61 protein-coding genes, 1 other RNA gene and 1 pseudogene (2 of these 63 cut by a window edge) are annotated in these 53,935 nt (G+C 62.8%); 24 read left to right on the forward strand and 39 right to left on the reverse strand.

All coding sequences use genetic code 11. From position 1 onward, the window contains the following. The 3 genes from tolR to ybgC all read right to left on the reverse strand — a co-directional run. A protein-coding gene (tolR, locus tag A4R29_RS27020) for a protein TolR (protein WP_023811855.1) crosses the window boundary here: on the reverse strand, nt 1-34 show its 5' end (the start). It extends 419 nt beyond the left edge of the window; 34 of the gene's 453 nt are visible here — the first part of the coding sequence; it begins with the start codon at nt 32-34; the stop codon falls past the left edge of the window. A 10-nt stretch (nt 35-44) separates the two neighbouring features. Next, nucleotides 45-755: a protein TolQ gene (tolQ, locus tag A4R29_RS27025; protein ID WP_013529145.1), complete on the reverse strand. Its 711-nt coding sequence runs from the start codon at nt 753-755 to the stop codon at nt 45-47. 398 nt (nt 756-1,153) lie between these two features. Beyond that, nucleotides 1,154-1,624, reverse strand: coding sequence for a tol-pal system-associated acyl-CoA thioesterase (gene ybgC / locus A4R29_RS27030; RefSeq protein WP_063173245.1), 471 nt, complete (start codon nt 1,622-1,624; stop codon nt 1,154-1,156). Nucleotides 1,625-1,681: 57 nt separating this feature from the next. On the opposite strand from ybgC, the gene A4R29_RS27035 reads away from it, so the two are divergent. Beyond that, nucleotides 1,682-2,932 carry a glycoside hydrolase family 5 protein gene (locus A4R29_RS27035; protein WP_063173246.1) on the forward strand — a complete coding sequence of 417 codons (1,251 nt, stop codon included), beginning with the start codon at nt 1,682-1,684 and terminating at the stop codon, nt 2,930-2,932. Between the two features lie 12 nt (nt 2,933-2,944). Here the strand turns inward: A4R29_RS27035 and A4R29_RS27040 are convergent, their stop codons facing one another. The 8 genes from A4R29_RS27040 to A4R29_RS27075 all read right to left on the reverse strand — a co-directional run bounded on the left by A4R29_RS27040 (nt 2,945) and on the right by A4R29_RS27075 (nt 8,342). After that, entirely contained in the window at nt 2,945-3,841 is an 897-nt protein-coding gene (locus A4R29_RS27040) for a metallophosphoesterase (protein ID WP_063173247.1), read from the reverse strand. Between the two features lie 159 nt (nt 3,842-4,000). Then, nucleotides 4,001-5,038, reverse strand: a complete 1,038-nt coding sequence (gene ruvB / locus A4R29_RS27045; RefSeq protein WP_013529141.1) for a Holliday junction branch migration DNA helicase RuvB — start codon at nt 5,036-5,038, stop codon at nt 4,001-4,003. Between the two features lie 43 nt (nt 5,039-5,081). Next, a complete protein-coding gene (gene ruvA, locus A4R29_RS27050) occupies nt 5,082-5,702 on the reverse strand; it encodes a Holliday junction branch migration protein RuvA (protein WP_063173248.1) in 621 nt (206 codons plus the stop codon). Nucleotides 5,703-5,717: 15 nt separating this feature from the next. After that, on the reverse strand, nt 5,718-6,131 hold the full coding sequence (locus A4R29_RS27055) for a type II toxin-antitoxin system VapC family toxin (RefSeq protein WP_063173249.1): 414 nt from the start codon (nt 6,129-6,131) through the stop codon (nt 5,718-5,720). 2 nt (nt 6,132-6,133) lie between these two features. Next, the gene (locus A4R29_RS27060; protein WP_013529138.1) at nt 6,134-6,385 is read right to left on the reverse strand and encodes an AbrB/MazE/SpoVT family DNA-binding domain-containing protein; all 252 of its coding nucleotides are present in this window, start codon (nt 6,383-6,385) and stop codon (nt 6,134-6,136) included. A gap of 61 nt (nt 6,386-6,446) precedes the next feature. Further along, complete coding sequence (ruvC, locus tag A4R29_RS27065; protein WP_024502921.1) at nt 6,447-6,956, reverse strand: crossover junction endodeoxyribonuclease RuvC; 510 nt, start codon at nt 6,954-6,956, stop codon at nt 6,447-6,449. Nucleotides 6,957-7,031: 75 nt separating this feature from the next. Further along, nucleotides 7,032-7,565 carry a protease adaptor protein RcdA gene (gene rcdA, locus A4R29_RS27070; protein WP_013529136.1) on the reverse strand — a complete coding sequence of 178 codons (534 nt, stop codon included), beginning with the start codon at nt 7,563-7,565 and terminating at the stop codon, nt 7,032-7,034. A 396-nt stretch (nt 7,566-7,961) separates the two neighbouring features. Next, nucleotides 7,962-8,342, reverse strand: coding sequence for a hypothetical protein (locus tag A4R29_RS27075; protein WP_013529135.1), 381 nt, complete (start codon nt 8,340-8,342; stop codon nt 7,962-7,964). A 332-nt stretch (nt 8,343-8,674) separates the two neighbouring features. On the opposite strand from A4R29_RS27075, the gene A4R29_RS27080 reads away from it, so the two are divergent. Further along, nucleotides 8,675-9,226: a DUF2269 family protein gene (locus tag A4R29_RS27080; protein ID WP_063173250.1), complete on the forward strand. Its 552-nt coding sequence runs from the start codon at nt 8,675-8,677 to the stop codon at nt 9,224-9,226. 34 nt (nt 9,227-9,260) lie between these two features. On the opposite strand, the gene A4R29_RS27085 is transcribed toward A4R29_RS27080, so the two are convergent. The 3 genes from A4R29_RS27085 to A4R29_RS27095 all read right to left on the reverse strand — a co-directional run bounded on the left by A4R29_RS27085 (nt 9,261) and on the right by A4R29_RS27095 (nt 11,423). After that, complete coding sequence (locus A4R29_RS27085) at nt 9,261-10,031, reverse strand: sulfite exporter TauE/SafE family protein (protein WP_013529133.1); 771 nt, start codon at nt 10,029-10,031, stop codon at nt 9,261-9,263. Between the two features lie 118 nt (nt 10,032-10,149). Next, nucleotides 10,150-10,878 (reverse strand): class I SAM-dependent methyltransferase, encoded by a 729-nt coding sequence (locus A4R29_RS27090; protein WP_063173251.1) that lies wholly within the window; start codon nt 10,876-10,878, stop codon nt 10,150-10,152. A gap of 65 nt (nt 10,879-10,943) precedes the next feature. Continuing rightward, nucleotides 10,944-11,423 carry an Lrp/AsnC family transcriptional regulator gene (locus A4R29_RS27095; protein WP_013529131.1) on the reverse strand — a complete coding sequence of 160 codons (480 nt, stop codon included), beginning with the start codon at nt 11,421-11,423 and terminating at the stop codon, nt 10,944-10,946. A gap of 135 nt (nt 11,424-11,558) precedes the next feature. On the opposite strand from A4R29_RS27095, the gene A4R29_RS27100 reads away from it, so the two are divergent. The 9 genes from A4R29_RS27100 (at nt 11,559) to A4R29_RS27140 (ending at nt 19,553) form a co-directional block, all read left to right on the forward strand. Further along, a complete protein-coding gene (locus A4R29_RS27100) occupies nt 11,559-12,476 on the forward strand; it encodes a DMT family transporter (protein WP_027162529.1) in 918 nt (305 codons plus the stop codon). 134 nt (nt 12,477-12,610) lie between these two features. Further along, nucleotides 12,611-13,258: a thiamine phosphate synthase gene (locus A4R29_RS27105; RefSeq protein WP_024502915.1), complete on the forward strand. Its 648-nt coding sequence runs from the start codon at nt 12,611-12,613 to the stop codon at nt 13,256-13,258. 1 nt (nt 13,259) lies between these two features. Further along, complete coding sequence (locus A4R29_RS27110; protein ID WP_013529128.1) at nt 13,260-14,300, forward strand: tetratricopeptide repeat protein; 1,041 nt, start codon at nt 13,260-13,262, stop codon at nt 14,298-14,300. 173 nt (nt 14,301-14,473) lie between these two features. Next, nucleotides 14,474-15,040, forward strand: a complete 567-nt coding sequence (efp, locus tag A4R29_RS27115) for an elongation factor P (RefSeq protein WP_013529127.1) — start codon at nt 14,474-14,476, stop codon at nt 15,038-15,040. An 85-nt stretch (nt 15,041-15,125) separates the two neighbouring features. Further along, complete coding sequence (locus tag A4R29_RS27120; protein ID WP_013529126.1) at nt 15,126-15,926, forward strand: inositol monophosphatase family protein; 801 nt, start codon at nt 15,126-15,128, stop codon at nt 15,924-15,926. Between the two features lie 104 nt (nt 15,927-16,030). Further along, the gene (trhA, locus tag A4R29_RS27125) at nt 16,031-16,717 is read left to right on the forward strand and encodes a PAQR family membrane homeostasis protein TrhA (RefSeq protein WP_027162532.1); all 687 of its coding nucleotides are present in this window, start codon (nt 16,031-16,033) and stop codon (nt 16,715-16,717) included. 104 nt (nt 16,718-16,821) lie between these two features. Next, nucleotides 16,822-17,847 carry a MotA/TolQ/ExbB proton channel family protein gene (locus A4R29_RS27130; RefSeq protein WP_013529124.1) on the forward strand — a complete coding sequence of 342 codons (1,026 nt, stop codon included), beginning with the start codon at nt 16,822-16,824 and terminating at the stop codon, nt 17,845-17,847. Nucleotide 17,848: 1 nt separating this feature from the next. Then, nucleotides 17,849-18,880, forward strand: coding sequence for a peptidoglycan -binding protein (locus A4R29_RS27135; protein WP_063173252.1), 1,032 nt, complete (start codon nt 17,849-17,851; stop codon nt 18,878-18,880). 238 nt (nt 18,881-19,118) lie between these two features. Further along, nucleotides 19,119-19,553: a hypothetical protein gene (locus A4R29_RS27140; RefSeq protein ID WP_013529122.1), complete on the forward strand. Its 435-nt coding sequence runs from the start codon at nt 19,119-19,121 to the stop codon at nt 19,551-19,553. Between the two features lie 76 nt (nt 19,554-19,629). On the opposite strand, the gene A4R29_RS27145 is transcribed toward A4R29_RS27140, so the two are convergent. Further along, nucleotides 19,630-19,983, reverse strand: a complete 354-nt coding sequence (locus A4R29_RS27145; RefSeq protein WP_063173253.1) for a DUF1304 domain-containing protein — start codon at nt 19,981-19,983, stop codon at nt 19,630-19,632. Nucleotides 19,984-20,123: 140 nt separating this feature from the next. Here A4R29_RS27145 and A4R29_RS27150 point away from each other — a divergent pair, with 140 nt between their 5' ends. Further along, nucleotides 20,124-21,611 carry a carboxypeptidase M32 gene (locus A4R29_RS27150; RefSeq protein WP_063173254.1) on the forward strand — a complete coding sequence of 496 codons (1,488 nt, stop codon included), beginning with the start codon at nt 20,124-20,126 and terminating at the stop codon, nt 21,609-21,611. Between the two features lie 27 nt (nt 21,612-21,638). On the opposite strand, the gene A4R29_RS27155 is transcribed toward A4R29_RS27150, so the two are convergent. Beyond that, entirely contained in the window at nt 21,639-23,438 is a 1,800-nt protein-coding gene (locus A4R29_RS27155; RefSeq protein WP_027162537.1) for an ABC transporter transmembrane domain-containing protein, read from the reverse strand. Nucleotides 23,439-23,644: 206 nt separating this feature from the next. Here A4R29_RS27155 and rpmE point away from each other — a divergent pair, with 206 nt between their 5' ends. Then, nucleotides 23,645-23,866, forward strand: coding sequence for a 50S ribosomal protein L31 (rpmE, locus tag A4R29_RS27160; RefSeq protein ID WP_013529118.1), 222 nt, complete (start codon nt 23,645-23,647; stop codon nt 23,864-23,866). A 128-nt stretch (nt 23,867-23,994) separates the two neighbouring features. Here rpmE and A4R29_RS27165 read toward each other — a convergent pair whose 3' ends face one another. Continuing rightward, entirely contained in the window at nt 23,995-24,636 is a 642-nt protein-coding gene (locus A4R29_RS27165; protein WP_063173255.1) for a TetR/AcrR family transcriptional regulator, read from the reverse strand. Nucleotides 24,637-24,762: 126 nt separating this feature from the next. Here A4R29_RS27165 and A4R29_RS27170 point away from each other — a divergent pair, with 126 nt between their 5' ends. Beyond that, on the forward strand, nt 24,763-25,242 hold the full coding sequence (locus A4R29_RS27170; RefSeq protein ID WP_013529116.1) for an anthrone oxygenase family protein: 480 nt from the start codon (nt 24,763-24,765) through the stop codon (nt 25,240-25,242). A 21-nt stretch (nt 25,243-25,263) separates the two neighbouring features. Continuing rightward, nucleotides 25,264-25,413, forward strand: a complete 150-nt coding sequence (locus tag A4R29_RS33425; protein ID WP_013529115.1) for a glycine zipper domain-containing protein — start codon at nt 25,264-25,266, stop codon at nt 25,411-25,413. A 15-nt stretch (nt 25,414-25,428) separates the two neighbouring features. Here A4R29_RS33425 and A4R29_RS27175 read toward each other — a convergent pair whose 3' ends face one another. The 3 genes from A4R29_RS27175 to A4R29_RS27185 all read right to left on the reverse strand — a co-directional run bounded on the left by A4R29_RS27175 (nt 25,429) and on the right by A4R29_RS27185 (nt 27,029). Beyond that, nucleotides 25,429-25,725, reverse strand: coding sequence for an Rdx family protein (locus A4R29_RS27175; protein WP_145923786.1), 297 nt, complete (start codon nt 25,723-25,725; stop codon nt 25,429-25,431). A gap of 17 nt (nt 25,726-25,742) precedes the next feature. After that, a complete protein-coding gene (locus A4R29_RS27180; protein WP_013529113.1) occupies nt 25,743-26,492 on the reverse strand; it encodes a YebC/PmpR family DNA-binding transcriptional regulator in 750 nt (249 codons plus the stop codon). Nucleotides 26,493-26,705: 213 nt separating this feature from the next. Beyond that, the gene (locus A4R29_RS27185; RefSeq protein WP_024502907.1) at nt 26,706-27,029 is read right to left on the reverse strand and encodes an ArsR/SmtB family transcription factor; all 324 of its coding nucleotides are present in this window, start codon (nt 27,027-27,029) and stop codon (nt 26,706-26,708) included. Nucleotides 27,030-27,081: 52 nt separating this feature from the next. Between A4R29_RS27185 and A4R29_RS27190 the strand changes: the two genes are divergently transcribed. Both A4R29_RS27190 and A4R29_RS27195 read left to right on the forward strand, forming a co-directional pair. Next, on the forward strand, nt 27,082-27,564 hold the full coding sequence (locus A4R29_RS27190) for an SRPBCC domain-containing protein (RefSeq protein WP_063173257.1): 483 nt from the start codon (nt 27,082-27,084) through the stop codon (nt 27,562-27,564). 16 nt (nt 27,565-27,580) lie between these two features. Next, nucleotides 27,581-28,047, forward strand: a pseudogene (locus tag A4R29_RS27195) (SRPBCC family protein). A 166-nt stretch (nt 28,048-28,213) separates the two neighbouring features. On the opposite strand, the gene A4R29_RS27200 reads toward A4R29_RS27195, so the two are convergent. The 4 genes from A4R29_RS27200 to ssrS form a co-directional block, all read right to left on the reverse strand. Beyond that, a complete protein-coding gene (locus A4R29_RS27200) occupies nt 28,214-28,975 on the reverse strand; it encodes a TerC family protein (protein ID WP_013529109.1) in 762 nt (253 codons plus the stop codon). Between the two features lie 74 nt (nt 28,976-29,049). Next, nucleotides 29,050-29,874, reverse strand: a complete 825-nt coding sequence (locus A4R29_RS27205) for a TIGR00282 family metallophosphoesterase (protein ID WP_024502904.1) — start codon at nt 29,872-29,874, stop codon at nt 29,050-29,052. Nucleotides 29,875-29,944: 70 nt separating this feature from the next. Continuing rightward, entirely contained in the window at nt 29,945-30,532 is a 588-nt protein-coding gene (locus A4R29_RS27210) for a 5-formyltetrahydrofolate cyclo-ligase (RefSeq protein WP_024502903.1), read from the reverse strand. A 96-nt stretch (nt 30,533-30,628) separates the two neighbouring features. Next, nucleotides 30,629-30,784: non-coding RNA, 6S RNA (gene ssrS / locus A4R29_RS27215), on the reverse strand. 148 nt (nt 30,785-30,932) lie between these two features. Between ssrS and A4R29_RS27220 the strand changes: the two genes are divergently transcribed. Continuing rightward, nucleotides 30,933-31,772: an AAA family ATPase gene (locus A4R29_RS27220; RefSeq protein ID WP_063173258.1), complete on the forward strand. Its 840-nt coding sequence runs from the start codon at nt 30,933-30,935 to the stop codon at nt 31,770-31,772. 15 nt (nt 31,773-31,787) lie between these two features. Here the strand turns inward: A4R29_RS27220 and A4R29_RS27225 are convergent, their stop codons facing one another. Continuing rightward, entirely contained in the window at nt 31,788-33,356 is a 1,569-nt protein-coding gene (locus A4R29_RS27225) for an MFS transporter (protein WP_063173817.1), read from the reverse strand. Nucleotides 33,357-33,492: 136 nt separating this feature from the next. Here A4R29_RS27225 and A4R29_RS27230 point away from each other — a divergent pair, with 136 nt between their 5' ends. From A4R29_RS27230 to msrB, 5 genes are all read left to right on the forward strand, one after another. Then, nucleotides 33,493-34,356, forward strand: a complete 864-nt coding sequence (locus A4R29_RS27230; protein ID WP_024502900.1) for a LysR family transcriptional regulator — start codon at nt 33,493-33,495, stop codon at nt 34,354-34,356. A gap of 65 nt (nt 34,357-34,421) precedes the next feature. Continuing rightward, nucleotides 34,422-34,868 carry a GNAT family N-acetyltransferase gene (locus A4R29_RS27235; protein ID WP_013529104.1) on the forward strand — a complete coding sequence of 149 codons (447 nt, stop codon included), beginning with the start codon at nt 34,422-34,424 and terminating at the stop codon, nt 34,866-34,868. Nucleotides 34,869-34,874: 6 nt separating this feature from the next. Further along, nucleotides 34,875-36,065, forward strand: coding sequence for a vWA domain-containing protein (locus A4R29_RS27240; RefSeq protein WP_063173259.1), 1,191 nt, complete (start codon nt 34,875-34,877; stop codon nt 36,063-36,065). A gap of 19 nt (nt 36,066-36,084) precedes the next feature. Beyond that, a complete protein-coding gene (locus tag A4R29_RS27245) occupies nt 36,085-36,882 on the forward strand; it encodes an MBL fold metallo-hydrolase (RefSeq protein WP_063173260.1) in 798 nt (265 codons plus the stop codon). 192 nt (nt 36,883-37,074) lie between these two features. After that, nucleotides 37,075-37,479: a peptide-methionine (R)-S-oxide reductase MsrB gene (gene msrB, locus A4R29_RS27250; RefSeq protein ID WP_013529102.1), complete on the forward strand. Its 405-nt coding sequence runs from the start codon at nt 37,075-37,077 to the stop codon at nt 37,477-37,479. A 100-nt stretch (nt 37,480-37,579) separates the two neighbouring features. Here msrB and A4R29_RS27255 read toward each other — a convergent pair whose 3' ends face one another. The 13 genes from A4R29_RS27255 to A4R29_RS27315 form a co-directional block, all read right to left on the reverse strand. Further along, nucleotides 37,580-37,891, reverse strand: a complete 312-nt coding sequence (locus A4R29_RS27255; protein WP_063173261.1) for a hypothetical protein — start codon at nt 37,889-37,891, stop codon at nt 37,580-37,582. A gap of 7 nt (nt 37,892-37,898) precedes the next feature. Next, the gene (locus tag A4R29_RS27260; protein ID WP_063173262.1) at nt 37,899-38,339 is read right to left on the reverse strand and encodes a hypothetical protein; all 441 of its coding nucleotides are present in this window, start codon (nt 38,337-38,339) and stop codon (nt 37,899-37,901) included. 201 nt (nt 38,340-38,540) lie between these two features. Continuing rightward, the gene (locus A4R29_RS27265; protein WP_013529099.1) at nt 38,541-38,801 is read right to left on the reverse strand and encodes a DUF2312 domain-containing protein; all 261 of its coding nucleotides are present in this window, start codon (nt 38,799-38,801) and stop codon (nt 38,541-38,543) included. A 159-nt stretch (nt 38,802-38,960) separates the two neighbouring features. Beyond that, entirely contained in the window at nt 38,961-42,419 is a 3,459-nt protein-coding gene (pyc, locus tag A4R29_RS27270; RefSeq protein WP_063173263.1) for a pyruvate carboxylase, read from the reverse strand. A 290-nt stretch (nt 42,420-42,709) separates the two neighbouring features. Continuing rightward, entirely contained in the window at nt 42,710-43,828 is a 1,119-nt protein-coding gene (locus A4R29_RS27275; protein ID WP_013529097.1) for a branched-chain amino acid ABC transporter substrate-binding protein, read from the reverse strand. A gap of 137 nt (nt 43,829-43,965) precedes the next feature. Continuing rightward, the gene (locus A4R29_RS27280; protein ID WP_013529096.1) at nt 43,966-44,313 is read right to left on the reverse strand and encodes a DUF6867 family protein; all 348 of its coding nucleotides are present in this window, start codon (nt 44,311-44,313) and stop codon (nt 43,966-43,968) included. 111 nt (nt 44,314-44,424) lie between these two features. After that, the gene (locus tag A4R29_RS27285) at nt 44,425-45,153 is read right to left on the reverse strand and encodes an ABC transporter ATP-binding protein (protein ID WP_013529095.1); all 729 of its coding nucleotides are present in this window, start codon (nt 45,151-45,153) and stop codon (nt 44,425-44,427) included. Beyond that, the gene (locus A4R29_RS27290) at nt 45,153-46,709 is read right to left on the reverse strand and encodes an ATP-binding cassette domain-containing protein (protein WP_063173264.1); all 1,557 of its coding nucleotides are present in this window, start codon (nt 46,707-46,709) and stop codon (nt 45,153-45,155) included. Before A4R29_RS27290 ends, A4R29_RS27285 begins: the two co-directional genes overlap by 1 nt. After that, on the reverse strand, nt 46,709-48,304 hold the full coding sequence (gene livM / locus A4R29_RS27295) for a high-affinity branched-chain amino acid ABC transporter permease LivM (protein WP_013529093.1): 1,596 nt from the start codon (nt 48,302-48,304) through the stop codon (nt 46,709-46,711). Before livM ends, A4R29_RS27290 begins: the two co-directional genes overlap by 1 nt. A gap of 4 nt (nt 48,305-48,308) precedes the next feature. Beyond that, nucleotides 48,309-49,211 (reverse strand): branched-chain amino acid ABC transporter permease, encoded by a 903-nt coding sequence (locus A4R29_RS27300; protein WP_013529092.1) that lies wholly within the window; start codon nt 49,209-49,211, stop codon nt 48,309-48,311. A 334-nt stretch (nt 49,212-49,545) separates the two neighbouring features. Then, nucleotides 49,546-50,547 (reverse strand): 4-hydroxyproline epimerase, encoded by a 1,002-nt coding sequence (locus A4R29_RS27305; protein ID WP_063173265.1) that lies wholly within the window; start codon nt 50,545-50,547, stop codon nt 49,546-49,548. A gap of 32 nt (nt 50,548-50,579) precedes the next feature. Continuing rightward, entirely contained in the window at nt 50,580-51,899 is a 1,320-nt protein-coding gene (locus A4R29_RS27310; protein WP_024502893.1) for an NAD(P)/FAD-dependent oxidoreductase, read from the reverse strand. 61 nt (nt 51,900-51,960) lie between these two features. Then, entirely contained in the window at nt 51,961-52,854 is an 894-nt protein-coding gene (locus A4R29_RS27315; protein ID WP_063173818.1) for a dihydrodipicolinate synthase family protein, read from the reverse strand. A gap of 69 nt (nt 52,855-52,923) precedes the next feature. Between A4R29_RS27315 and A4R29_RS27320 the strand changes: the two genes are divergently transcribed. Next, nucleotides 52,924-53,616, forward strand: a complete 693-nt coding sequence (locus A4R29_RS27320) for a GntR family transcriptional regulator (protein WP_063173266.1) — start codon at nt 52,924-52,926, stop codon at nt 53,614-53,616. A gap of 52 nt (nt 53,617-53,668) precedes the next feature. On the opposite strand, the gene A4R29_RS27325 is transcribed toward A4R29_RS27320, so the two are convergent. Next, nucleotides 53,669-53,935 carry the 3' portion of a hypothetical protein gene (locus tag A4R29_RS27325; RefSeq protein ID WP_024502890.1) on the reverse strand. The gene runs 33 nt beyond the window's last position, so the window shows 267 of its 300 coding nt (coding positions 34-300); its start codon lies beyond the right edge, outside the window; the stop codon is at nt 53,669-53,671.

Here is a 53,935-nt window from a genome sequence, read left to right on the forward strand (position 1 = left end):
CGCCGCGTCCTCCCATGCCCATGGACATACCCATCTGCTACTCCTCAGGCCTTGGGGGCCACTTTTTCATCGATTTGGCGCGAGAGTATGGCGGAGAACTCGTCGGAGAATCCTTCCATGCGCACGGCTATCTTGCTCGCATCGGACGACAGCTTGTTGTAGGCGATGACGGCGGGAATGGCGGCGAGCAGGCCGATGGCCGTCGCCAACAGCGCTTCGGCGATGCCCGGCGCAACCACGGCGAGACTGGTATTCTTGGAGCCGGCGATCGCCTGAAACGACGTCATGATGCCGATGACGGTGCCGAACAGGCCGATGAAGGGTGCCGCCGAGCCGGTGGTGGCAAGGAAGCCGAGGCGGCCTTCCAGCTTTTCCATCTCGCGGGTCAGCGCCAGGTCCATCGCCTTGTCGATGCGGGTTTGCAGGCCGAGCGGCGACTTGGCGCCCTTCTCGAAACTCTTCTTCCACTCGCGCATGGCCGCCACGAAAATGGCGCCCATGCCGGTGGTCTTGCGATCGGCGAGCGTGCGGTAAAGCTCCTCCAGCGACTGCCCCGACCAGAACACCTGCTCGAACCGGTTGAGCGCCAGCCGCATGCGGGCATAGGAAACCAGCTTGTCGACGATGATCGCCCAGGTCCAGACCGAGGCGCAGAGCAGGCCGATCATGACCAGCTTGACCACCCAGCTGGCCGAAACGAACAGCGACCAAACCGACAATTGCGCGCCCGGATCGGCGAGTGCGATATTTTCCATCGTTACGTCCTTAAGATTTTCCGGGCGAAGCTGGCGGCTGGCCCCTGGCATCCCTTGTGGTCGGTTCGCACGAAGCTACCGGAACAACCCCAAACTGTGCCGTTGTCGGCCTTTTCAGGGCAAATATTGGTGAAAGGAAGGCGTTCGATAACGCCAATCTTCACCAATCTCTTCATGAACCGTTATGGTTAAGGATGGGTTAGTATATAAGGCGCGGCGCATTGCCACGCCCGCACAGTTGTAACGCCATCATCCAAGCGCGAAGTCAGGATGGGTTGAGATTCAGGTCAGGCCGAGCCGAAAGCGGTGGTTCCGAGAACCGGAGCGGAGGGTACTTGAAGTACCCGAGCACCGGAAGCGCAGGGAATCACCGTTTGCAGGCCGGCATCACCTGAATATCATCCCATCCGGGGCATGAATGCCGCCACCCATTCCTTGGGAAAGCGCCTTGGGCGGCCATTCTCGCCGATGATCGCCGCCTCGACCTTGGCCTCGACCAGCACCTCGTCGCCGCGCTTGAGCTGCTGCGCCATGAAGATGCGCGCGCCGGAAATCTCCTCGGTGCGGGTGTCGACGGTCAGGATGTCATCGATACGAGCGGGGCCGCGAAAGTCGATCTCCATGCGACGCACCACCCAGACTATTCTTTCGCCATGCTTGCCGTGGGCAAGCTCTGTGTGGTGCACGCCGGTCAGCCTGAGATAGTCGGAGCGGCCGCGTTCGAAGAACTCGAGATAGCGTGCATGGTAGACGACGCCGGAGAAATCGGTGTCGGCATAGTAGACTCGCGCCATCAGCCGGTGGCCGAACGCCGTCAGCGCACCGGAAAGCCCGGCCAGCAGCGTCGCCGATTCACCATGATCGTCCATTGCGCTTCCTTTTTTAGTCCCAGCGAGGCACCAGTTTCCCGCGGAACATAACATCGGATGGCACTGTTGACGGCGATGATCAAGAGTTTGACGGCGGCGCTGTTCGTGTTGGTGGCTTTGGCGCTGCCTGGCCAGACCGCGACATTCTCGATGAAGCGCGGCCTCAATCTCGACCAGTGGGTCACCTGGCCCGGCGAGGACCAGTGGGGCGACGCCAAGGCCATCCTGCCGTATCCGGAGTGGCGGAAATTCCTTGGGGAGGACGACCTCAAGGCGTTGAAGGATGCCGGCTTCGATTTCCTGCGCATGCCGGTCGATCCATCGCCCTTTCTGTCCGACCAGACCGTGGCCATGCGTGACGATCTCTATGCCAGCGTGCTGGACTCGGTGCGCATAATCAACCGCGCCGGACTCAAGGTGATCGTCGACATGCACCTGATCCCGGCCGGCGGCAGCCGCAAGATCGGAATGGCTGAAGTGATGGGCGACCCACGGACCTTCGACGCCTATGTCGAGATGGTCCGCAAGATGGCCCGCACGCTGGCCAGCGAAGATCCCGCCCAGGTCGCCTTCGAGCCCATGAACGAACCGATCGTGGACTGCGACAGCGACGGCGCGAGCCTGTGGCCGGACCGCCAGCGCAAACTGTTCGCGGCGGCGCGATCCTCGGCTACGAAACTGACCCTGGTGCTGACCGGCGCCTGCTATTCCGCCGCGAGTTCGTTGGAAAAGATCGACCCGAAGACGATTCCGGACGACAACGTCATCTGGACCTTCCATTCCTACGATCCGTTTCTGCTCACCCATCAGGGCGCAACCTGGGCCGGAGACTTCATTCCTTACGTGACCGGCCTGCCCTATCCGCTGAGTGCGGTGCCCAAGGCACAGCTCGACGTGACGCTCGACACCATCCGCGCCAGGATCAAGGCCGAGGCGCCATGGACGCGGCAAAGCGGCCTGCTTGCCTATCTCGATGAACAAGTTGCCAGCATGGACAGCCCCGACAGACTGCTCGGCTTGATGGATGCGCCGTTCGAAAAGGTCGAGGCGTGGGCGAGGGCCAACGGCGTCAAGCCTGGAAACATCACGCTGGGCGAGTTCGGCATGATCCGCCAGGAATACGGCAATTCCTATGTGATGCCCGCTAGGTATCGGGCCGCCTATATCAGGGACATGATCGCGCGTGCCGAAGCACATGGCTTCTCATGGTCGGTGTGGAGCTATGGCGGCGCCTTCGGCATCGTCGACGCCTTCAACGGCGACAAGGCCGAGCCGGATGTGATGGACGCGATCAAATCGCTTCACTGAGGCGATCTGGATTTAGCCAAGGTCGATCGACAGGATTTCCGGCCGCATCCCGAAACGCACCGGCAATATGCTGAAACCGAGCCCGCCGGAGACGATCAGATTGCGATCGTTCTCGACGACGTGGCCATAGGCGTAGCGGTTGCCGAAACGCGATGGCACGACCGGCGAATAGCCGAACAGCCGAATTTGTCCGCCATGGGTGTGGCCGGACAGGGTCAGCGAGACGCGCCACGGCACTTTCGGAAAAATATCCGGCTCGTGCGCAAGCAGGATGATGGGCGAGGTGTCGCTGACCTTGGCCAGCGTGCCGTCGAGATCGTCCAGCCCCGTGAAGCCGGCGCGGTCCCTGATCGGCAGCAGAGCGAGCTGGTCGGCGAGCCCGGCAATCCACACACCATGCCCATCCTTTTCCAGGCGCACGACATCGTTCTCCAGCACCGGAATGCCGACTTTCTCCAGGGCCTTGCGCGCTACGGTCGGGCCGGCCCCGGCGCGCTGCGCGAAGCCATCTGCCCACCAGTCATGGTTGCCGAGAATCGAGAGCACGCCGAGCGGTGCCTTGAGGTCCGAGAGGGCGGAGGCCCATTGCGACGGCGTCACCGGGCCGGTCACCAAGGGCATGCCGGCGATATAATCGCCGAGCAGGACGATGACGTCCGGCTGCAGGGCATTCGCGTCTTCGACAAGTGAGGCGATCCGCTCCGGCGTCATCCATGGCCGGCAGGCATGGATATCGGCAAGCGCGACGATGCGCAGCTTCAGGCCATCAGGCCAATGCGGCGGCGTTAGCGCATAGCGTTTCACATGCGTCAGCAGCATCGGCTCTATGCCGGCCGCATAGGCGCTGAACGCGGCAACCGACAGAACCGACCCGCCGATGAAGCGCAGGAATCCGCGTCTGGTGATCATTGCATGGCTCCGGCAAACCATCGGAGCGAGATTGCCCCGGGATGGCACCGCCACCAGAGCCGACGAATGCGCCGGCAAACCGGCGAAGCCGAGGATATTTTGCGCAGGCCGCTCACAGATCCTTCGTCGGCCCGGAACCTGCGCCTGATCGCCCGGCCGCTATTCTTCCTGGAACAGGTTGATCTGCTGCTGCGCCAGATCCTTCGGCGCGTCGAGGCCGAGATGGCGCCAGGCATTGGCCGTCAGCATCCGGCCGCGCGGCGTGCGCTGGATGAAACCCTGCTGGATCAGATAAGGCTCGATGATGTCCTCGATGGCGTCGCGCGGCTCTGACAGGCCGGCGGCGATCGTCTCGATGCCGACCGGCCCGCCGCCGAAATTGCGCGCGATCATCGACAGATACCGGCGGTCGAGCGCGTCGAGGCCGAGCGCGTCGACTTCCAGCCGGGTCAACGCTTCGTCGGCGATCTTGCGGTCGACATGGCCATCGCCGGCCACCGAGGCGAAATCGCGCACACGGCGCAACAACCGGCCGGCGATGCGTGGCGTGCCCCGCGCGCGCCGCGCGATCTCCAGCGCGCCGTCGTTGCCGAGCGGCATTTGCAGGATACGCGCGCCACGCCGCACGATCTGCTCCAGCTCCTCGACCGTGTAGAAATTGAGCCGTACCGGAATGCCGAAACGGTCGCGCAGCGGATTGGTCAGCAGGCCAAGCCGCGTGGTGGCGGCGACGAGCGTGAAGCGAGCGAGGTCGATCTTGACCGAGCGCGCCGCCGGGCCTTCGCCGATGATCAGGTCGAGCTGAAAATCCTCCATCGCCGGATAAAGGATCTCCTCCACCGCCGGGCTCAGCCGATGGATCTCGTCGATGAACAGCACGTCGCCTTCCTCGAGATTGGTCAGCAGCGCGGCAAGATCGCCGGCCTTGGCGATGACCGGACCCGAGGTCGAGCGGAAATTGACGCCGAGCTCGCGCGCCATGATCTGCGCCAGCGTCGTCTTGCCGAGACCAGGCGGCCCGACGAACAGCACATGGTCGAGCGCCTCGCTGCGGCTCTTGGCGGCCTCGATGAACACTTTGAGATTGGCCCGCGCCGCCGCCTGGCCGACGAAATCGTCGAGCGTCTGCGGCCGCAAGGTCTGCTCGGCATCCTCGCCGCGTTTTTCCGGTGCAATCAAGCGGGGCGACAGGCTCATGCCGCCTTCCTTGCACACGGCAAGGGGCTGAACAAGCGGCGGCTCACCGCGCAAGTTCCTTCAGCCCGAAGCGAATCAGCTTCGGCGCATCGGCATCCTCGCCCGCCGTCTTCAGCGCCGCCGCCACCGCATTGGCGGCCGTGTCGCGCGAATAGCCGAGATTGACCAGCGCCGAGACCGCGTCGGTGATCGGCGCGGATGCCACGCCGTCGCCGAGCTCCTGTTTCAGGCCGATGGTGCCCGAAGCGGTTCCGGCATAGGCCGGCGCCTTGTTCTTCAGTTCGGTGACGATGCGCTCGGCCACCTTCTTGCCGACGCCGGGTGCGCGAGAAACCATGGCGATGTCGCGCAGCGCAATCGCATTGGCGAGGTCGGCCGGCGCCAGCGTCGACAGGATGGCCAGCGCCACCTTGGCGCCAACGCCGGGAACATTGTTCATCAACAGCCGGAACCACTCACGCTCGAGCTGCGATTGGAAGCCGTACAGCCGCAGCATATCCTCGCGCACATAGGTCTCAATGAACAGCACTACTAACTCGCCGGGCGAAGGCAGCGCCGACAGCGTGCGCGCTGAACAATAGGCGACGTAGCCGACGCCATGGATATCGACGAGGCAATGATCCTCGTCGATCTCATCCAGCGTGCCCTTGAGCTTGCCGATCATTGGACGCAATCCCCGTTAGGGATGAGTATCGGGCGTGATGAGCTCGACATCTGGAAAGTACTTTCTGAAACCTGCGGGATCGCGAGTAAGAATGGGATAGCCTCGGATGGCAGCGTGAGCCCCAATCAAGAAGTCGGGCATCACATTCTCTCGAGGTCCGCCCAACCGCCGATAGACCGAGAACGCTCTCGACGCAGCAAAGGCCGCCTCGAACGGGAGACTTTCGCGCCGGAACTCGTCTTCAGGCAAGGCATCATCGACATCGTCTATCGCCTCATAGCGCATCGAAAACTCGGCGTAGATAATCTGATTGATGACCAGGCTGCCTTGCTCGAGGGCAGACACCATTTTGGACCACGACCACTTTGACCAGACGGGATCGCGAACGGCGATATCGACAAGCACGTTGGTGTCGACAAGCGTCGCCAAGATTAGCGATCCCGGGTCAAAGCCATGACGGCATCGGCATTCATTGTCTGATCGCCGCTGCCCTCAAGCCGATCGAGCGCAGCAAGAAAACGATCGAGTCTTTCGCGGTCGGCCAACCGCCCCTTGTCATGCTTCGGCGTGATCGTGATCTTGCCGCCCTCGATGCCGAAGATGACTTCGCTGTTGGCGCCAATCCCAAATGTCTCCCGCAGATCCCGTGGGATTGTCACTTGACCTTTGCTCGTCACACGCATGAAACACCCCTTTCTTACAAGTAAGGATTATTCCAACCCGGTGAACAAGTCAAGAACATCTCTATCCAGCGAGTGCCATCCGGTAGGCCACGCTTTGCCGGTGATGCGCGTGGCAGATGGCGATGGCGAGCGCGTCGGCGGCATGCTCGGTATCGAAAATGGCTTTCGGCAACAGCACCTTCACCATCATGTGGATCTGCTTCTTGTCGCCATGGCCGACGCCGATCACCGCTTTCTTGACTGCGTTAGGCGCATATTCGGCAACGACGAGGCCGGCACGCGCCGGCACCAGCATGGCGATGCCGCGTGCCTGACCGAGCTTCAGCGTTGCCACCGCGTCCTTGTTGACGAAGGTCTGTTCGACCGCCGCTTCGTGCGGCATGGCGGCATGCAGGACTTCGGCAAGCCCGTCATGCAGCTGGCACAGCCGCGTTGCCAGCGCGGCCTTATCGTCTGATTTCACAGTGCCGGAAGCAATGAAGCGCAGCGAATTGCCGAGGCTTTCGACGATGCCCCAGCCGGTGCGCCGAAGCCCGGGATCGATACCGATGATGCGAATCGCTTCCGCCATTTGCCGAGTTTACCTCCGGCGGACAGCGATGCCAGCGAAATGTGAACAAACCGGAAACAGAAGGCGGACCGCGGTCTAACCCCGAGCGAAAGCCGTGTTGAGCAGGCTGATCTGGTCGGAAACCGGGTTGGGGCGGCGAGCCATCGGTTGCATGTCGACCATGGCGCCGGAGCCATAGATCTCGTCGTCCATGCGGCGCACCAACGCTTGCAGGCGCAGCGAGCGGGTGACGAGGTCGAGGAAATCCTCGGGCAGTTCGGCCCAACCGGCGGCTTCGTCATGGGCGGAAGCGGTGTCGAGGCGCACCTTGGACTTTTCCGATGCCACCTGGTCACGGGTCATCTCGCCGGAATTGGCGGCGCGCTGCAAAAGCAGCCAGGAGGCAACCTGCATCAGCCTGGTGGTCAGCCGCATCGATTCGGCCGCGTAGAGCGTGGCGGCCAGCCGCGACAGCTTCTTCGCCTCGGCCCGGCCCTTGCCGTCGAGATATTCGGCGGCCTGTTCGACCAGACCCATGCCTTCCTGGTAAAGCGGCTTGAAGGATTGCGAGAAAACCCGGCGTTCCGCCAGCTTGACGGTTTTCGCACTGCCCTTCGAAGGCTCGTTCATTGATACGCCCCTGCACTTGCAACCGGCCGATTCGGCTCCCTGCCGATACACCCGGAACCCTATCTGACTGAAGCTTGAAAATGCGCTTCGTCACCGGTGAAGGCAAGCACATGTTTAACAGAAGGTTAACGGCACCCCTGTCGGGCGGCCCCGCTGGGGTGCGGACAAAAAAGAGAAATCGAGACAAAAAAAGAGCCGCGGATAAGGCGGCTCTCAGGAGTTTAACAGGGAGGCGTCAAACAAAGTGGCTCCAACCACTCGGTAAGAATCCAGATCACTGGATGAACATAGTAAACACCTGTAAAGCTTAATGAAGCCTTAACGGTGCGGATGTTTTTTGACCGAACGCCGCCATACTGTGCCGTAACAGCACAGCATCTCCTGCGTCAGGCTCGGTCAAGCGGTCTTCCAGACCGCCGGCAAGGCGATGAAGGCGAACAGCAGCATGGCTGCGTAGAAGCCCATCGAGGAGGCCGCCACCAGCGGTTCGATCGCGGCATTGCCGGCAAGCAGGAAATAGAGGCCGATCAGCAGGCCGATGCCGCTGACCGCCGTCAGCCAGAAATGAACTGTGGCGAGCGTCTTCTGCCCGATTGCCGGAAACAAATGGTAGAAGAAGGCGAAGACCGCCGACATCAGCCATCCGGCCACCATCGTGTGGGCGTGGGTCGGCATCTGGCCGTGATCCTGGCTGATCGCCATGTACAGGCCGAGCGCCATGCCGCACAGCGAATAGATGATGGCCAGCGTGAAGAAATTCCGTGCTATCCCTTGCATAATGGTCCCCCGAATTGCCTTTTCCCGCTTGCGGGAATGGGTTGATCGTCAGGCGATTGTTGTCGCCACCGGGCTCCCGGCATTGGCGCACTAATATCGGCAGCGTATCCAGACGATGTCGCGCCAACCCCCTCCCGACGATTCGTACATTAGCAGAAAATCAGATAATGCGTTCACAATCTGCGACCTCGCGCGTTGGCCGTAAGCTGAAACAGAGCCGGATTTTTCGCGACATCGTTCCGAAACAGGCGCCACGCTAAACGCCCGCTCCTCTGACGGCCGGCGCAAATCGGCGCCGCCGCAAACCTGACCGGACACTGCAGGAGCAACCCATGGACTGGTACTCGATCGTCAAATTCCTCCACGTCACTACCGCCATTCTGTGGGTCGGCGGCGGCTTCGTACTGTTCCTGCTGGGCATGCTTGCCGAGCGCGCGGGCAACATCGAGGAAAAGCTGCAGGCAATGCGCGCCAGCGGTCAGCTGGGCGGCAGGTTCTTTGCGCCGATGTCGATGCTGACGCTGATCTTCGGCCTCATCATGTGCTGGTTCTGGGTCGGCTTCTCCGATTTGTGGGTACTCATCGGCCTGGCGGGATACGCCACGACCTTTTCGATCGGCATGTTCATCTTCAAGCCGACCGGGGAGCGCATGGGCGCAATGATCGCCAAAGAGGGCGTCACGCCAGAGGTTCTTGCCATCGGCCAGCGCATGATGAGCGCGGCACGTTTCGACTATGCGGTGATGCTGGTGATCATTGCGGACATGGTGCTCAAACCGACCGTGCATGACATCGGCATCCTTGCCGGCATGGTGCTGGTCGTTATGGTCGGCGCGACACTGGCTTTTGGCGGCAACCGTCGTCTGGTGCCAAGCGCCGCCTGACCCCTAATGACGGGGCGGCTGCGCGGCGGCCTTTCTACATCAGGCCGACAATGCCATCCCACAGCAGCTTCAGCGCCACGACCGCGACGGTTGCGTAGGTAAAGGGATAGAAGGTTTCCGGCCGCATGCGGCGCACCAGCCACGCTCCGGCGATGGTCGACAGCGGCGCCAGCGGCATCAGCACCGCCGATGCCGTCAGATTGGCGGTGTCGAACTGGCCGAGCGCGAAATAGGGCACCAGCTTCAGCGCGTTGGTGGCGGCAAAGAAGATCGCTGCGGTGCCCGACAGAACTTTCGGATCGAGACGGATCGGCAAGGCATAGACCTGGAAGGGCGGACCGCCGACATGGGCAACGAAGCTGGTGAAGCCGGCGACCGTGCCCCACACGGCGGCGGCCACGCGGTTGGGCGCGGCCGCGTGATCGGCGCCGTGGCGGAACTGCAGATAGAGCCAGCGCAGGACGAAGATGATGGCGACGGCGCCAACGATCAGCCGCACCGCCTCTTCGGTCACCAGTGCCGCCGTAAGCCAGCCAAGGCCGATGCCGATGACGGCGCCCGGCATCATGTCGACCAGCATCTTGCGGTCGTAAACGCCCCACCACGTCCACACCGAGACGATGTCCATCAGGCACAGGATCGGCAGCAGGATGGCCGCCGCCTGCACCGGCGGCATGGTCAGCGCCATCAGCGGCACGCCGACGAAACCGACGGCACCGCCAAAGCCGCCCTTCGACAGGCCGACCAGAATGACCGCCGGAATGGCGGCCGCATAGAACCACGGATCGAGAAGCAGGCCTGACATGGGAGGGGACTGGTCCGGAGGGAAAGCGTGTCGACGCTTGAATAGCCCAGAATGTCGGGCGGAGCGACAGCAAATATGAGCGTGGCGGCCGCACATGCGGGCCGACGCAGGCCTGTGCCTACCGACGCGCCGAGACCAGCAGGAACATCGGCCGCTCGAGCTCTTCCGCCAGTTCGGGTTTGGCCGCGATCTGCTCTGATGTCGGACGGAACTCCTCGACATGCGCGATGGTGAAGCCGGCCTGCAGGAGAGCGTTGAGCGTGGTGCCGATCGTGCGGTGATGTTTCACGACGCCCTTGGCCAGCCAGTCCGTGCTGCGCGGTCCTTCCACCAGATACTGGTCGACAGGCCACGTCTTTCGGCCTTCGCTATCGATCACCCAGCCGGGTTTGGTCGGCGCCATGAAGATCGGATGTTCCGTCGAAAAGACGAAATGCCCGCCAGGCGCCAGGGCCCGATGCACGGTCCCGAACAGACGCGACACATCCTCGATATAGTGCAAGGCGAGCGAACTGTAGACGAGATCGAAGCTGGCTTCCGGCAGGCTGAGCCGATCGAGATCGGCCGTCTCATAGCTTATCCCTGCATTCGGGCCGGCGGCCCTTGCTCGGGCAAGCATCTTCTCCGACAGGTCCAGGCCAAGCACCTGCGCCGCCCCATGCTCGCGTGCCCAGCGGCAGAACCAGCCGAAGCCGCAGCCGAGATCGACGACCCTCAAGCCGCCGACATCGGGCAGCATCGCGCGCATTGCCGGCCACTCGGCGGCACCCTCCAGCCCTTCGACCGAACGGCCGAGTTGGCTGTAGCCTGCGAAGAAATCCTCACGGTCGTATATGTTCTGCGCCATGACAGTCTCGGTCTCATTTGGTCGGCACACTAACCAAGCGGCCACCGGCTTTCCACCCGGCTCGATCAGGAGGCATGCAAGACCTTTGCCCTATCCCGAGAAGCAGCCGCGTCGAGCGGTGGCGGCCGCCGCCGGATCGGCTGCGCCTTGATGATGGCGGTGCTTGTCTCCGCCTTGTCGGCGATACGGTCGAGAATCCCGTCGAGATCGCCGATCGAGCGTACGAACAGCCGGGCGACGAAGCAGTCATCGCCCGTTACCTTGTCGCATTCGCCGAATTCGGGGATGTCCTCGATCAGCTTCTGAACGATGTGCAGCTTGCCCGGCAGAGGCCGGATGCGCACGATCGCCTGCAAGGTATAGCCGAGCGCGAGCGGATCGATCTCGACGGTGAACGCCCGGATGACGCCGCGCTCCTCGAGTCGTCGCAGCCGCTCCGAAACGCTTGGCGACGACAGCCCGACCTGGGCGGCCAGCTCCTTCAGCGAGGTCCGCGCATCCTTGACCAGGATTTCAAGGAGATTTCGGTCGAGATCGTCCAGCATCTTTTTCCTTTTCCCGACAGCTTGGAGCTTTCTCCTAATATAATTAGGCCAATAGGCCATACACCCTTTCCAATCTGATGGAAAGCTTCGCGACCGCATGAGATTATGGCGGCTCAACCGATAAGGAGGTTTGTTGTGAACGAGACAGTACGCGGCACGGTCGAAATGTCCGCCGCAATGGCCATCCTGGGAACGATCGGATGGTTCGTCGTCCTGTCCGGCCAGCCGATCATGGATGTGGTGTTTTGGCGTTGCGCTTTCGGCGCGCTGACGCTGCTCATCATCTGCGCCGGGCTGGGGTTGCTGCGCAACAGGCTGTCGCTGCGCATCATCGGCATCGCCGCGCTCGGCGGCGTCGCCATCGTCGTCAACTGGCTTTTGCTGTTCAGCGCTTTCTCGCGCGCGTCGATCTCGATCGCCACCGCCGTCTACAACACGCAGCCCTTCATGCTGGTCGGCTTCGGCGCGCTCTTCTTCGCCGAGCGGCTGAGCCTGACCAAGCTGACCTGGCTGACCATCGCCTTCGCCGGCATGGTGCTGATCGTGCAGTCGGCTCCCGATGCCGGCCCCAATGCCGGCATGGCCGGCACGGATTATTTCACCGGCATCGTCATGGCATTGGGCGCGGCCTTCTTCTGGGCCGTCGCCGCCATCGTCACCAAGAAGCTCAAGGGCACGCCACCGCATCTGATTGCGCTGATCCAGGTCTGCGTCGGCGTCGTCATGCTGGCGCCGTTCGCCAATCTATCCCGGCTTCCAGCCGATGCCTGGAGCTGGACCATGCTGGCGACGCTCGGCATCGTCCACACCGGCCTGATGTACATCCTGATGTACGGCGCTATCCAGAAGCTGCCGACGCATCTGCAGGGATCGCTGTCGTTCATCTATCCCGTCGTCGCCATCCTGGTCGACGTCGTCGCCTTCGGCCATCGGCTGCATCTGAGCCAGGTCGTCGGCGCCACCGCCATCCTGATCGCGGCCGCCGGCATGAATCTCGGCTGGACGCTGTGGAAGGGCAAACCGCCCGTCGCGAGCCCGCACCCGATCAAGTGAAGCGGCCCGCCGGCTGCCCGGCGGATCAAACATCGCGATCCCGGCTGCCTGCCTGTTCAAGGCGGGCACTTTGCTCTATGCCGCAATCCAACCATCTTCGCCCGGCATAGGCGAAACGCGGGACCCGAAGAACCATGAATGAAGCAACGCCCCCCAATCGCTGTCGCATCGTGCTGATCGCGCCGCCCGGCGTGCCGGCGGCCCGTATTGTCGCGGCATTCGATGGTGGCGATGTCGCTTCGCTGATCCTGCCCGAGAACGGCATGGATGAAGCCTCGTTCCAGGCTTTCGCCGAACGGATTGTGCCGGCAGCGCAAGCCGCCGGCGTTGCTGTCATCATCGCCGGCGACACCCGCATAGCCGGCCGCGTCCAGGCCGACGGCATCCATGTCGAAGTCTCCAAGGCCGAACTCGCCGAGACGATCGAGCATTTCCAGGCAAAGATGATGGTCGGCACCGGAGGCGCCAAGACGCGCGACGACGCGCTCGAGCTTGGCGAGACGCGGCCAGACTACATTTTCTTCGGCCGCTTCGGCTACGACAACAAGCCCGAACCGCACCCGCGCAACCTGTCGCTCGGCGCATGGTGGGCGGACATGATCCAGATCCCTTGCATCGTCATGGCCGGATCCGACATCGCCTCGGTCGAAGCCGTGGGCGCCACCGGCGCTGAATTCGTGGCGCTGTCGAGCGCCGTGTTCGCCGACGGCACCGACCCCAGGACAGCGGTCGCCACCGCCAACGCGCTGCTCGACGAGACTGCGCCGCGTTTCGAGGACTGAAATGTCATCGGCGACGCTTCCCCTCCAGGCTCTGCTTGCGGTGCTGATGGTCCAGGCGGCGGCCGCGGAGACCATCCCCTTGCCGCAGCCCAAGCCGGAAATCGGCGTCCACACCGATAAGCCGATCGACAAGCCGTTGCCGCAGCCCGCCACCACGGCCGAGCCCGCGCCGCTGCCGTCGGCCGACGCCGTCAATCCCGACCGCTTCGGCGCAAAACCCGCCGACGCGGCCTATGGCGCCTTCCAGCGCGGCCTCTACAAGACAGCTTACAATCTGGCATTGGTCCGGGCGCAAAACGGCGATCCGGCGGCGCAGACCCTGGTGGCCGAGATCCTGTCGCGAGGTCTCGGTGTACCGGTCAATTCGGCGCAGGCGGCGAAATGGTACGCCTTGGCCGCCGAACAGGGTGTGCCGGAATCGCAGTTCCAGTATGCGCTGATGCTGCTCGACGGCCGCTATGTCAAAAAGGATGGAAAAGAGGCCTACGCCCTGATGCAGGCCGCAGCCGAAGCCGGCAACCGGCTGGCGCAATTCAATTTCGCGCAGATGCTGGTCCAGCAGGACCCCGGCGACGCCGGTATGGCCAAGGCGGTCTCCTACTATGAACGCGCCGCTGCGACCGGCCTCGCGGACGCGCAATATGCAATGTCGCAGATCTACGCCAATGGTGTCGGCGGCAAGCCACGCGACGATGCCCAGGCAAGACGCCTGCTGGCGCAGGCCGCAAGGCAGAACTACGACACCGCGCAAATCGATCTCGCCGCCTGGATGATCGAAGGCCGCGGCGGTGCGCGCGACCTGAAATCCGCCTTCGGCTGGATGAAGCAGGCGGCGGAGGGCGGCAATGTTGCCGCCCAGAACCGCCTGGCCAAGCTCTATATGCAAGGCATCGGCACCGATCCGGACCTTGTGCTTGCCGGTGCCTGGTACATCATTGCCCGCCGCGCCGGCCTCATCGATCCGCAGATGGACGACTTCCTGCAGGGGCTGGACGACGACCAGACCAAGCAGGCGCTGCAGAAGGCCAACCGACTGCCTTGACGGCGGTTCTCACGGTCATTGCAAGTGCAACCCCGGCTCCCTTGCCTGGTCGCAACCTGCCCGCTCCCTTGCCTCTTCTGGCGATTTGTGGTCTTGGGAGCCCGAAATCGCTTTCCCAGCGAACATCCCTTACCGACGGCGTGGCCGTAGGCATCATTCCGGATCATCTCATCATGGCCAAGATCAATGGCAACGAAATCCGTCCCGGCTATGTCATCGAGCATGATGGCGGCCTTTGGGTGGCGGTCAGGACCAACACCGTCAAGCCTGGCAAGGGCGGCGCCTACAATCAGGTCGAACTGAAGAACCTCATCAACGGCACCAAGCTCAACGAGCGCTTCCGCTCGGCCGAGACGGTCGAACAGATCCGGCTCGACCTGAAGGATTTTTCCTTCCTCTACGCGCAGGAAGACGCCCTGGTGTTCATGGACACCCAGAGCTACGAGCAGCTCGAATTGAACAAGGACTTCGTCGGCGATCGCGCCGCCTTCCTGCAGGACGGCATGATGGTAACGGTCCAGCTCTACGAAGAGCGGCCGATCGGCATTTCGCTGCCCGACTATGTGACGCTGACCATCACCGAGGCCGACCCGGTGGTGAAGGGCCAGACGGCGGCATCGTCCTACAAGCCGGCGATCCTGGAGAACGGCATCCGCGTCCTGGTGCCGCCCTTCATCGGCGCCGGCGAACGCATCATCGTCGACACCAACGAAATCACTTACGTGCGCCGCGCCGACTGACGCATGTCGCCCAAAAGTGGCCCGGTTCCGGGTCACCGACATGCATCGAGGCAGAATTTAAAGCGCAGCACCGGGAAAAAGCACTATGGCACGCTCAGCCCTTCTCAACGTCATGGTCCAGGCCGCAATGAAGGCCGGCCGCTCGCTGTCGCGCGACTTCGGCGAAGTGCAGAACCTGCAGGTCTCGATGAAGGGCCCCGGCGACTATGTCAGCCAGGCCGACCGCAAGGCCGAGGACATCGTCTTCGCCGAACTGTCCAAGGCACGGCCCGGCTATTCCTTCCTGATGGAGGAGCGCGGCGTGGTCGAAGGCGACGACGGCCAGCATCGCTGGATCGTCGACCCGCTCGACGGCACCACCAATTTCCTGCACGGCATTCCGCTCTTTGCCGTTTCGATCGCGCTGGAGCGCCAGGGCCAGATCGTTGCCGGCGTCATCTACAATCCGGCGATGGACGAACTCTACACCTGCGAACGCGGCGGCGGCGCCTTCATGAACGACCGCCGCTTGCGCGTCGCCGGCCGCATCAAGCTGGTCGACACGGTCATCGGCTGCGGCATGCCGCATCTCGGCCGCGGCCACCACGGCAATTTCCTCGTCGAGCTGCGCAACGTCATGGCCGAGGTTTCCGGCGTCCGCCGCCTCGGCTCCGCATCGCTCGATCTCGCCTATGTCGCTGCCGGCCGCATGGATGGCTTCTGGGAAACCGGCCTGTCTGCCTGGGACATCGCCGCCGGGCTGCTTTTGATCCGCGAGGCGGGCGGCTTCGTCTCCGACATGGATGGCGGCCAGGACATGCTCGACAACGGTTCGGTCGTCGCCGGCAACGAGATCATCCAGCGCGCTTTGCTCAAGGTCGTGAAGAAGCCGCTCTCCTCTCGTTGACAGCCACGGCGCTGATACGCCGCAGTCGCAAAACCGCAACGGAAGCTTGAAATACTGGCCGGCATGCGCCCAGATTGGAGGGCGCGGCGCAGGAACCCGGCTTAGTGAGAGACAACGAACCCTACCCCGATATCCCCTTCATCGGACGCTGGCACTATTCGCGTGCCGAGATGATCGCCGACGGTATCGTCCACGCGGTCGGCATCGTGCTGGCGATATCTGCCGGTTCCGCGCTGCTGGCGCTGGCGGCGTTTCGTGTCGGTCCCGGCGAATACATCGCCGCCGCCTTCTACGTGGTTTCGCTGCTCACCGTGCTCTCGGTGTCGATGACCTACAATCTGTGGCCGGTCTCGTCGCCGGCAAAATGGGTGTTGCGGCGTTTCGACCACGCCGCGATCTATCTGCTGATCGCCGCGACCTATACGCCTTTCCTGGCGCAGCTCGAAGGCTCGCCGCTGGCGCGCTGGATGATCGTGCTGGTCTGGACCGCGGCAGCGCTGGGCATTGCCATCAAGGTGTTCTTTCCCGGCCGTTTCGACCGGCTGGCGATCGGCTTCTATCTCGCCATTGGCTGGAGCGGCATCATCCTGGTCAAGCCGCTTGTCCAGACGCTGCCGACGACATCGATAGCGCTGATCGTTGCCGGCGGCATCGTCTACTCCTGCGGCGTCATCTTCTTCGCCTGGAAGGGGCTGCGCTTCCACAATGCGCTGTGGCACGGTTTCGTCGTCACCGGCGCCAGCCTGCATCTGGCCGCCATGGTCGACTGTCTGGTCATCAATCGCCTCTGACACTATCGACGCGGCAATATTGCCAAGCGCCATTCAATTTGGTCACAATTCCGTTTAGAGTCGCGGTTTACGTGATCGGCGGCGGCATCGGAAACGGGGCACGGATGGCTTTTCTCAGATCCTTCGGCATGGGCAGACGTTCTGATGTCCTGATCTACGACCCGCATAAATTATCGAGCCCGCAGGTCTTTCTGCTGACCATGGTGATATTCCTGGTCATCGTCGCCTTCATCGCCGCCATCCTCACCCGACAGATCTCAACCGCCTTTGGCAGCAATCCCGGCCTCAATGGCCTGATCGTCGGCGTGCTGGTGGTCGGCATCCTTTTGGCCTTCGCCCAGGTTGGGCGACTGTTTCGCGAAGTGCGCTGGGTCAACTCCTTCCGTGCCGGCTCGGAGACGACCGAACCGGTGCTGCTGGCGCCGATGAAGGCGATGATCGGCCGTTCCTCGGCGATGGCCTTCTCGACCAGTTCGATGCGCACCATGCTCGATTCCATCGCCACGCGCCTCGACGAAAGCCGCGACACCTCGCGCTATCTCGTCGGCCTGCTGGTGTTCCTCGGCCTGCTCGGCACCTTCTGGGGACTGTTGAACACCATCGGCTCGATCCGCGAAACCATCGAATCGCTCGATCCCGGCACCGGTGACGCCGCCGCGGTGCTCGATTCCCTGAAGCAGGGGCTTTCGGCGCCGCTGGCCGGCATGGGCACCGCCTTCTCGTCCTCGCTGTTCGGCCTCTCCGGCTCGCTGGTGCTCGGCTTCCTCGACCTGCAGGCCGGCCGCGCCCAGACGCGCTTCTACACCGAACTGGAAAACTGGCTTTCCTCGGTCACCGACCTGTCGTCGGACATCGTCGTCGCCGACCCGGCCAAAACCGAATCCTCCGACGAGATCCGGGTGCTGTCGGAACGGCTGCGCTCGATGCAGGAGAATGGCGGCGGCTCCAACCCGCGCGTCGCCACCGCCATGGCCAATCTCGCCGACGGCATTTCCGGCCTGGTCAAGAATATGCGCTCGGAACAGCAGATCATGCGCGACTGGGTCGAGGCCCAGTCCGACGAGCAGAAGGCGATGCGCAACACGCTGGAAAAGATCGCCGATGCCCTGAAGAAGCCCGGAGTGCACTGACGTGGCACTCGCCAGGGGCCGGCGCACCGATCGCCGCATCGACTACTGGCCGGGCTTCGTCGACGCGCTGTCGACGCTGCTTTTGGCGATCATGTTCCTGCTCACGGTCTTCGTGCTGGCGCAGTTCCTGCTGGGACGCGAAATCTCCGGCAAGGATACGGCGCTCTCGCGCCTCAACTCGCAGATCAACGAACTGACCCAACTGCTGGCGCTGGAGCGCTCGACGGCGCAGGACAAGGATGATTCCCTGGCCAATCTGCAGGCGTCGCTGTCGGCCGCGCAAGCGGAAAAGAGCCGGCTCGAACAGTTGCTGGCGCAAGGTGCCGGTGCCGGCGACGCCGCCAATCAGCGTGCAGCAGCGCTCGGCGGCGAACTCGACAGCCAGCGCCAGATCAGCCAGCAGGCGCTGAGCCAGGTCGAGATCCTCAACCAGCAGATCGCGGCACTGCGCAAGCAGATCGGCGCGCTCGAGGATGCGCTCAACGTCTCCGAAATCCGCGACCGCGATTCCAACACCAAGATCGCCGATCTCGGCCGCCGCCTCAACGTCGCGCTGGCGCAGCGCGTACAGGAGTTGAACCGCTACCGCTCCGACTTCTTCGGCCGTTTGCGCGAAATCCTCGCCGACCGCGAGAACATCCGCATCGTCGGCGACCGCTTCGTCTTCCAGTCGGAAGTGCTGTTCCCGACGGGCTCCGAGGTGATCAACGATGCCGGCAAGGTCGAGATGAAGAAACTCGCCGACGCCATCATCGAGTTGCAGAAGGAAATCCCGCCCGAGATCAATTGGGTGCTGCGCGTCGACGGCCATACCGACAACAAGCCGCTCTCCGGCACCGGCCGCTACCGCGACAATTGGGAACTGTCGACGGCGCGTTCGACCTCGGTGGTGAAATTTCTGATCGAGAACGGCGTGCCGGCCAACCGCCTGGTCGCGGCAGGCTTCGGTGAGTTCCAGCCCCTCGATCCCGCCGACACCGAAGAGGCGCGCAACAAGAACCGCCGTATTGAACTGAAGCTCACCGAACGTTGATCCAAAATCACGCGAACTTGTTCGCCGGCTCAACCCTAGGGCGCAGATGGAGACCGGCAAGGCCTGAAAAGATTATCTTTTTTTAATTACACATTGTCGCAGGGCGGTCCTAGCCTGCCGCCCGGGCCGAGAACCGCCGGCGATGAATCCCCCTCATCGCGACGCGACGGAACCGGACGGCCCAAGGCTGGAAGGCAGGCGGACAACCGCCGCCTCCCTCTACAAGAGGAGACGCGTGATGCGCTCTTTCACTCCCAAGACCTCGCTTAGAACTGCAACACTCACGGCGCTCCTCATCGCCGTTCCGCTTGCCGGCGCCTATGCCGCGGGCCATCACAAGGGCGCTCTCGACGCGACCGATCCAACCGATATGACTGGCCCGCGTGTCGAGGCGCTTATCCAACAGGTGCAGGGCGTCCGGCAGGGCATCGTGGACGCAAGACAGGCCAACAACATCACCCCGGCTGTGGCGGAACGCCTGGAAATGCGCACGGCCCACATCAGTCAGGCGGCAGAGAAAGTCGCCGCCTCCGATCACGGCAGGATACCGGCCGCGCAATACCATGAGCTGCTGCGCCGTCTCGACAATGTCGACCAGCGGCTGATGATCGACACCGGCAGCGGCTTCATGATCGGCGACGGCGCCGACGGCGGCAATTACCCGAACGGCTGAGGCCATAGCGCCCGAAACGGTCCAAGAGGAAGGAACCGCCTGGCGCCTTCGAAAGCGATCCCGCGGGCGCCCTTTTTTACCAGCCGAGCCACACCACGATCAGGGCGATCACCGCCGGCACGGTCTGGATGAACAGGATCTTGCGCCCGACCGTTGCCGCGCCATAGAGGCCGGCAATGGCCACGCAAGCCAGAAAGAAGACCTTGACCTGGAAACCGGCCGCACCAAGGTATAGCCCCCAGATCAGCCCGGCGGCGAGGAACCCGTTATAGAGTCCCTGATTGGCCGCGAGCACTTTCGAGGCACTGGCGAATTCCGGGGTCAGGTTGAAAGCCTTGTGCCCGCGCGGCGTGTCCCACAGCACCATCTCCAGATAGACGATGTAGGCATGGATCAAGGCCACCAGCCCGACCAGGATGTTGCCGATCATTTTTCCCCCCTTGATGTGTTGCCGGCAGCATTTCATGCGCGGCCTCGCCTGCGCAAGGTGCATTTGCCGGACGGCATCCGAGGGTTGCCAACGCTTTTGCGTTGGTGTCTTTTCGCGCCGTCCCAATCACGGAAGTCGCCATGTCCTTTCAGAAACTCGACGACCTCGGTCACAAGCTCGAAGCGCTCGAGCATGCGCTGGCCATCCTCGGTGCCGATGAGGCCACGCACATGGCCGTCGGCGGCGGCGAGAAGCGTGCCGAGGCGATGTCGGCACTGGCCGGCATGTATCACACCAGGGCAACGGCGCCGGAGATAGCAGACTGGATCGCAGCGGCCGAACAGGAAGCGCTGGGGGAGGAGCAGCGCGCCGCCGTCTCGGAACTGCGGCGGCAATACACCAACCTGACCTGCCTGCCGGTCGAATTCGTCGAACGCCAGACGACCGCGCGCATGCGTTGCGAGCAGCTGTGGCGCGGCCTGCGCGCCAAGAACGACTGGGCAGGCTTCCAGCCGGCGCTGGAGGGCGTCGTGGCGCTGGTGCGCGAGGAGGCGGCGCTGCGTGCCGATGTGCTCGGCCTGGCCCCCTATGACGCGCTGATGGAGCAGTACGACCCCGGCAACCGCACCGCCGACATCACGCCTGTGTTCAGCGACCTGAAGGCTTTTCTGAAAAGTTTCGTGCCGGAGGCGCTGGCGATCCAGGACGCACGGCAGCGCAAGCGCCCGCTGAAGCCGCTTTCGGGCACCTATGCGATCGATCGGCAGCGCGAGCTCGGCCTTGCCATGATGGCGGCAGTCGGCTTCGACCTGACGCATGGGTCGCTGTCGGTGTCGCACCACCCTTTCTGCGGCGGCGTGCCGAGCGACGTGCGTATCACCACCCGCTACAAGACGTCCGACTTCCTGTCGGCGCTGATGGGCGTGCTGCACGAGACCGGCCATGCGCTCTACGAACAGAACCTGCCCAAGGCATGGTCGCACTGGCCGCTCGGCAAAGCGCGCGGCATGGCCGTGCATGAAAGCCAGAGCCTGTTCGTCGAGAAGCAGCTAGGCCGCAACCCGGCCTTCTGGCGCTGGGCGCTGCCAGTGGTTGAAAAGCATCTCGGCGAAGCCTGGTCGCTCGACGACATCCTGCCGCACGTGCATCGCGTCGGACGCGGCCTGATCCGAGTCGATGCCGACGAGGTGACCTATCCCCTGCATGTCATCCTGCGCTACGAACTGGAACAGGAACTCGTCTCGGGCCGGCTGGAGGTGGCCGATCTGCCCGAAGCCTGGGACGCCAAGATGCGCGACTACCTCGGCCTTTCCACCATCGACAACCCAGCCGACGGGCCAATGCAGGACGTGCATTGGCCAGGGGCAGCTTTCGGCTACTTCCCCTCCTACACGCTGGGCGCGATGATGGCGGCACAGCAATGGGCGGCGCTGACGCGGGAGCATCCTGCCGCCGACGAGGATCTCGCCAAAGGCAATTTCGAGGCGATCAACGACTGGCGCCGCCAAAAAATCTGGTCACAGGGGTCACGCTGGTCGACGCCGGACCTGCTCGAACGCGCCACCGGCGAAAAGCTCAACGCCACCTATTTCGTGAACCATCTGAAACAGCGCTATGGAGCCGCATAGCGGCTGTCGCCACAGCGGCAGATCTGCCTACTCCGCCGCGCCCCTGAAAGCACTGGCGCCGGTTTCGAACTGCAGCTTGGCCAGCCGTGCATAGATGCCGCCCTTGGCGACAAGGCTTTGATGCGTGCCTTCCTCGACGATCGAGCCCCCATCCATGACCAGGATCCTGTCGGCCTTCAGCACCGTTGCCAGGCGGTGGGCGATGACGATCGTGGTGCGGCCCTGCATCAGCCGTTCCAATGCCGTCTGCACCAGCGTTTCGCTTTCGGCGTCGAGTGCCGAGGTGGCCTCGTCGAGCAACAGGATCGGCGCGTCGCGCAAGATGGCACGGGCGATCGCAACCCGCTGGCGCTGACCGCCTGACAGCGTCACGCCGCGCTCGCCGACTTGGCTGTCATAGCCTTTTTCCAGCTTGAGGATGAATTCATCGGCAAGTGCATCCTTCGCCGCCGTCTCGATTTCGGTCTTGCTGGCTCCCGGCCGGCCGAAACCGATATTGTCACGCGCGCTTGCCGCGAAAATGGTGACGTCCTGCGGCACGATGGCGATGCGCTGGCGGACCGAAACGGGATCGGCCTCGCGCACATCGACGCCGTCGATCAGGATCTTGCCTGTTTCAGGATCGTAAAAACGCAGGATCAGCGAAAACACCGTGCTCTTGCCGGCCCCTGACGGCCCGACGATCGCCACCGTCTCGCCCGGCATGACCTGAAAGCTTAAGCCGTGCACGGCGGCGCGGTCGGGCCTTGCCGGGTAGGAGAAGGAGATATTGTCGAAGACGATCGCGCCCTTGGCGACGGCCGGCAGCGGCTTCGGATCGGCGGGAGCCTGGATCGCCGGCTTCTCGGCCAGGATCTCGGTCAGCCGTTCGGCAGCACCCGCCGCTTGCGCAAGTTCGCCCCACACTTCCGACAGCGCGCCCAGCGCGCCGGCGGCGAACACCGAATAGAGCAGGAACTGGCCGAGCGTGCCTGGCGATATCGAGCCTTCGAGCACGTCGCGCGAGCCGAACCACAGCACCGCCACGACGGACGAGAAGATGGTGAAAATGGCGAAGAAGGTAAGGAAGGAGCGCGCGAAGATCGAGGAGCGTGCCGCCTCGAAAGCAGCTTCCACCGCAGCCGAGAAATGCCCGGTGACCAGCTTCTCATTGGTGAAGGCCTGCAGCGTGCGCACCGCGCCGATCTGCTCGCTGGCATAGGCGGTGGCATCGGCCAGCGTATCCTGCGCCTGGCGTGATTTGCGCCGCACCGAACGGCCGAAGGCGACCAGCGGCAGGACGATCACGGGTATTGCCGCGATGACCAGGCCGGACAGTTTCGGGCTGGTGATGACCATCATCCCCACCGCGCCAAGGCCGAGGATGACATTGCGCAGCGCCACCGAGGCCGTCGCTCCGACCGCCGACTTGACCTGCGTCGTGTCGGCGGCAAGCCGCGACACGATCTCGCCCGACTGGGCGGTGTCGAAGAAGGCAGGCGACAGCGTCGTCACGTGGGCAAACACATCGCGCCTAATATCGGCGACGACGCGCTCGCCCAGCGTGATGACGAAATAGTAGCGGCCGGCCGATGCTGCCGCCAGCAGGGCGGCCATAGCCACCAGCGCTGCGAAATATTCGGCAATGAAGGTCGTGCTGGACGACGAGAAGCCATGATCGATCATGCGACGCACCGCCAGCGGCAGCGCCAGCGTGGTTGCCGCCGCGATAACCAGCGAGATAATGGCGCCGACGACCAGCGTGCGGTAGTGCGTGATGTAGGGGAACAGGCGCCTGAGCGGCTTGAGCGAACGCCGGCGCTCGTCTGCGCTGGTGATTTGCGCCATCCCGATGTTTCCTCCAGCCGTCCTTGGGGTCTGCGCCTCAATATGCGCTTGCCGCGGCCTTGTGATTCAATTCCGGCTGATGTATAGGCTCGCCGACCGTTTTAGAAGCCGTGGCTCCTCAATAGCTGCGGCTTCGAGTTTTAAAAAGGGGCGCATCGACGCAGGCTTATGCCCGTCGGCAGCGCCGGCAAGCCAGGAACCGAACCATGAAGACCGACATCCATCCCGATTACCACACCATCAAGGTCGTCATGACCGACGGCACCGAATACACGACCCGTTCGACCTGGGGCAAGGAAGGCGATACGATGAACCTCGATATCGACCCGACCACCCACCCGGCTTGGACCGGCGGCCAGCAGACCCTGCTCGACCGCGGCGGCCGCCTGTCGAAGTTCAAGAAGCGTTTCGAAGGTTTCGGCATCTAATTGCATGTCGCCCAAAAGTGCGAAGCGGTTTTGGGATAACGACTTGCATCAAGTAAGAACTTAAGCCAAACGAGCTTTCACAGATCGAAAACCCGCCCTTGTGGCGGGTTTTTTGTTGCGGCGCGGTCCTACTCGGCCAGCAATTCCCTTAACGCCATGCGCTTGTAGGCGGCGACCAGCCTGTCGCCCTCCTGCCGCTCAACCGAGATCGCCAGCCGCATGGCGGCCTCGCCCATCTGCCAGACCAGAAACGCCGTGGTTTCCAGTGTCGCCGGATCGGCTGCCGGCCGCAGCCGTTTCAGCACCGCGCTGAGGAATTCGGCGTTGGCGCGGCTGTCGGCGAGTTCGAGCTGGCGCAGCGCCTTGTCGGCCTGCGTGCCCGACCAGATGTCGCGTATCACCGGCTCGGCCAGGAACAGCCGGTAATAGATGTCGACCAACTCTGAAAACGCGGACTGCAGGCGTTCGGCGTCGCTGATGCCAGCCAGTGCTGCCGAAATGCAGGACTGGCTTTCGGCGGTGTAGCGCTCGGCCAGCGCCCAGATGATCGCCCGCTTGTCCGGAAAGAACTGATAGAGCGACCCGATCGACACCCCAGCGCGCTCCGCCACCTCACCCATGCGCATGGCATCGCTGCCTTGCTCGGCGATCAGCGCCGAGGCAGCCGCCAGCATGCGCTCGACCCGCTCGCGGCTGCGCTGCTGGCTCGGCGCCCGACGCGGTGAAGCAGCCTGCTGCTGTGCGGAAACGGGGGTTGCCGCGTCTTCCATACCTGACTCCAAATGCCGCCAAAATCACTTGACTCGAAAAATACGAGGGTTTATCACGTTTTGCAAATGTGAGGATTAATCACGTTTATGCGGAGGAAAGCACAATGGGCATCTGGAGCAACTGACATGATCGCGAAACTTCTTCCCACTCTCATCTTCATTGCCGCACTTGGCTCAGGCGTCGTCGGCGGCGTCTTCTTTGCTTTCTCCAGCTTCGTCATGCCGGGCCTCGCCCGCATGCCAGCCGCAAGCGGCATTGCCGCGATGAATTCCATCAACGTCACAGCGGTGACGCCGCTGTTCATGACAGCACTGTTCGGCACGGCTCTCGTCTGCATCGTTGTCGCCATCGGTGCGGTGATCGGCTGGAACCAGCCAGGCTCGCTCTGGCTGGTTGCCGGCAGCCTGCTCTATCTCATCGGCATCGTGGTGGTGACGATGATCTTCAACGTCCCGCTCAACGATGCGCTCGCCGCCCTCGATCCGGCCAGCAGCAATGGCGCAAGCCTGTGGTCGCGCTACCTCAACGAGTGGGTGATGTGGAACCATGTCCGCACCATCAGCGGCATAGCCGCGCTGGCATCCTTCTGGTTCGCCGCGCGTTGAAAAGGATGGGTGGAGCCACCGATGAAGGATCAATATTCGAATATGGCCTTCGGCATGGCAATCGGAGTTGGTGTCGGTGCCGCGGTCGGCACCGCTCTGGATGACCTTCCGATGGGCGTCGCCGTGGGTATTGCGATTGGCGCCGCCTTCGGAGCGTGGCGACGCAAGTGACGGCAGCGGCGGCCTCTACGCCTTTGTCTTCCGATCGGAATGACCGAGGTCGCGGTCCGGATCAATGACATCGCGGACCAGTTGCTTCAGCTTGGCCGCGTCCGGAAAACCGCCGTCGCGCTTGCGATCCCAGACAAGCACGTCATTGCAGGAAATGGTGAAGATGCCGCCGGTGCCCGGCACCAGCGTTACTTCGCCGAGGTCCGTGCCGAAGGTCGACAGCAGCTCCTGCGCCATCCAGCCGGCGCGCAGCAGCCACTGGCACTGCGTGCAGTAGCTGATGCGGATGGCGGGGAGCACTCTTTCGCTCATGCCGGGCTGAGCTCCGCTCATGCCGCGCTGAGCTTGGCCATGGTCTCGTCGTCGACTTCGAAGTTGGCGTAGACGCTCTGCACGTCGTCGTCGTCCTCGAGCGTGGCGACCAGTTTCATCAGCGACTGTGCCCGCTCCTCGTCGACCGGAACGTTGTTCTGCGGCCGCCAGATCAGCTTCACCGATTCTGCCTCGCCGAGCGAGGTTTCCAGAGCCTTCGACACCTCACCGAGATTCTCGAAGGCGCAATAGATGGTGTGGCCTTCCTCGTCGGTTTCCACGTCGTCGGCGCCGGCTTCGATTGCCGCTTCCATGACCTTGTCGGCGCTGCCGGCCGATGCCGGATAATAGATCTCGCCGACGCGGTCCCACATGAAGGAAACCGAGCCCGTTTCGCCCATCGCGCCGCCGGCCTTGGTGAAGGCAGCACGCACATTGGACGCCGAGCGGTTGCGGTTGTCGGTCAGCGCCTCGACAATGACAGCGACGCCGCCCGGGCCATAGCCCTCATAGCGCACGGCTTCGTAATTCTCGGCATCGCCCATCGAGGCCTTGTTGACGGCGCGCTGGATGTTGTCCTTCGGCATCGACACCGCCTTGGCGTTCTGGATCGCCAGCCGCAAGCGCGGGTTCATCGATGGATCGGGCGTCCCGCTCTTGGCGGCGACGGTGATTTCGCGCGCCAGCTTGGAAAACATTTTCGACCGCACCGCATCCTGGCGGCCCTTGCGGTGCATGATGTTCTTGAACTGTGAATGGCCAGCCATGGCACCCCTGTCGTCTTCTCGGCTAGAGCATCGCGAAGCGAAGTGATCTGACCTCGTCTTCCGCAATGCCCGAATTCAAAATTTCAGAGCGTCCCAGGTGCACCTCTTGGAAGCACGGCGTTCTCTGTCGGAATGGCCGGCTTATAGATAAATCGGCTCAATTCGTCCAGCCGCACCGCGCACGGGACGCGCGCCATGGGCTGCAGCAAGCATTCACGCCTCCAGATCGGATTTCAGCCGGTCGATGATGCTGAGCGCATGGCCGGCATACTGGCTGATCCAGCGGTCGTGGATCTGCTTGATCGGCAGCGCGTTGAGATGGTTCCAGCGCTCGCGGCCGTCGCGCCGCGCAACGATCAGGTCGGCCTCCTCCAGCACCTTCAGATGCAGCATGACCGTGCAGCGATCGATATCGGGAAAGGCCTCGCACAACATGCCGGTCGTCTTCGGCGCGTCCTTCAGCTGATCCAGCATTTCGCGCCGCCGCGGATGCGCCAGCGCCTTGAAAACATTGTCGTCTTGCGATCGGCTTGACATGTTATGTTTATATAACATATTGTTGAACCGATCAAGGGAAGGAGCTGTGGATATGTCACTTGGATTCAGTGTTTCCGGACGCATCGGCAAGCCGGTCGCCGACGTCTTCGACGCAGTCGTCAATCCGAAGAAACTGAGCGGCTATTTCACCACGATCGGCGGCGCCAGCGCCCCGCTGGAAGCCGGCGCCGGCGTCGTCTGGTGGGGCAAGGTGCAGGTCGAGGTCGACGAAGTGGTCAAGGACCGCCGCATCGTGCTGCGCTGGGATGCCACCGATGAGGACGGCAAGCCGGCCTACAAAACCCGCATCGAGATGAACTTCGAACCGCTGGACGATGGCGGCACCTTCGTCACCATCGCCGAGAGCGGCTGGCAGGAAGGCGCGGTCGGCCTGAAGAAGTCCTACCTCAATTGCGAGGGCTGGTCGCAGATGCTGGCCTGCATGAAGGCCTATGTCGAGTACGGCATCAATTTGCGCGACGGTTACTACCGCAGCGAGATGAAAGGCGAACCCGCCAACGAGACCAATATCTGACCATTAGGAGCATTCCATGGACATCCACGAAAAACCGACCGCCGAAGCCGGCATGCTGATCCGGCGGCCTGTCGCCGAAGTGTTCGAGGCCTTCGTCGACCCGGCCATCACCACAAAATTCTGGTTACCCATGGCAGCGGCCGGCTGGACAGCGGCGAGCAGATCCACTGGGAATGGCGCATGTACGGCGTCTCGACGACGGTCGACGTCAGCGAGATCGTTCCGAACGAAAAGATCGTCATGCAGTGGAGCGATCCGCCGACCACCGTGGTCTGGACTTTCACCGAAATGCCTGGCGAGACAACTTTTCTCGAGGTTCGCAATTTTGGCTTCGCCGGCGATGGCGACGGGCAGGTCAAAGAGGCCGTCGGCTCAACCGGCGGCTTCACGCTGGTGCTGGCCGGTGCCAAGGCGTGGCTGGAACAAGGCCTGACGCTCGACCTGATCGGCGACCGTCACCCGAAGGGCGTGCCGGCTAACTGAACCGGCGGGCTTGGGATCGCCGCTTTTCCTGCTCGCGACGAGCTTGAATCCAATTCTCGGCCGGAGCTTCCGGAATGTCCAAGATATCGATCTCGCTGTCAGGCAATTCAGCCAGCTTGGCCAACTGATCGCGCTGATTCTGGCTAAGGTCCCTGCTGCTCTTGCCTCAATGCCCGCCGCCCGGCTTCTTGCGTCGCCGCGCCAGCATGTTGAGCCCCTCGACCAATGCCGAAAAGCCCATCGCCGCATAGATGTAGCCCTTGGGCACATGGTAGCCCATGCCGTCGGCGATCAGTGTCATGCCGATCATCAAAAGGAAGCCCAGCGCCAGCATGACAATGCTCGGATTCTTGGCGATGAAGTTGGCCAGCGGCCCGGCCGCCAGCATCATCACGCTGACCGCCACGATCACGGCGATGTACATGATAGCGATCTCGTCGGTCATGCCGACGGCGGTGATGATCGAATCGATCGAGAAGACCAGGTCGAGCAGCAGGATCTGGAAGATCGCGCCGGCGAGGCTGATCTGCAGCGTCTCGCCCATCATCGTATCCTTGTGGTCGTCGGGATCGACCGTGTGATGGATCTCCTTGGTCGCCTTCCAGACCAGGAACAGGCCGCCGGCGATCAGGATCAGGTCGCGCCAGGAAAAACCATGGCCGAAGGCCGTGAATACCGGCGTGGTCAGCTGGACGATGATCGAAATGGTGGCCAGCAGCACCAGCCGCATGATCAGCGCCGCCGAGATGCCGAGCCGGCGGGCACGGGCCCGTTGTGCTTCCGGCAGCTTGTTGGTCAGGATCGAGATGAAGATCAGATTGTCGATGCCGAGCACGACCTCGAGCACAATCAGCGTCAGCAGCGCGACCCAGGCGGTTGGATCGGACACAAATTGAAAATGCGGCGCCAGGAATTCGATGAGCTGCATGGAGGTCGTCCCCTCTTTTAACGATCTAGAGCAGTGTCGCCGGCAGTTAGGTACTAAGCGTGCCTATATCAATGTCATGACCAGAAGGACGGTGCGGTTTCCTCCAGCCGCGGGCCGCGACGAAACGGCGCGATCCGCTCGGTCAGCCCGGTGCGGTCGGAAATATCGACGCCGACGCCGCACAAGGTCGCCGGTCCGGTCGCCGCTTCGAAGCGGCCTTTCGGCACTTTCGACAGGAACCGGTTGAGCGGCTCCTCCTTGTCCATGCCGAGCGAGGAATCATAGTCGCCGCACATGCCGGCGTCGGACATATAACCGGTGCCGCCATTGAGGATCTGGTGATCGCCGGTCGGCTGGTGGGTATGGGTGCCGACGACGAGGCTGGCACGGCCGTCGACGAAATGCGCGAAGCACATCTTTTCCGAGGTCGCCTCGGCGTGGAAGTCGATGATCACCGCATCCGCCTGCTCGCCGAGCGGACAGGCGGCAAGCTCGCGTTCGCCGGCCTGGAAGGGATCGTCGAGTTCGGGATGCATGAACACCCGGCCCATGATGTTGGCGACCAGCACGCGCGCGCCGCTCCTGGCGATGTAGACGCCGGAGCCGCGCCCGGGCGTGCCCTTGGGAAAGTTCGAGGGGCGCAGGAAGCGCTCTTCGCGCGGCGCGAAGGCGAGTGCGTCGCGCTGGTCCCAGACATGGTTGCCGGTTGTGACGACATCCGCACCGGCCGCGATCGTCTCGCGAAAGATATCTTCGGTGATGCCGAAGCCGCCGGCGGCGTTCTCACCGTTGACGATGACGAAATCGAGTTTGAAGTCGGAGATCAAGCCGGGCAGCTGTTCCCACACCGCCGTCCGTCCTGTCTTTCCAACCATGTCACCGAGAAAGAGAAGTCTCATATGATCCCGCACCGAAGGTCAGCGAAGCAAAAGCTGCATGACGTCTGTGAAAGATCATGCGTCCTTTTATCTACAATTTTGACGCGAAGCGGCGCAACCCGCTCTCGGTCAGTATTTCCGGAATGACGACGTCATGTTCCTCATCCGGCACCATTGCCACCTCCTGGCAGTCGAAGGCGATGCCGACCAGCCGCGGCGGCTGTCCCTTGTCGATCAGCTTGGCGATGGCGCGGTCGTAATAGCCGGCACCATAGCCGATGCGATGGCCGCGCGCATCGAAGGCGGCGAGCGGCACCAGCATCACCGAGGGGTCGAGCACTTCTGCTTCTTCATGCGGGCCGACCGTGCCGAAACCCATCTCGACCATCGGCGCGCCGCGCACCAGTTCGCGAAAGACGATCGTGGTTTTGTCGAGAATGGCCGGCAGGCAAAGCCGCGCGCCCCTTTCGCGCAAGGCAAACATCAGCGGCCTGACGTCGACTTCCGAGCGCATCGGCCAGAAGCCGGAAACGATCTGGCCCGGCTCAATGTGGAGGTGATCGCGTGCCGTCTCTGCCATTTCAAGCGCGACCTCCACCCGCCAGAATTCGTCGAGCGCATCGCGGCGTCCGAGGGCCTCGCGGCGAAGCTGCTTTTTGAGGTCTTTGAGAGAGGTCATGCAGTCAGGGTAGAAAAGGTCAGATCTGGATGGAGTGTTGGGAGCGACGTCTTCCACCGCAATCATCCACCGAAATGCGGGACGCGTGGCAATAAGTGACGATCCACACAACCGGTGGAGAGAGCGATCCCGGGAACCTACAAAGTAGGTGGGCGCCGTGTGAGAAAACCCACGGGTCTTCCCAGGGACAGCTCCCTAAGGATCGTTAAGGCCCCGGGGAAAATGTTCTCCTGCCGGGAAGCACAGACCGTCCCGCCCAATATAGGCTGCCGGCCGGCTAAGCGCCAGTGAGACGGGAACTCTTTCCGTGTTGGGTTCAGGCCCTCGCGCCGCCAACACCTCACCCTTGCACAGGCACGGGCTCGTCCTTACGGTCGCGATGACCAACCGAGGAGCAAGAATGCGTTTCGAAGGCACGGCGGCCTATGTCGCCGACAAGGATCTGATGGTGGCCGTCAATGCGGCGATCGCGCTGGAGCGGCCCTTGCTGGTCAAGGGCGAGCCCGGCACCGGCAAGACGGAACTGGCCCGCCAGGTGGCGACTGCACTCGGCCTCGACCTCATCGAATGGCACGTCAAGTCGACGACGCGGGCGCAGCAGGGCCTGTACGAATATGATGCCGTCTCGCGGCTGCGCGACAGCCAGTTGGGCGACGAGCGCTTTAACGACATCAGGAACTACATCAAGCGCGGCAAACTCTGGGAGGCTTTCGCCGCCGGCAGGAAGGTCGTGCTCTTGATCGACGAGATCGACAAGGCCGACATCGAATTCCCAAACGATCTCCTGCAGGAACTCGATCGGATGGAGTTCTTCGTCTACGAGACCGGCGAAACCATCCGCGCCGCCGTCAGGCCGATCGTCATCATCACCTCCAACAACGAGAAGGAGTTGCCGGACGCGTTCCTGCGCCGCTGCTTCTTCCATTACATCCGCTTTCCCGACGTCGACACGCTGCACAGAATCGTCGACGTCCACTATCCCGGCATCAAGCAGAACCTGGTTCGGGCAGCCCTCACCCAGTTCTACGAGATCCGCGATGTGCCGGGGCTGAAGAAAAAACCGTCGACCTCCGAGGCGCTCGACTGGATAAGGCTGCTGGTCGCCGACGACATCGCGCCCGAGGATCTGCGCGCCGACCCGAAGAACGCGTTGCCCAAGCTGCATGGCGCATTGCTGAAGAACGAACAGGATGTCCATCTGTTCGAGCGGCTTGCCTTCATGGCGCGCAGGCAAGGGTGAGGCGCCGGGCACTGGCTACGATCGAGCTTCGCTTGCGCCCTGAGCACGATGACGGTCCCTTGCCTCTTGCGGCGCGACGTTTCTGGGGCCGAAGACGACGAAGCTGATGACGGCAAGGGCAAGAACGCCGATCCCGCTATAGAGCATGACCCAGCCAAAACCGTTGACCAAGGCAGCATGCGCAAGCGCGCCGGACGGGTCGAGGGTCGCCAGCCTGGGCGAATATTGCGAGAGGCCATCGAGATTTCCGGTGGCGATCTTTTCCGCCAACGCGCGCAATTCGTCCGGGTCAAGGGCCGTGCCCAATGCGGTTTTGAGATAGGAAGCAATTCCCTGCGTCAACAGCAGGCCCAGCACCGCGATGTTGATGGCGAGCGTGATCAGCCGCGCGCTGATATCGATGCCCGAAGCCATGCCGGCGCGATCCGGCGACACCGAACCCGTCGTGGTGTTGGTGGTCGGTGAGTTGGTGAGGCCGATACCGATACCGGCGATCAGCGTACCGGGCAGCATGGTCAGCCAGCTGGTTCCCTCAAGGCTCGAACCTATCCTCATGGCGATAAAGCCGACCCCCAATGTCAGCAACCCGAGCGGGATCGCCACCCGCGCCTGATAGCGGGCGCGCAGGCGCTCGGCGGTCGAGGACATCAGCATCAAGGGAAGCGTGTAGACGAGCAGCAGCAGGCCGGTCGTGGTGCTGTCGTAGCCGAGCACACCCGAAAAATAGATCGGCAGATAGATGATGAACGGCCAATAGCTGAAATTCATGCCGATGCCGCCCATGATCGCTCCCGAAAATTGACGGATCCGAAACACCGAGAAATCGAACATCGGGTAGGGGCTGATCTTCTCGGCAACGAGGAACGCGGCGAAGGCCAGCACGGCAGCACTTGCTACGCCGATGCGGGCGCCAGAGCCGAGATCGGCCCCTTGCGTGATCAGATAGGAGAAGCCGAACACCGCGAACGAGAGCGTCAGGATACCGGCACGGTCAAGCTTCTGGGCATTGTGGTCGCGTGATTCGGTGACACCGGCACCGATGAAGACCAGCGCAAGGATGGCAAGCGGCACATGGATGAGGAACACCCACTGCCAGCTCGAGAACGCGACGATCAATCCACCGATGGCGGGACCAAAGCCAAGCCCGATCCCCGAGACGACGCTCCAGGCCACAAAAGCCTTGCCGCGTTCGCTGCCGTCCTGAAACTGGTGGGACAAGACGGCCACGCTGCAAGTGAACATCGCCCCTCCCGCCAGGCCTTGCAGGAAGCGTGCAATGATGAGGAGCGAAGCGCTCGGCGCGAGGCCGCACAGCAGTGAGGCCAGGCCGAAGGCGATGGTGGCGATCACCATCACCCGTTTGCGGCCGAAGCGGTCGGCCAGCGTTCCTGTCGCCATCAGCACCGTGGTGCAGGCAATGGTGTAGGCGTTCATGATCCATTGCAGATCCTTGAAGTCGGCGGCGAGCACGCTTTCCAGTCTCGGAAGGATCACCGGGACGCTGGAGATTTCGAGGCCGAACAGCAGCGAGGCAAGGCAGGCCCCGGCAAGCGCAACGGTGTTTCGGTCGATTTGAAACGTCATGTCGATCACTTTCTGTCGAAGCATTCTGGAACCGGGCTGGCTCTTCAAACTGCGGTCGAGATGACATAGACGACGCTTGACCATGAAAAAAGACTATGCATTTCTATTTCAGAGATAACAAAATGGAATGCCGGAGATGGCCAGTCTCGATGTCGATGCCGTGCGCACTTTCGTCATGGTGGCCGACCTGCAGAGCTTCACCCGGGCGGCTGCAGCACTTGGCAGCACCCAGGCGACGATCAGCGTCAAGTTGCGGCGGCTCGAGGAAAAGCTCGGCGCACGTTTGATCGAACGAACCCCGCGCCGCGTGGCACTGTCGGAAAGGGGGGCTGTCTTCCTGCCCGTGGCCCGCGAATTCCTTGCCGCCCATGAACGCGCCGTCGCGGAATTTTCCGCGGCGCCATGTCGGCTTGCGCTCGGCTTCGTCGATCATGTCGCGGGGCCTGAGCTTTCCACGCTGATCGCCCAGCTTCATGCCCACGATCCGTCGCTCGCGCTCAACATACGGATCGATACCAGCTCCATGCTGGAAGAAGCTTTCGATCGCGGCGAACTCGATGCGGTGATTGTGCACCAGGAAGATGACAGTCGACGCGGTGAAGCTTTGTCGCGCACCCACTATGGCTGGTTCGCGGCACCTGGCTTCGAATGGCGACCAGGCACGCCCCTGCGCCTGGCTCTTTTAAGCACCAGATGCAATTGCCCGGACCGTATGAGAGCGGTCGAGGCGCTGGACCGGGCAGGCATCGCCTGGAATGAGGCTTTCGTCGGCGGCGGCGGCGCTGCCGTCAACATCGCGGTATCGGCGGGCTTTGCCCTTTCCGCCCTCGCTTACCGGGTTGTGCCCCCGGGCTTGATCGAGGTGGGCCGCAAACTCGGCCTGCCACCAATTCCCCCGTCCGAGATCGTTTTGCAGTCGCACGCTCTGCCGCCGCGGGCGCGGGAGGCGCTGCACATGCTCGCGACCGCTTTTCGCGAATATAGTTCGCCTGCCGAATAGGCAAGGGTGTTCCTGATCCCGATTCTATTGGTATGGATCGGGTTCCAGACTTCAGAGGGAACGAAATGTCCGAGATAATCGTCCGCCCGCTCGCGCAGTCCGACCACGCCGATTGGCGGCGCCTGTGGACCGACTATCTCACCTTCTATGAGACGAAGCTGCCGGAAGAGGTCTACGCCGTCACCTGGAAGCGGCTGTTCACTCCGGGCGAATTCGAGCCAAAAGGCTTCATCGCCACACTGGACGGCAAGGCGGTCGGTCTCACGCACTACCTGTACCACCGCTCCGGCTGGTCGGAGAAAAACAACTGCTATCTGCAGGATTTGTTCGCCGACCCGGATGTGCGCGGCAAGGGGATCGGCGCCGCCCTTATCAACGCAGTGAAGGAAGAGGCGGCAAAGATCGGCGTCAAGAATGTCTACTGGATGACGCACGAGACCAACGCCACCGCGCGCAAGCTTTACGACCACGTCGCCCGCCGCACGGGCTTCATCGAGTATGATTTGCTGTAACCGGCCATGTTCATCCCCTTCTTCCTTGAACTGAAGGCTGCACGCGTTCCCGTCTCGCTCAGGGAATATCTGTCGCTGCTGGAAGGGCTGGAAGCCGGGCTGGTCGACTACGACGTCGAAGGTTTTTACTACCTCGCCCGTGCGGCGCTGGTGAAGGACGAGCGCCATATCGACCGCTTCGACCAGGTGTTCGCGCATGTCTTCAAGGGCATCGAAGCACTGGGCGGGCCGGATGCAGTCGATATCGCCAACATCCCCGAGGAATGGTTGCGCCGCCTCGCCGAAAAGCACCTGACCGACGAGGAGAAAAAACTGGTCGAAGCGCTCGGCGGTTTCGAGAAACTGATGGAGACATTGAAACAGCGGCTGCAGGAACAAAAAGGCCGTCACCAGGGCGGCTCGAAATGGATCGGCACCGGCGGCACCTCGCCTTTCGGCGCCTATGGCTACAATCCCGAAGGCGTGCGCATCGGCCAGCATGAAAGCCGCAGCCGGCGCGCGGTGAAGGTCTGGGACAAACGCGAGTTCAGGAATTTCGACGATGCCGTCGAACTCGGCACCCGCAACATCAAGATCGCGCTGAAACGCCTGCGTCGCTGGGTGCGTGAGGGCGCCGAGGAGGAGTTCGACCTGCCCGGAACCATCCATGCCACGGCCGAACACGGCTATCTCGACGTGCAGACGCGGCCAGAGCGGCGCAACGCGGTGAAGCTGTTGATGTTCTTCGATGTCGGCGGTTCGATGGACGACCACATCAAAAGCGTCGAGGAGCTGTTCTCGGCCGCCCGCGCCGAATTCCGCCAGCTCGAATATTTCTATTTCCACAACTGCCTCTATGAGGGCGTGTGGAAGGACAATCGCCGCAGGCATGCCGAGGTGATTCCGACCTTCGACCTGCTCCACAAATATGGGCCGGACTACAAGGTGATCGTCGTCGGCGACGCCTCGATGAGCCCTTACGAGATCGCTCACCCCGGCGGTTCGGTCGAGCACTGGAATCCGGAGGCGGGCAGCGTCTGGCTCGGCCGTCTGCTGCAGCAATGGCCGAACGCGGTATGGCTGAACCCCGAAGACCCCAAGAACTGGGGCTACACCCATTCGATTGCGATGATCCGCGACATCTTCGGCGGCCGCATGTTCCCGCTGACGCTGGCCGGGCTTGAGGGCGCGACCAAGCAGCTTTCAAGAAAGCACTGAAAGACCGACAGGAGATCCGATGACCTGCTTCCTCTGCCTGCAATGCGGCGTCCAGTTCGCGGCGACAGAGACGCCGCCAGAACATTGCCCGATCTGCGAGGACGAGCGCCAATATGTGCGCTGGGAGGGCCAAGCGTGGATCACGCCGGAGGAACTTGCCGAAGGACACCGGCTTGTGATGAAGGACGATGCCGGCGTTCTCGCCTTCGGCATCGAGCCGCGCTTCGCCATCGGCCAACGGGCGCTGCTGGCGCAGACGCCACACGGCAACGTGCTGTGGGACTGCGTTTCGATGGTCAGCGACGAGGCGGTGGCCGAGATCAACCGCCGCGGTGGCCTGGCGGCGATCGCCATCTCGCACTGCCACTATTATTCGGTGATGGCCAGTTGGAGCGAGGCGTTTGGCGGCGTGCCGATTTATCTCCATGCCGATGACCGCCAATGGATCATGCGACCGCACAAGGCGATCGTCAGTTGGGAAGGCGAGACGCTGGCCATAAACCCTTCGCTGACGCTCATCCGCTGCGGCGGCCACTTTGCCGGCGGTCAGGTACTGCACTGGAAACGCGATGTCGGCGACGTCTTGCTGGCCGGCGATATCTTGCAGGTGACGCCGACGCGCCGCCATGTCAGCTTCATGTACAGCTATCCGAACTACATTCCGCTCAATGCAGCGGCCGTGCGCCGCATCGCGGCGGCACTGGAGCCATTCGCGTTCGACCATATCTATGGTGCATGGTGGAACCAGAATGTCATCGGGGGCGCAAAAGCGGCGTTGGCTGCTTCGGTCGATCGCTATCTCAGGGCGATCGCATAAAGATCACGATCAAAAATGCGGGCAAATCGCGCAACAAATGCCTATCTTGGTGCGAATATGAGGTTGCAATCCGCGCATGATCCCGAACTTCCGGTTCGGATTATGCGCAAAACCAAAGTACTATAGCGTCCTTTGCGCGTGCGATGGGCGCGCGGCGCTGTAGTGGCGAGCCGGCAAGGCTGAGGAGATCACATGGACACCCACACCTACCCTGTAACCCGCACCGACGCCGAATGGCGCGCCCGGCTGACGCCGGAGCAGTATGCCGTCATGCGCGGCCACGGCACCGAGCGGCCGGGAAGTTGCGCTTTGCTCTACGAGAAGCGCGCCGGCACCTTTTCCTGCGTCGGCTGCGACCAGCCTTTGTTTGAATCCAAGCTGAAGTTCGAGAGCGGCACCGGCTGGCCGAGCTTCAACGACCCGGTGCCGGGTTCGGTCGAAAACACCGTCGACCGCAGCTACGGCATGGTTCGCACCGAATGCCATTGCGCCCGCTGCGGCAGCCATCTCGGCCATGTTTTCGAGGACGGCCCGCCGCCGACCGGCCTGCGCTATTGCATCAACGGCGTGGCGCTGAAATTCGAGCCGGCGGCCTGAACCGAAATTCGATTGAATGAATGAAAAGGGCGGCTGCGGCCGCCCTTTTCATTGCCCCCCGGCCGAACCCGGCGAACGCGGTGGGCGCCCGTGTCCGCTCTCAGACCACGACCGTCAGGATTAGCCATAATGTGGCGCCGAGCGTCATCAGCGAGGCCTTGGCGCCACTGGCCTTTTGCGTGGTTCGCCATACGGAAAAGGTCAGAAAGAGGTTGTAGGGCACCGGTGCGAAATGCACCGCCAGAACCAGCGCGAGCGGCAGCTTCAGTCCGAGCAGGATGATCGCGGCCACCAGAGATGCGACGTTGAGCGCCGTGCCGCCAAGAACAAGGTCGCGCCAGAACAGCCGGTCGAGCGGCACCTGGCCTTGCCAGCGTGAGCGGAAAAAGGAGCCGATACCCTCTGGCAACACCGGATGTCTATCCCTGCCTCAGGACTTCGGTTACCGCGCGCTCGAAACGCGAACATTCGGTCACCAGCCAGTCGGCCATGGCTGGCCAGTTGTCCTCGGCATAGCAGTTCACCCGCCACATCGAATTGATGCCGAGATCCTCGCAACTCTGTTCCGGCCTGAGCTTCAGCCTGGCTTCGATATCAGGCTGGAACGGTTTCAACCGCGACCACGCTTGCGTGGCGCCGAACTTCTCGTTGCGGCCGAAGAAGACGCCGACCTGGCTCTGCGCCGGCGCGACATACATGGAAAGGACCAAGGCGAAATCGGGCAGCCCACGCTGCCAGAACCAGGGTCCGCGCCTCGCCATCAAAACCCTTTCTTCCGGATGCCGCTCGGCGAACAGCGTCCAGAAGCCGCGCTGGCGGAATTCAGAGGCGCGGCGGGCGCCGAAGTCGAATTCGCTCATGGCTCGATGCTCGCTCCGGCATCATGCTCGGCCGGAGACTGTTTCGAAATTCGCTCCGGCGAGTCATATGGTGGTGATTTCGAGAACCGGAGCGGAGCGTACTTAAAGTACGTGAGCTCAGTTCTACTGCATTGCAGTAGAACTAGGGAAGCGCAGAAAACGCCACCAGATGGCCGCCGGAGTAGAATTTCCAGACAGTCTCTACACCATGCCGAGTGCGGCCTTATACAGATCGAGGATGGTTTCCTCTTCCTGACGCTCGGCCTGGTCCTTCTTGCGCAGCCGGATGATCGTGCGCATCGCCTTGGTGTCGAAGCCTGTGCCCTTGGCCTCGGCGAACACTTCCTTGATGTCGTCGGAAATGGTCTTCTTCTCTTCCTCGAGCCGCTCTATGCGCTCGATGAAGGCACGCAGCTGGCCGGCGGCAACAGTCTGGCTGGTATCGGTGATATCGTCGGCCATATTTTTCTCCACATCGTTTCTGCGCCGCGACTCGGGATGCATGCAGCGGCGAATTGAGCGGGCTCGATGCCCGACCGGCGGCGGCGGGTCAAGCTGTTATCGATGATCGAACTGACGCTGCCGCCACGATGCGGACAGCGATCCCCAGGAAGGTATCAATTAGCTGAAAGCGATCAGCAGATCCTTGGCATCGATCTGGTCGCCTGCCTTGACCAGCACCTCGGCGACCGTGCCGTCGCGCTCGGCATGCAGCGCCGTCTCCATCTTCATCGCTTCGATGGAAAGCAGCACGTCACCGGCCTTCACAGCCTGGCCGGCAGCCACCGAAAGCGCAGAAACGACGCCCGGCATCGGTGCGCCGACATGCGCCTCGTTGCCGGGTTCGGCCTTGCGGCGGGCCTTGGCGGCGGACGCGCCATGCGCCCGGTCGGGCACCTTGACACGGCGCGGCTGGCCGTTGAGTTCGAAGAACACGGTGACCATGCCCTTCTCGTCGACATCGCCGATGGCCAGGCAGCGCACCACCAGCGTCTTGCCCTTCTCGATGTCGACGAAGATCTCGTCTTCCGGCTTCATGCCGTAGAAATACGTCGGCGTCGGCAGCACGCTGACCGGCCCATAGGTCTCCTGCGCGCCGGCGAAATCCGTGAACACCTTCGGATACATCAGCCACGAGGCGAATTCGAATTCCGACAGCTTGCGCTCGAGCTTCTCCTCGATTTCCTTGCGGTTGGCCTTGAGGTCGGCTGGCTTGAGCAGCGAGCCGGGCCGCACCGTGATCGGCTTGTCGCCCTTGAGCGCCTTCCTCTGCAGCGCCGCCGGCCACCCGCCTGGCGACTGGCCGAGATCGCCGCGCAGCATCGAGACGACCGAGTCCGGGAAGGCGATATCCCTGTCGGGGTTTTCGACATCGGCAACGGTCAGGTCCTGGCTGACCATCATCAATGCCATGTCGCCGACAACCTTGGACGACGGCGTTACCTTGACGATGTCGCCGAACATCAGATTGACGTCGTGATAGGTCTGCGCCACCTCGTGCCAGCGCGTCTCCAATCCGAGCGAGCGAGCCTGTTCCTTCAGATTGGTGAACTGCCCGCCCGGCATCTCGTGCAGATAGACTTCCGAGGCCGGCCCCTTGAGGTCGCTTTCGAATGCGGCGTACTGGTTGCGCACCGCTTCCCAGTAGAACGAGATCTTCCTGATCCATTGCGGGTCGAGACCGGGGTCGCGTTCGGTGCCCTTCAGCGCCTCGACGAGTGAGCCAAGGCATGGCTGCGAGGTGTTGCCGGAGAAGGCATCCATCGCCGCGTCTATGGCGTCGACGCCGCTTTCCACCGCCGCCAGCACCGTCGCCGCCGACAGGCCCGACGTGTCGTGGGTGTGGAAATGGATCGGCAGGTCGGTCGCCTCGCGCAGCGCCTTGAACAGCACGCGTGCTGCGGAAGGCTTCAGCAGGCCGGCCATGTCCTTGACGGCGATGATGTGGGCGCCGGCCGCCTGCAATTCCCTGGCCAGGCCGACATAGTATTTGAGGTCGTATTTCGCCCGCGCCGGATCGAGGATATCGCCGGTGTAGCAGATCGCCGCTTCGATCAGCTTGCCTTCGGCTCCGACCGCATCCATGGCGACGCGCATGTTGTCGACCCAGTTCAGGCAATCGAAGACCCGGAACAGGTCGATGCCACCGCTTGCTGCCTGCTTGACGAAATGCTGCACGACATTGTCGGGATAGTTGGTGTAGCCGACGCCATTGGCACCGCGCAGCAGCATCTGCAACAGCAGATTGGGCGCCGCCTCGCGCACCAGCGACAGCCGCTCCCACGGATCCTCGGTGAGGAAGCGCATGGCGACGTCGAAGGTGGCGCCACCCCAGCATTCCAGCGATAGAAGCTGCGGCAAGGCACGCGCATAGGTACCGGCGATGCCGGCAATGTCATGCGTGCGCATGCGCGTCGCCAGCAGCGATTGATGGCCATCACGCATCGTCGTGTCGGTGACCAGAACCTCCTTCTGATCGCGCATCCAGGCGGCGAACTTCTGCGGGCCCAGCACATCCAGCTTCTGCTTGCTGCCGCCGGGCACATTGCCGTTGAGGTAAGGCACCACGGGTGCCGCGGCGTCGGCCTTCGGCTGCGGCCGGCCGCGCGTCTCGGGATGGCCGTTGACGCTGACGTCGGCGAGATAGTTGATGAGCTTGGTGGCGCGGTCCTGGCGCTTGACCTGCTGGAACAGTTCCGGCGTCGTGTCGATGAACTTGGTCGTGTAGGAATTGTCGGCGAAGCTCGGATGGTTGATGATCGCTTCGAGGAAGGTCAAATTGGTGGCGACGCCGCGGATGCGGAACTCGCGCAGCGCCCGATTCATGCGGGCGATCGTCTCGGCCGGCGTCGGCGCCCACGCCGTCACCTTCTCCAGCAGCGGGTCGTAGAAGCGGGTGATGACCGCGCCCGAATAAGCGGTGCCGCCGTCGAGGCGGATGCCGAAGCCCGTCGCGCCGCGATAGGCGGTGATGCGGCCGTAATCCGGGATGAAATTGTGCTCGGGATCTTCCGTGGTGATGCGGCACTGCAGCGCGTGGCCGTTCAGCCTTATGTCCTTCTGCGCCGGCACGCCTGATTCCGGTGTGCCGATGGCAAAGCCGTCGAGGATATGGATCTGCGCCTTGACGATATCGATGCCCGTCACCTGCTCGGTGACGGTGTGCTCGACCTGGATGCGCGGGTTGACCTCGATGAAATAGAATTTGCCGGTGTCGGCATCCTGCAGGAACTCGACCGTGCCGGCGCCGATATAGCTGGTCTCGCGGGCGATCTTGAGCGCATGGCCGCAAAGCTCCTCGCGCTGCGACATTTCGAGATAGGGCGCCGGCGCCCGCTCGACGACCTTCTGGTTGCGGCGCTGGATCGAACAGTCGCGCTCGAACAGGTGCACGGCATTGCCATGGGTATCGCCCAGCACCTGCACCTCGACATGGCGGGCGCGTTCGATCAGCTTTTCGAGATAGACCTCGTCCTTGCCGAAGGCGGCTTTCGCCTCGCGCTTGCCTTCGGTGACTTCGCGGGCAAGGTCGGCTTCGGCGCGGATGGCCCGCATGCCGCGGCCGCCGCCGCCCCATGATGCCTTCAGCATCACCGGATAGCCGATTTCCTTGGCCAGTGTCTTGACCGTCTCCATGTCATCCGGCAACGGATCGGTGGCGGGGATCACCGGCACGCCGACCTCGATGGCGAGATTGCGCGCCGCGACCTTGTTGCCGAGCCGCCGCATTGTGTCCGGCCTCGGCCCGATGAAGGTAATGCCGGCTTCGGCACAGGCGTCGGCGAATTCGGGGCTTTCCGACAACAATCCGTAGCCGGGATGGATAGCATCGGCACCCGACAGCCTGGCGATGCGGATCACCTCCTCGATCGACAGATAGCTTTCGATCGGCCCCATGTCCCTGGTCAGATGCGGCCCGCGTCCGACCTGGTAGCTCTCGTCGGCCTTGAAGCGATGCAGGGAGTATTTGTCTTCCTCCGCCCAGATCGCCACGGTTTTGAGCCCGAGTTCGTTGGCCGCGCGGAAGACGCGAATGGCGATTTCGGACCGGTTGGCGACGAGGATCTTCGTGATGGCCAAGGACTGGGCTCCAGCGACGGAAGGAAGAGAAATCGGCGCAATGATTAGCGTGAAAATGCTGCAGTGCAAACGAAATTGACGCGCATTTAAACCGATTGAAATGGAATCATTGCGCCAAGGACCTTTCCCATTCCTCCGAACAGCCAAAAAAGAGCCGGCTTTCCGGTTAATGCACGATCATTGCCCGGCTAAGCATCGGCTCCACCGGCCGCCCCTGACATGACGATGGCAAAAGAAAATGCCCGGCGCGAGGCGCCGGGCATCCGTAAATGGTCTGGAGACTGACGAGCTTACATCTTCTGGACGTAGGTGTACTTGCCGTCGTCGCCCTTCTTCCATTCGTACATGACGTAGCCGGGCAGCGTCGGATCGCCCTTGGCGTCATAGGACAGGTCGCCGAGAACGGTCTTGAAGGGGCCGTTTTCATGCAGCGCCTTGGCAACTGCCTGCGGGTCGTTCGACTTGGCAGCGGTCGCTGCTTCCGCGATCGCCTGCACGGCGGCGTAGGAGTAGAGCGTGTAGGCTTCCGGCTCGAAACCCTGCGCGCGGAACTTCTCGACGAGTTCCTTGTTGGCGGGGATCAGGCGCGGATCCGGGCCGAACGTGTTGAGCGTGCCCGCAACTGCGTCGCCTGCGATCGAAGCCAGTTCGTTCGACACGATGCCATCGCCGGAAACCAGCGTTGCCTTGAGGCCCTGGTCGGCCGCCTGACGGATGATCAGGCCGGCTTCGGTGTGCAGGCCGCCCCAATAGATGATGGAAACGCCGGCTTCCTTCATCTTGGCGATCAGCGCCGAGAAGTCCTTGTCGCCGACATTGATGCCTTCATACATGACTTCCGTCACGCCCTTGGCGTTCATCGCCTTCTTGGTTTCGTCGGCAAGGCCCTGACCATAGGTGGTCTTGTCGTGAACGACAGCGATCTTGGCGTCCTTGAAGTTGGCGGCGAGATACGCGCCGGCAATGCTGCCCTGCTGGTCGTCGCGTCCGCAGGTGCGGAACACGTTCCACAGACCGCGCTCGGTGAATTGCGGGTTGGTCGCGGCCGGCGTCACTTCGACGATGCCGTTTTCCGCATAGACTTCAGATGCCGGGATAGAGACGCCGGAGTTGAAGTGGCCGACCACGAACTTGACGCCGTCGCCGACGAACTTGTTGGCGACCGAGATACCCTGCTTCGGATCGGAGACGTCGTCGCCGACTTCGAGCTTGATCTGCTCGCCGTTGATGCCGCCCTTGGCATTGATGTCGGCGACAGCAGCTTCCGCCCCCTTCTGCAGCTGCGCGCCGAAGGCGGCGTTCGGACCGGTGATCGGGCCCGCGACGCCCATCATTACGTCAGCCCACGCGCTGCCGCCGAACGCGACAAGCGCGGTCAGGGCGACGGCGGACAAAAGTGACTTTTTCATTTAAACGCTCCCATTAACGGAGTGGGCGTGGATGAAGCTTTCATGCGATGCCCACCCTTATCGCAGAAAGCATAGTTTGCCGATTTTCAGGCACTTGTCACGCCGATTCAATTTCGAGGCGGCGTTAATGATGAACGTCAACCTTTCGGTTTCCAGCTCAAGAGTGAAGCTCTTTCGTAGAGCCAATTATACTGTGTCACCATCTGGTTGGTGCGCGTGTATTGATAGCCGACGAAGCCGAGGATCATCAGCACGATGGTGTCGACGACATAATAATGCAGCGAGAACATGGTGCCGCCGAACAGCGCGTGATGGATGAAGCGGATCGCGATGCCGAGGCCCAGCACATAGGCGAACAGCTGGATGAAGCTGCGCCACGTCTGGGCACTGGCCTTGCCCGTCATCCACGCCGCCCAGCCGCCGAGCAGACAGGTGACGAAGAAGAACTGCCAGATCGAGGGTTCCTCGTAAAGAATGCCCTGCATGGTGAAGTCTCCCTAGCATGATCCCGAAAAGTTGCGGACTTTCCGGACAAAGATCATGCGACAAACAAACAATCTGGAGCGGAATAGCGGTGCACGCATTCCGCTTCGAACTCAGTGGTGTCCGCCCTCGAGATAGGCGGCGCGCACTTCCGGATTGGCGAGCAGTTCCTTGCCGGTGCCGCTCATCGTCACATTGCCGTTGACCATGACGTAGCCGCGCGTGGCGAGCTTGAGCGCGCCGAAGGCGTTCTGCTCGACCAGGAACACGGTCAGCCCCTGGGTGCGGTTCAGTTCGCGGATGGCGTCGAAGATCTGCTTGACGATCAGCGGCGCGAGACCCAGCGACGGCTCGTCGAGCAAAAGCAGCTTCGGCCGTGCCATCAGCGCGCGTCCGATCGACAGCATCTGCTGCTCACCGCCCGACAGCGTGCCACCGCGCTGGGTGATGCGCTCCTTCAAACGCGGGAACAGCGTGAACACCTTCTCGACGTCCTCGTCATAGTGCTTGAGGTTGTCGAGGCTGGCGCCCATCTGCAGGTTTTCCATCACCGTCATGCGCGGAAAGATCCGCCGGCCCTCGGGCGATTGGGCAATGCGCATGCGCGCGATCTCGTGCGTCGGCATCTGGGTTATGTCGGTGCCGGCAAAGGTGATAGTCCCGGCGCGAGCCCGCGGCGCACCGAAAATAGTCATCATCAGCGTCGACTTGCCGGCGCCATTGGCACCGATCAGCGCCACGATCTCACCCTGCTTGACGGTGACATCGACGCCGTTCAGCGCCCGGATGTTGCCGTAATAGGTCTGCACGCCCTTGATATCGAGCAGCGTTGTCGCGGCCATCACTTGCCCCCTCCACGCTTGCCCGCCACGGGCTTGGCAGCGGTCTTGCTCGCGGTCTTTCCGGAGGCTGCCTTTGCAGTCTTTGCGGAAGCATGGCTCGTCGCCACCTTGCCCGCATCGACGCGGCGCGAAAATTCCGTGTCCCTGCCCTGGCCGAGCAGCCTGGCCTGTTTAACCCATTCCTCGCGCGCGATACGTCCGTCAAAAGCAAGATAGGCTTCGGCGGCCTCGACGTCGGCCTTTTTCCAGGCGCCGATCTGGTCGAAGTGGAAGATGCCGTGATCGTTGAGCTTCTTCTCGTTGACCGTACCGATGCCCTTTATGCGGGTCAAATTGTCGGCCTTGCCGCCGCGAGGCGCAGCCAGCCGGTTGGAGATCTCTCCAGTCTTCGCCGCAGGCTTGGCGGATGCGGTCGACTTCGCCGCCGTGCCAGTTGCCGCCTTCGACGTCGCTTTCGGAGCAGGCTTTGCCTTCGCCGGCGGCACGGCTGCCAGCGAGGCTGCCTTGTTTGCCGCGGCGAGCGACCTGGCGTCGACCTGACCGGCCTTTGACGCTCCCTTGGCCACCGTAACCCGCTCGCCCGAACTATGGCCGACCGTGTCGGTCACCGGCCCGGCGAGATAGGACGACGATGTTCCCGGACCGTGCGCGGCATCCGGCCCCGTATCGAGCTGTTCGATGACATCTTCGTCGCCGACTTCGGTAAGGACCGCTTCGACTTCCTCGTCGTCGACGCCGAGATAGGCGGCGATGACGCGCGGATCGGTGCGCACCGACTGCGGACTGCCGTCGGAGATCTTGCGGCCATACTCCAGCACCACGACATGGTCGGAGATCTGCATGACCACCGACATGTCGTGCTCGATCAACAGGATCGAGGCGCCGGATGTGTTCTTGATGTCGATCAGCAGCTCGTTGAGCGCCGCCGATTCCTTCGGATTGAGGCCGGCCGCCGGCTCGTCGAGGCACAGAAGCTCGGGTCCCGTGCACATGGCGCGAGCGATCTCGAGACGGCGCTGCGCGCCATAGGGCAGGTCGCCGGCCGGGTCGTCGGCACGGTCGACTAGATCGGCCTTTTCCAGCCAATGCTTGGCGAGCTCCACCGATTCGGCCGAGGCCTTGCGATAGCCGCTGAAGCCGAACAGGCCAAGCACCGTGTAGCCCGATGCCTTCATCAGTTTGTTGTGCTGGGCGACTAGCAGGTTCTCCAGCAGGGTCATGCCGGAGAACAGGCGGATGTTCTGGAAGGTGCGCGCCACCTTGGCGCGCGCCGGGATTTCATGGTTGGGCAGCCGCTCGAGCAGGAAGGTCGAACCATCGTTCCGGTTGAGCGTGATCATGCCTTCCGAGGGCTTGTAGAAGCCGGTGATGCAATTGAACACCGTGGTCTTGCCGGCGCCGTTGGGGCCGATCAGCGCGGTGATCTCGCCGCGCTTGGCGGCGAAAGACAGATCCCCGATGGCCACCAGGCCACCGAACTTCATCGACAGATGATCGACCTGAAGGATAGCGTCGTTCATGCCCGAAGCGGCTTTCTGAACAGGGTTCGCATTCATCAGCCGTGTCCTTCCTTGGTGAAGGAGCTTGAGACGGCCTTTCGCTCCTTCAGGAAGGCGGTTGGTTCACGACTGCCGACGAAGCCGCGCGGCTTCCACAGCATGACGATGACCATGGCCATGCCGAACAGAAGCATGCGGTAGAGTTCCGGTGTGAAGTCCGGTCCGAAGACCTGCTTGAGGAAGTCGAGTTCGCGCAACGCCTCGGTGCCGCCGATCATCACCATTGCGGCGACCGCTATGCCGACCAGCGAGCCCATGCCACCGAGAACCACGATGGCCAGGATAATGGCCGATTCCAGGAAGACGAAGGATTCCGGGCTGACGAAGCCCTGCCGTGCGGCGAAGAATGCGCCGGCGAAGCCGCCGAACATCGCACCCGTGGCAAAGGCCGTAAGCTTCGTGGTGGTGGTGTTGATGCCGAGCGAGCGGCAGGCGATCTCGTCCTCGCGCAACGCCTCCCAGGCACGGCCGACCGGCATGCGCCGCAGCCGGATGGTGACGAAGGCCGTCAGCAGCGCCAGCGCCAAGATCAGGTAATAGAGGAAGATCTTGTAGTAGGCGCTCGATGTCGCCAGATGCAGCACCTTCGCGACGTAATTGGGGTCCGACACGTTGAAGGTCATCAGGCCGAAGAAGGTGACCTTCGGGATGCCGGAAATACCGGCTGAACCGTTGGTGACCTCCCGCCAGTTGATCAGCACCAGGCGGATGATCTCACCGAAAGCCAAGGTGACGATCGCCAGGTAATCGCCGCGCAGGCGCAGCACCGGGAAACCGAGCAGCACGCCCCAGAAGGCGGCCATGGCGCCGGCGGCCGGCAAAAGGATCCAGAACGACAGGCCGTACTGCGTGCCGAGCAGCGCATAGGCATAGGCGCCGACCGCGTAGAAGGCCACATAACCGAGGTCGAGCAGGCCGGCGAGGCCAACGACAATGTTCAGGCCCCAGGCCAGCATCACATAGATCAGGATCTGGATGCCGAAATTGTCGACCCATTTCAGCGAGCCTTGCAGTCCGCCGACAAACGACCAGGACATCAGCGACAGGATCGCCACCACCAGGATCGGATAGAGGATCAGCGCCGCAATGCCGAGTTTGGTGAAGTTGGCATGAATGAAGCCGCGGAAATAATAGATCACGCAGGCCAGCACATAGATGACCGACAAGGCGCGCAGGAACTGCAGATAGCCCGCCGGCTCCGCTCCCACCCATCCGACGAGAGAGCTGTTGACCGCAAACAACACCACCGCCGCGACCAAGGCCACGATGAAGGCCGGCAACTGGAAGAAGCGTGACGCCACGCTGGCCGGCAGCAGGCCGGTGGCGACGTCGGTGATCTTCTGGTTGGCCAGGAAGGGCTGTCCATAGGCGACATAGAGGAAGCGCCCGACAGCCGTGGCGATAACCACGGCGGCAAGCAGGCCCCAGCGTGTCGTCAGGACCAGTTCATTGGAAATGTTCTGGCCGGTCTTCAGGCCGATGAACAGCACGAACAGGCCAAACGATATGGCAGCGGCATAGAGCGCCTCGCGCAACGCGCGCTGCATGGGGGTGGCGACGGTGTCGCGCTCCGGAGATACGGTGACGGCCATGGTCTCAGACCTTTTCGACTTCTGGCCGGCCCAATATGCCGGAAGGCAGGAAGATCAGCACGATGGCCAGGATCGAGAACGCCGCGACATCCTTGTAGTCGATCGAGAAATAGGCCGACCACATGCTCTCGATGAAGCCGATCATCAACCCGCCGACCACCGCGCCCGGCAGCGAACCGATGCCGCCCAGCACCGCCGCCGTGAAGGCTTTCACGCCCGGCGTGAAACCATCCGAGAAGGCAATGACGCCGTAATACATCAGGAACAAAGTGCCGGCGACCGCGGCAAGGGCCGCACCCATGATGAAGGTGATCGAGATGGTACGGTCGACATCGATGCCGAGCAGCGCCGCCATCTTGCGGTCCTGCTCACAGGCCCGTTGCGCTCGTCCAAGCGAGGTCTTGTTGACCAGATACCAGAACAGCGCCAGCAGCAGCGCCGTGACGACGACGATGATGATCTGCTTCAGCGACACGCTGATGCCGTTGATGTTGTAAACCTGGCTGACCATCGGCGGGATCGGCTTGTTGCGGGGACCCTGCGTCACCTGGACGAAGTTCGACAGCGCGATCGACATGCCGATGGCAGTGATCAGCGGGGCCAGTCGGAACGAACCGCGCAGCGGCCGGTAGGCCACCTTTTCGATCGTCCAGTTGTAGAGGCTGGTGAGCAGCATCGCCACGATCATCATGATCAGCAGCGCCAGCACAACCGGCACGGAATAGAACAGCGCGCCAAGGGCGAGGAAGACGATCAGTGCCGTGAAGGCACCCACCATGAAGATGTCGCCATGGGCGAAATTGATCATACCGATGATGCCGTAGACCATCGTGTAGCCGATCGCGATCAGCCCATAGATCGATCCCAGCGTCAGCCCGTTGATAAGCTGCTGGACAAAGTACTGCATGTGTACATGGCTCCCCTGGAATGTCGCCCATGCAGACGCATTCCTTTTCGTATTTCCCCTAGTCGTAAAGTTTCGAGCCCGGATTGCAACGTCATTTTTCAATCGTCATGCGTGTTTTCGAAGCACGCCGCCCGATTGCCCGTTTTCCATCATCCGACCCCTGGACTATCGCGGACCCTACCATTGGCATAACGCAATGTCTTTGACGATTCGACCGCATCATGCGCTCCGTTTCGAAGAAATCGCCGTCAAAATTAGGTGATGAAAGGAATCCTTGCGTTTTTGGCACGATCCATTTTTCAGGTCGTTGCTTTCCGCAAGGTCAGGATTCCCATTACTTGACAACAAACCCGTGCGCGAACGGGTCGCGGTCGTCGATGAAGATGGTGTTCAGTCCGGTCATGCGCGCCCAGCCGCCGATCGAGGGAATGATGGCCGGCTTGCCGGCCACGCTGACATCCTTTTCGACCTTGCCCTTGAACAGCGAACCGATGATCGATTCATGCACGAAGCTGTCTCCGGCCTTGAGTTTGCCCTTGGCATGAAGCTGCGCCATGCGCGCCGAGGTGCCGGTGCCGCAGGGCGAGCGGTCGATCGCCTTGTCGCCGTAGAACACGGCATTGCGGGCATCCGCCCCATCCACCGTCGGCGCACCGGTCCACAGCATGTGCGACAGCCGGTTGATGCCAGGATTTTCCGGATGCACGAAGGAATATTTCTCGTTGAGCCGCTGCCGCACCACCGGGCTCCAGGCGATGAAGTCGCCCGCCGAATGATCGGCCATGTCGCGATAGTTCTCCTGCGGTTCGACGATGGCGTAGAAGTTGCCGCCATAGGCGACGTCGACGGTGATTTCACCGAGCCCAGGGCATTCGACCGTCAGCCCCTCGGCATAGAGGAAGGATGGCACATTGGTGATGCGCACCTCCTCGACATAGTCGCCGACCTGCTTGTATTCGGCGACGACCAGCCCGGCCGGCGTGTCGAGCCTGAGCACGCCCGGCGTCTTTGGTTTGATCAGTCCGTGCTCGATGGCCATCGTCACCGTACCGATCGTGCCATGGCCGCACATCGGCAGGCAGCCGGAGGTTTCGATGAACAGGATGGCGATGTCGCAATCCTCGCGCGTCGGCGGATAGAGAATCGAACCGGACATCACGTCGTGGCCGCGCGGCTCGAACATCAACCCGGTGCGGATCCAGTCATATTCGGCCAGAAAATGCGCACGCCGCTCCATCATCGTCGCGCCCTGCAACAGCGGGCCGCCGCCGGCGACCAGCCGCACAGGATTGCCGCAGGTGTGGCCGTCTATGCAGAAGAAGGATTTCTTGGCCATGACGCTCCTCGAAAATCAAAAACCCGAAAAAATCAAAATCGTTGCGGACTGAAGGGGGCCAGATCGATCGGCGGAGTCTGCCCCAGGACAAGATCCCTGATCAACCGTCCGGTGGCCGCCGCCTGGGTCAGGCCGAGATGGCCATGGCCGAAGGCATAGACCACCGACCGCTTTCCCGGCGCGCCGCCGATGACGGGCACTGAATCCGGCAGCGAGGGGCGGAACCCCATCCATTCGCGCCCACCCGAGGGATCGAGCCCCGGCAGGAATTTCTGTGCCTTCTGCAGCAGCGCCTTCGACCTGGCATAATTGGGCGGCCGCTCGATGCCGCCGAGTTCGACGGCGCCGCCGACGCGCAGGCCTGTTTCGAGCGGCGTGACGACGAAACCATGGCCGGAGAAGATCAGCATCCGCTTCACGTCGAAGGCACTCGTGGGCAAGGTGGTGTTGTAGCCGCGCTCGGTCTCCAGCGGAATGCGATCGCCGAGTTGCTTGGCCAGCAGATGCGACCAGGCGCCGGCGGCGACGACGAGGTGCCGGGCCTGTCTGGTCGTGCCGTCTGCCAACGTCAGCGTCGCTCCATCCTGATCCGCCGCGACTTGGCTGATCCGGACCAGCTCAAAGCGAGCGCCCTTGGCCTGCGCATAGGTCCACACCGCTTTGCCCAGCAGTTTCGGGTCGGCGACCGTCTTCCATCCCGGCACGAACGTGCCTTTGATGAAGCGCGGCGACAGGCCCGGCTGCAAGGCGGCCAGTTCCTCGCCCTCGACGTGGCGGAAACCGATGCCGAAACGCTTCCGCGCCGCCCAGCCGGGCAGCCCGGCCTGAAATTCGGCTTCGCTTTCGTAAAGCTCGAGCGAGCCATCCTCGCGCAGCATCGACCGCGTGCCGGAGCGGTCGAGCAAGCCCATCCACTCCGCCTCGGCAAGCTTCATCATGCCTGCTTGAGCGGCAAGGCTCGCCTCGTATTTCCCCGGCGCACCGGCGCGCCAGAAGCGGATCAGCCAGGGCAGAAGCGTCGGCAGGTAGGCGGGCGGGATGCTGAGCGGGCCGAGCGGATCGGCCAGCCATTTCGGCAGCTGCCGCATCATGCCCTTGTGCGCCAGCGGCAGCACGTCGGAGAAGGCGAAGGCGGCGGCATTGCCCGAGCTCGTCTCCTCGCAAATGCCTGTGCGATCGAAGACGGTGACCCTGCGTCCCGCCTCAGCGAGAGAAGCAGCGGCACAGATACCGATGATGCCGCCACCGACGATGGCTATGTCCAACCCTTCTCCCCGTTCACGGGGCGAAGGCGCCCGAAGGGCGGATGAGGGGCTGCGCCCCGCTTCTGTCGACCTGGAATTTCCTTGCACGTGGGCGCTGCCCCTTATCTGGCTGCCACCATCTTCTCCCTGCGAACAAGAAGAAGAAGCCTCAGAACTGCGGCAGTGTCGGCCGCACCGCGAGCGCATCCTTGACGATCTTCTCGACGGACTTGCGGCGATCGCCAGACAGCGGCTGTCGCGGCATGCGAACGCGGTCATTTGTGTTGATCGCGAACACTTCGGCAAGCTTGATGTTTTGGACCAGATAGGTCGAGACGTCGAGGTCGAGCAGCGGCCGGAACCAGCGGTAGATGCCGAGCGCCTCTTCGCGGCGACCCTGCTTCATCAGCTGGTAGATGGCGACCGTCTCGCGCGGGAACGCGGTGACCAGTCCGGCCACCCAACCGATGGCGCCGACCGACAGCGCCTCGAAGGCCAGATTGTCGACGCCGGTGAACAGGTCGTAGCGAGTGCCCAGGCGATTGATGATCTCGGTCGAACGACGGATGTCGTCGGAGGATTCCTTGATCGCGACAAAGCGCTCGTCCGACGCCAGCTCCTCCATCTGGTCGACGCTGACGTCGACGCGGTAGGCAAGCCGGTTGGAGTAGATCATGACCGGCAGGTCGCCAGCCTGCGCGACCGCGCGCAGCGCCGCGACCGTCTCTTCCGCATTGGTGTGGTAGATCGGGCTCGGCACGACCATCAGGCCGTTGGCGCCTTCCCGGCTCGCGCGCTTGGCGATGCTGGCCGCCTCGCGTGTGCCGGCCTCGTTGACCGTCAGCAGCACCGGCTTCTTGCCGGCGACCTTTAGTGCGGTCTTCAGCACCTCGATCTTCTCATCGGGCGACAGCATCGGCCCCTCGCCGAGCGATCCGCAAACGATGATGCCGTCGCAGCCAGCTTCCATCTGCAGGTTGAAGCAGCGCTCCATCTCGGCATGATCGAGGCGATCATCCGCGGTGAATTTGGTCGTGACGGCAGGAAAAACTCCGGTCCACATGATCATCTCTCCATCTGATATATCACTGGTATATCTATTAACAAACCCGCTGTCAATGCGGAATCCGTTATGATATATTCAAGATATATCAGGGGAGCGCATTTGATATCCACGGCAGCAAGCACCTCGGCGGAGCCGGCCGCGACCAGGGCCTACCATGTGCTCGAGCACATGATCGTCACGCTCGAACTGGCCCCGGCAAGCTTCGTCACCGAGGGCGCCCTGATCGACAGGCTCGGGCTTGGCAGGACACCGGTGCGCGAGGCGATCCAGCGGCTGGCCTGGGAAGGGCTGCTCGACATCAGGCCGCGCGCGGGCATCGCCATCGCCCCGCTGCATCCCGGCGACTGGCTGCGCGTGCTCGATGCGCGTCGCGGCGTCGAGGTGGTGCTGGCCCGCTCGGCCGCCCGCTTCGTCACCCGCGAGGCCGCCGACCTGTTTCACGAAGCAGCGCTTGCCATGCAGAAAGCGGTGATCTCGGGCAACGTGCTTGCCTTCATTCAGGCCGACAAGGCACTTGACGAAGCGTTGGCGCTGGCTGCCGACAATCCCTTCGCCGCCCGTTTGGCCGCCCCGTTGCAGACCCACAGCCGCCGCTTCTGGTTCCGCTACAAGGCCGAGACCGGTCTTGCCGAATCCGCCGAGCACCATGTCGCGCTGATCCGCTCGATCCTTGCCGGCGACGAGGAGGCCGCGGCCAAGGATGCCAAACGCCTGATGGCGCTGCTGCGCGGCCACGCCGAAACGGCTGCGACGCGCTGAGCGTCTTTTAATCCGATGCGCTTTCGTCGCCGGTGCTTCCTCGAAGCTCGGATCACGTCCCTGGCAAGGCAGCCGCCGCCATCAACGAACCGTCCCAGCCTTCGCCCGCCGTGATGACGCAGCTCTGACCATGCGTGTCGGTGGCAAGGATCGTCCAGGTGCCCTGGTCGGAGACGAATATCTCAAGAATGACGCTCGGGTTGACCAGGCCGCGCGCAGCCTCGCTTTCGTGGAATTTTTCCCCGAGCGCTTTGATCATATCCGCACGGGCTGCGCATTGCTCCGCCATCGCCGGGACGGCGGCAAACGCGGAAACCGC

It is taken from the genome of Mesorhizobium ciceri biovar biserrulae (assembly GCF_001618845.1).
Taxonomy (GTDB): Bacteria; Pseudomonadota; Alphaproteobacteria; order Rhizobiales; family Rhizobiaceae; genus Mesorhizobium; species Mesorhizobium ciceri.

Excerpts from the sequence above, each read along its gene's own strand:
- tolQ (WP_013529145.1), bottom strand. The coding sequence starts at position 755 with ATGGAAAATATCGCACTCGCCGATCCGGGCGCGCAATTGTCGGTTTGG.
- ybgC (WP_063173245.1), bottom strand. The coding sequence starts at position 1,624 with ATGGACGATCATGGTGAATCGGCGACGCTGCTGGCCGGGCTTTCCGGT.
- A4R29_RS27035 (WP_063173246.1), top strand. The coding sequence starts at position 1,682 with ATGGCACTGTTGACGGCGATGATCAAGAGTTTGACGGCGGCGCTGTTC.
- A4R29_RS27040 (WP_063173247.1), bottom strand. The coding sequence starts at position 3,841 with ATGATCACCAGACGCGGATTCCTGCGCTTCATCGGCGGGTCGGTTCTG.
- ruvB (WP_013529141.1), bottom strand. The coding sequence starts at position 5,038 with ATGAGCCTGTCGCCCCGCTTGATTGCACCGGAAAAACGCGGCGAGGAT.
- ruvA (WP_063173248.1), bottom strand. The coding sequence starts at position 5,702 with ATGATCGGCAAGCTCAAGGGCACGCTGGATGAGATCGACGAGGATCAT.
- A4R29_RS27060 (WP_013529138.1), bottom strand. The coding sequence starts at position 6,385 with ATGCGTGTGACGAGCAAAGGTCAAGTGACAATCCCACGGGATCTGCGG.
- ruvC (WP_024502921.1), bottom strand. The coding sequence starts at position 6,956 with ATGGCGGAAGCGATTCGCATCATCGGTATCGATCCCGGGCTTCGGCGC.
- rcdA (WP_013529136.1), bottom strand. The coding sequence starts at position 7,565 with ATGAACGAGCCTTCGAAGGGCAGTGCGAAAACCGTCAAGCTGGCGGAA.
- A4R29_RS27075 (WP_013529135.1), bottom strand. The coding sequence starts at position 8,342 with ATGCAAGGGATAGCACGGAATTTCTTCACGCTGGCCATCATCTATTCG.
- A4R29_RS27080 (WP_063173250.1), top strand. The coding sequence starts at position 8,675 with ATGGACTGGTACTCGATCGTCAAATTCCTCCACGTCACTACCGCCATT.
- A4R29_RS27085 (WP_013529133.1), bottom strand. The coding sequence starts at position 10,031 with ATGTCAGGCCTGCTTCTCGATCCGTGGTTCTATGCGGCCGCCATTCCG.
- A4R29_RS27090 (WP_063173251.1), bottom strand. The coding sequence starts at position 10,878 with ATGGCGCAGAACATATACGACCGTGAGGATTTCTTCGCAGGCTACAGC.
- A4R29_RS27095 (WP_013529131.1), bottom strand. The coding sequence starts at position 11,423 with ATGCTGGACGATCTCGACCGAAATCTCCTTGAAATCCTGGTCAAGGAT.
- A4R29_RS27105 (WP_024502915.1), top strand. The coding sequence starts at position 12,611 with ATGAATGAAGCAACGCCCCCCAATCGCTGTCGCATCGTGCTGATCGCG.
- A4R29_RS27110 (WP_013529128.1), top strand. The coding sequence starts at position 13,260 with ATGTCATCGGCGACGCTTCCCCTCCAGGCTCTGCTTGCGGTGCTGATG.
- efp (WP_013529127.1), top strand. The coding sequence starts at position 14,474 with ATGGCCAAGATCAATGGCAACGAAATCCGTCCCGGCTATGTCATCGAG.
- A4R29_RS27120 (WP_013529126.1), top strand. The coding sequence starts at position 15,126 with ATGGCACGCTCAGCCCTTCTCAACGTCATGGTCCAGGCCGCAATGAAG.
- A4R29_RS27130 (WP_013529124.1), top strand. The coding sequence starts at position 16,822 with ATGGCTTTTCTCAGATCCTTCGGCATGGGCAGACGTTCTGATGTCCTG.
- A4R29_RS27140 (WP_013529122.1), top strand. The coding sequence starts at position 19,119 with ATGCGCTCTTTCACTCCCAAGACCTCGCTTAGAACTGCAACACTCACG.
- A4R29_RS27145 (WP_063173253.1), bottom strand. The coding sequence starts at position 19,983 with ATGATCGGCAACATCCTGGTCGGGCTGGTGGCCTTGATCCATGCCTAC.
- A4R29_RS27150 (WP_063173254.1), top strand. The coding sequence starts at position 20,124 with ATGTCCTTTCAGAAACTCGACGACCTCGGTCACAAGCTCGAAGCGCTC.
- A4R29_RS27155 (WP_027162537.1), bottom strand. The coding sequence starts at position 23,438 with ATGGCGCAAATCACCAGCGCAGACGAGCGCCGGCGTTCGCTCAAGCCG.
- rpmE (WP_013529118.1), top strand. The coding sequence starts at position 23,645 with ATGAAGACCGACATCCATCCCGATTACCACACCATCAAGGTCGTCATG.
- A4R29_RS27165 (WP_063173255.1), bottom strand. The coding sequence starts at position 24,636 with ATGGAAGACGCGGCAACCCCCGTTTCCGCACAGCAGCAGGCTGCTTCA.
- A4R29_RS27170 (WP_013529116.1), top strand. The coding sequence starts at position 24,763 with ATGATCGCGAAACTTCTTCCCACTCTCATCTTCATTGCCGCACTTGGC.
- A4R29_RS33425 (WP_013529115.1), top strand. The coding sequence starts at position 25,264 with ATGAAGGATCAATATTCGAATATGGCCTTCGGCATGGCAATCGGAGTT.
- A4R29_RS27175 (WP_145923786.1), bottom strand. The coding sequence starts at position 25,725 with ATGAGCGAAAGAGTGCTCCCCGCCATCCGCATCAGCTACTGCACGCAG.
- A4R29_RS27180 (WP_013529113.1), bottom strand. The coding sequence starts at position 26,492 with ATGGCTGGCCATTCACAGTTCAAGAACATCATGCACCGCAAGGGCCGC.
- A4R29_RS27185 (WP_024502907.1), bottom strand. The coding sequence starts at position 27,029 with ATGTCAAGCCGATCGCAAGACGACAATGTTTTCAAGGCGCTGGCGCAT.
- A4R29_RS27190 (WP_063173257.1), top strand. The coding sequence starts at position 27,082 with ATGTCACTTGGATTCAGTGTTTCCGGACGCATCGGCAAGCCGGTCGCC.
- A4R29_RS27200 (WP_013529109.1), bottom strand. The coding sequence starts at position 28,975 with ATGCAGCTCATCGAATTCCTGGCGCCGCATTTTCAATTTGTGTCCGAT.
- A4R29_RS27205 (WP_024502904.1), bottom strand. The coding sequence starts at position 29,874 with ATGAGACTTCTCTTTCTCGGTGACATGGTTGGAAAGACAGGACGGACG.
- A4R29_RS27210 (WP_024502903.1), bottom strand. The coding sequence starts at position 30,532 with ATGACCTCTCTCAAAGACCTCAAAAAGCAGCTTCGCCGCGAGGCCCTC.
- A4R29_RS27220 (WP_063173258.1), top strand. The coding sequence starts at position 30,933 with ATGCGTTTCGAAGGCACGGCGGCCTATGTCGCCGACAAGGATCTGATG.
- A4R29_RS27225 (WP_063173817.1), bottom strand. The coding sequence starts at position 33,356 with ATGACGTTTCAAATCGACCGAAACACCGTTGCGCTTGCCGGGGCCTGC.
- A4R29_RS27230 (WP_024502900.1), top strand. The coding sequence starts at position 33,493 with ATGGCCAGTCTCGATGTCGATGCCGTGCGCACTTTCGTCATGGTGGCC.
- A4R29_RS27235 (WP_013529104.1), top strand. The coding sequence starts at position 34,422 with ATGTCCGAGATAATCGTCCGCCCGCTCGCGCAGTCCGACCACGCCGAT.
- A4R29_RS27240 (WP_063173259.1), top strand. The coding sequence starts at position 34,875 with ATGTTCATCCCCTTCTTCCTTGAACTGAAGGCTGCACGCGTTCCCGTC.
- A4R29_RS27245 (WP_063173260.1), top strand. The coding sequence starts at position 36,085 with ATGACCTGCTTCCTCTGCCTGCAATGCGGCGTCCAGTTCGCGGCGACA.
- msrB (WP_013529102.1), top strand. The coding sequence starts at position 37,075 with ATGGACACCCACACCTACCCTGTAACCCGCACCGACGCCGAATGGCGC.
- A4R29_RS27260 (WP_063173262.1), bottom strand. The coding sequence starts at position 38,339 with ATGAGCGAATTCGACTTCGGCGCCCGCCGCGCCTCTGAATTCCGCCAG.
- A4R29_RS27265 (WP_013529099.1), bottom strand. The coding sequence starts at position 38,801 with ATGGCCGACGATATCACCGATACCAGCCAGACTGTTGCCGCCGGCCAG.
- A4R29_RS27275 (WP_013529097.1), bottom strand. The coding sequence starts at position 43,828 with ATGAAAAAGTCACTTTTGTCCGCCGTCGCCCTGACCGCGCTTGTCGCG.
- A4R29_RS27280 (WP_013529096.1), bottom strand. The coding sequence starts at position 44,313 with ATGCAGGGCATTCTTTACGAGGAACCCTCGATCTGGCAGTTCTTCTTC.
- A4R29_RS27285 (WP_013529095.1), bottom strand. The coding sequence starts at position 45,153 with ATGGCCGCGACAACGCTGCTCGATATCAAGGGCGTGCAGACCTATTAC.
- A4R29_RS27290 (WP_063173264.1), bottom strand. The coding sequence starts at position 46,709 with ATGAATGCGAACCCTGTTCAGAAAGCCGCTTCGGGCATGAACGACGCT.
- livM (WP_013529093.1), bottom strand. The coding sequence starts at position 48,304 with ATGGCCGTCACCGTATCTCCGGAGCGCGACACCGTCGCCACCCCCATG.
- A4R29_RS27300 (WP_013529092.1), bottom strand. The coding sequence starts at position 49,211 with ATGCAGTACTTTGTCCAGCAGCTTATCAACGGGCTGACGCTGGGATCG.
- A4R29_RS27305 (WP_063173265.1), bottom strand. The coding sequence starts at position 50,547 with ATGGCCAAGAAATCCTTCTTCTGCATAGACGGCCACACCTGCGGCAAT.
- A4R29_RS27315 (WP_063173818.1), bottom strand. The coding sequence starts at position 52,854 with ATGTGGACCGGAGTTTTTCCTGCCGTCACGACCAAATTCACCGCGGAT.
- A4R29_RS27320 (WP_063173266.1), top strand. The coding sequence starts at position 52,924 with ATGATATATTCAAGATATATCAGGGGAGCGCATTTGATATCCACGGCA.